The organism is Gluconacetobacter johannae (genome assembly GCF_014174305.1).
In the GTDB taxonomy this organism is placed as follows: domain Bacteria; phylum Pseudomonadota; class Alphaproteobacteria; order Acetobacterales; family Acetobacteraceae; genus Gluconacetobacter; species Gluconacetobacter johannae.
Genome location: NZ_JABEQH010000005.1, coordinates 1 through 57,671, shown reverse-complemented (window position 1 = coordinate 57,671; position 57,671 = coordinate 1). Strand labels below are relative to the sequence as shown.

The 57,671-nt window shown below is 66.2% G+C and carries 49 protein-coding genes and 1 tRNA gene (1 of these 50 running past the window's edge); 32 read left to right on the top strand and 18 right to left on the bottom strand.

From position 1 onward, the window contains the following. The 4 genes from HLH21_RS04630 to HLH21_RS04615 all read right to left on the bottom strand — a co-directional run. Window positions 1-1,022, bottom strand: the 5' portion of a protein-coding gene (locus HLH21_RS04630; RefSeq protein WP_182941795.1) for an alpha-hydroxy acid oxidase. It extends 121 nt beyond the left edge of the window; only the first 1,022 of its 1,143 coding nucleotides appear in the window; it begins with the start codon at window positions 1,020-1,022; its stop codon lies beyond the left edge, outside the window. A gap of 35 nt (window positions 1,023-1,057) precedes the next feature. Further along, a complete protein-coding gene (locus HLH21_RS04625; protein ID WP_220789679.1) occupies window positions 1,058-2,389 on the bottom strand; it encodes a dihydroorotase in 1,332 nt (443 codons plus the stop codon). Window positions 2,390-2,517: 128 nt separating this feature from the next. After that, window positions 2,518-3,273 (bottom strand): class II aldolase/adducin family protein, encoded by a 756-nt coding sequence (locus HLH21_RS04620; protein ID WP_182941793.1) that lies wholly within the window; start codon window positions 3,271-3,273, stop codon window positions 2,518-2,520. 102 nt (window positions 3,274-3,375) lie between these two features. Then, window positions 3,376-5,835 (bottom strand): TonB-dependent receptor, encoded by a 2,460-nt coding sequence (locus HLH21_RS04615; RefSeq protein ID WP_182941791.1) that lies wholly within the window; start codon window positions 5,833-5,835, stop codon window positions 3,376-3,378. A gap of 699 nt (window positions 5,836-6,534) precedes the next feature. On the opposite strand from HLH21_RS04615, the gene HLH21_RS04610 reads away from it, so the two are divergent. The 5 genes from HLH21_RS04610 to HLH21_RS04590 all read left to right on the top strand — a co-directional run bounded on the left by HLH21_RS04610 (window position 6,535) and on the right by HLH21_RS04590 (window position 11,526). Continuing rightward, window positions 6,535-8,064 carry an amidohydrolase family protein gene (locus tag HLH21_RS04610; RefSeq protein WP_182941789.1) on the top strand — a complete coding sequence of 510 codons (1,530 nt, stop codon included), beginning with the start codon at window positions 6,535-6,537 and terminating at the stop codon, window positions 8,062-8,064. 176 nt (window positions 8,065-8,240) lie between these two features. Then, window positions 8,241-9,014 (top strand): substrate-binding periplasmic protein, encoded by a 774-nt coding sequence (locus HLH21_RS04605; RefSeq protein WP_182941787.1) that lies wholly within the window; start codon window positions 8,241-8,243, stop codon window positions 9,012-9,014. Between the two features lie 10 nt (window positions 9,015-9,024). Next, the gene (locus tag HLH21_RS04600; protein WP_182941786.1) at window positions 9,025-9,684 is read left to right on the top strand and encodes an amino acid ABC transporter permease; all 660 of its coding nucleotides are present in this window, start codon (window positions 9,025-9,027) and stop codon (window positions 9,682-9,684) included. Between the two features lies 1 nt (window position 9,685). Further along, the gene (locus tag HLH21_RS04595) at window positions 9,686-10,426 is read left to right on the top strand and encodes an amino acid ABC transporter ATP-binding protein (RefSeq protein WP_182941784.1); all 741 of its coding nucleotides are present in this window, start codon (window positions 9,686-9,688) and stop codon (window positions 10,424-10,426) included. After that, the gene (locus HLH21_RS04590) at window positions 10,423-11,526 is read left to right on the top strand and encodes a mandelate racemase/muconate lactonizing enzyme family protein (protein ID WP_182941783.1); all 1,104 of its coding nucleotides are present in this window, start codon (window positions 10,423-10,425) and stop codon (window positions 11,524-11,526) included. The genes HLH21_RS04595 and HLH21_RS04590 overlap by 4 nt, the downstream gene beginning before the upstream one ends. A gap of 53 nt (window positions 11,527-11,579) precedes the next feature. Here the strand turns inward: HLH21_RS04590 and HLH21_RS04585 are convergent, their stop codons facing one another. Continuing rightward, window positions 11,580-12,365 (bottom strand): SDR family oxidoreductase, encoded by a 786-nt coding sequence (locus tag HLH21_RS04585; RefSeq protein ID WP_182941781.1) that lies wholly within the window; start codon window positions 12,363-12,365, stop codon window positions 11,580-11,582. A 289-nt stretch (window positions 12,366-12,654) separates the two neighbouring features. Between HLH21_RS04585 and HLH21_RS04580 the strand changes: the two genes are divergently transcribed. The 10 genes from HLH21_RS04580 (at window position 12,655) to HLH21_RS04535 (ending at window position 23,383) form a co-directional block, all read left to right on the top strand. Beyond that, window positions 12,655-14,100 (top strand): NAD(P)-binding domain-containing protein, encoded by a 1,446-nt coding sequence (locus HLH21_RS04580; protein WP_182941779.1) that lies wholly within the window; start codon window positions 12,655-12,657, stop codon window positions 14,098-14,100. 47 nt (window positions 14,101-14,147) lie between these two features. Then, the gene (locus HLH21_RS04575) at window positions 14,148-15,761 is read left to right on the top strand and encodes an ABC transporter substrate-binding protein (RefSeq protein ID WP_182941777.1); all 1,614 of its coding nucleotides are present in this window, start codon (window positions 14,148-14,150) and stop codon (window positions 15,759-15,761) included. A gap of 18 nt (window positions 15,762-15,779) precedes the next feature. Continuing rightward, the gene (locus HLH21_RS04570) at window positions 15,780-16,805 is read left to right on the top strand and encodes an ABC transporter permease (RefSeq protein ID WP_220789678.1); all 1,026 of its coding nucleotides are present in this window, start codon (window positions 15,780-15,782) and stop codon (window positions 16,803-16,805) included. Window positions 16,806-16,837: 32 nt separating this feature from the next. Beyond that, window positions 16,838-17,671, top strand: a complete 834-nt coding sequence (locus HLH21_RS04565; protein WP_182941773.1) for an ABC transporter permease — start codon at window positions 16,838-16,840, stop codon at window positions 17,669-17,671. Beyond that, a complete protein-coding gene (locus tag HLH21_RS04560) occupies window positions 17,563-19,308 on the top strand; it encodes an ATP-binding cassette domain-containing protein (RefSeq protein WP_246379229.1) in 1,746 nt (581 codons plus the stop codon). The genes HLH21_RS04565 and HLH21_RS04560 overlap by 109 nt, the downstream gene beginning before the upstream one ends. A gap of 216 nt (window positions 19,309-19,524) precedes the next feature. Continuing rightward, window positions 19,525-20,481: an N-carbamoyl-D-amino-acid hydrolase gene (locus tag HLH21_RS04555; RefSeq protein ID WP_182941771.1), complete on the top strand. Its 957-nt coding sequence runs from the start codon at window positions 19,525-19,527 to the stop codon at window positions 20,479-20,481. A 100-nt stretch (window positions 20,482-20,581) separates the two neighbouring features. Next, on the top strand, window positions 20,582-21,262 hold the full coding sequence (locus tag HLH21_RS04550; RefSeq protein WP_246379260.1) for an aspartate/glutamate racemase family protein: 681 nt from the start codon (window positions 20,582-20,584) through the stop codon (window positions 21,260-21,262). A gap of 1 nt (window position 21,263) precedes the next feature. Further along, entirely contained in the window at window positions 21,264-21,959 is a 696-nt protein-coding gene (cuyB, locus tag HLH21_RS04545; protein ID WP_182941768.1) for a cysteate racemase, read from the top strand. Window positions 21,960-22,040: 81 nt separating this feature from the next. Next, the gene (locus tag HLH21_RS04540; RefSeq protein ID WP_182941766.1) at window positions 22,041-22,547 is read left to right on the top strand and encodes a flavin reductase; all 507 of its coding nucleotides are present in this window, start codon (window positions 22,041-22,043) and stop codon (window positions 22,545-22,547) included. Window positions 22,548-22,780: 233 nt separating this feature from the next. Further along, window positions 22,781-23,383 (top strand): nitroreductase family protein, encoded by a 603-nt coding sequence (locus HLH21_RS04535; RefSeq protein ID WP_182941764.1) that lies wholly within the window; start codon window positions 22,781-22,783, stop codon window positions 23,381-23,383. Window positions 23,384-24,178: 795 nt separating this feature from the next. On the opposite strand, the gene HLH21_RS04530 is transcribed toward HLH21_RS04535, so the two are convergent. Next, window positions 24,179-24,253: transfer RNA gene (locus HLH21_RS04530), tRNA-Gly, on the bottom strand. Window positions 24,254-24,481: 228 nt separating this feature from the next. Between HLH21_RS04530 and HLH21_RS04525 the strand changes: the two genes are divergently transcribed. The 3 genes from HLH21_RS04525 (at window position 24,482) to HLH21_RS04515 (ending at window position 26,473) form a co-directional block, all read left to right on the top strand. After that, entirely contained in the window at window positions 24,482-25,480 is a 999-nt protein-coding gene (locus HLH21_RS04525; RefSeq protein WP_182941762.1) for a tetratricopeptide repeat protein, read from the top strand. 73 nt (window positions 25,481-25,553) lie between these two features. After that, window positions 25,554-26,243, top strand: coding sequence for an LON peptidase substrate-binding domain-containing protein (locus HLH21_RS04520; RefSeq protein ID WP_182942001.1), 690 nt, complete (start codon window positions 25,554-25,556; stop codon window positions 26,241-26,243). A 23-nt stretch (window positions 26,244-26,266) separates the two neighbouring features. Continuing rightward, entirely contained in the window at window positions 26,267-26,473 is a 207-nt protein-coding gene (locus HLH21_RS04515) for a Trm112 family protein (protein ID WP_182941760.1), read from the top strand. Here HLH21_RS04515 and panC read toward each other — a convergent pair. Further along, the gene (gene panC, locus HLH21_RS04510; protein ID WP_182941758.1) at window positions 26,464-27,360 is read right to left on the bottom strand and encodes a pantoate--beta-alanine ligase; all 897 of its coding nucleotides are present in this window, start codon (window positions 27,358-27,360) and stop codon (window positions 26,464-26,466) included. The two genes, HLH21_RS04515 and panC, sit on opposite strands and share 10 nt — an antisense overlap. A gap of 302 nt (window positions 27,361-27,662) precedes the next feature. Here panC and HLH21_RS17135 point away from each other — a divergent pair, with 302 nt between their 5' ends. Continuing rightward, entirely contained in the window at window positions 27,663-27,788 is a 126-nt protein-coding gene (locus HLH21_RS17135; RefSeq protein ID WP_264811551.1) for a hypothetical protein, read from the top strand. A 42-nt stretch (window positions 27,789-27,830) separates the two neighbouring features. On the opposite strand, the gene HLH21_RS04500 is transcribed toward HLH21_RS17135, so the two are convergent. The 4 genes from HLH21_RS04500 to HLH21_RS04485 form a co-directional block, all read right to left on the bottom strand. Further along, window positions 27,831-28,730 carry a transglutaminase family protein gene (locus HLH21_RS04500; RefSeq protein ID WP_182941756.1) on the bottom strand — a complete coding sequence of 300 codons (900 nt, stop codon included), beginning with the start codon at window positions 28,728-28,730 and terminating at the stop codon, window positions 27,831-27,833. A gap of 34 nt (window positions 28,731-28,764) precedes the next feature. After that, window positions 28,765-31,332, bottom strand: coding sequence for a circularly permuted type 2 ATP-grasp protein (locus HLH21_RS04495; RefSeq protein ID WP_182941754.1), 2,568 nt, complete (start codon window positions 31,330-31,332; stop codon window positions 28,765-28,767). Window positions 31,333-31,392: 60 nt separating this feature from the next. Beyond that, complete coding sequence (locus tag HLH21_RS04490; protein WP_182941752.1) at window positions 31,393-32,475, bottom strand: zinc-binding metallopeptidase family protein; 1,083 nt, start codon at window positions 32,473-32,475, stop codon at window positions 31,393-31,395. A 66-nt stretch (window positions 32,476-32,541) separates the two neighbouring features. Continuing rightward, complete coding sequence (locus tag HLH21_RS04485) at window positions 32,542-35,973, bottom strand: transglutaminase family protein (protein ID WP_182941750.1); 3,432 nt, start codon at window positions 35,971-35,973, stop codon at window positions 32,542-32,544. A gap of 224 nt (window positions 35,974-36,197) precedes the next feature. On the opposite strand from HLH21_RS04485, the gene HLH21_RS04480 reads away from it, so the two are divergent. The 8 genes from HLH21_RS04480 to HLH21_RS04445 all read left to right on the top strand — a co-directional run bounded on the left by HLH21_RS04480 (window position 36,198) and on the right by HLH21_RS04445 (window position 46,602). Further along, complete coding sequence (locus HLH21_RS04480) at window positions 36,198-37,670, top strand: circularly permuted type 2 ATP-grasp protein (protein WP_182941748.1); 1,473 nt, start codon at window positions 36,198-36,200, stop codon at window positions 37,668-37,670. Continuing rightward, complete coding sequence (locus tag HLH21_RS04475; protein WP_182941746.1) at window positions 37,652-38,704, top strand: alpha-E domain-containing protein; 1,053 nt, start codon at window positions 37,652-37,654, stop codon at window positions 38,702-38,704. The genes HLH21_RS04480 and HLH21_RS04475 overlap by 19 nt, the downstream gene beginning before the upstream one ends. Window positions 38,705-38,786: 82 nt before the next feature. Continuing rightward, window positions 38,787-40,220, top strand: a complete 1,434-nt coding sequence (locus HLH21_RS04470; protein ID WP_182941745.1) for an aldehyde dehydrogenase family protein — start codon at window positions 38,787-38,789, stop codon at window positions 40,218-40,220. Beyond that, on the top strand, window positions 40,217-41,527 hold the full coding sequence (locus tag HLH21_RS04465) for an NAD(P)/FAD-dependent oxidoreductase (RefSeq protein ID WP_264811547.1): 1,311 nt from the start codon (window positions 40,217-40,219) through the stop codon (window positions 41,525-41,527). Before HLH21_RS04470 ends, HLH21_RS04465 begins: the two co-directional genes overlap by 4 nt. 204 nt (window positions 41,528-41,731) lie before the next feature. Then, window positions 41,732-42,592 carry a glucose 1-dehydrogenase gene (locus tag HLH21_RS04460; protein WP_182941741.1) on the top strand — a complete coding sequence of 287 codons (861 nt, stop codon included), beginning with the start codon at window positions 41,732-41,734 and terminating at the stop codon, window positions 42,590-42,592. Continuing rightward, the gene (locus HLH21_RS04455; protein WP_182941739.1) at window positions 42,585-43,853 is read left to right on the top strand and encodes an AGE family epimerase/isomerase; all 1,269 of its coding nucleotides are present in this window, start codon (window positions 42,585-42,587) and stop codon (window positions 43,851-43,853) included. Before HLH21_RS04460 ends, HLH21_RS04455 begins: the two co-directional genes overlap by 8 nt. A gap of 164 nt (window positions 43,854-44,017) precedes the next feature. Continuing rightward, on the top strand, window positions 44,018-45,343 hold the full coding sequence (locus HLH21_RS04450) for a DUF6056 family protein (RefSeq protein WP_182941737.1): 1,326 nt from the start codon (window positions 44,018-44,020) through the stop codon (window positions 45,341-45,343). Window positions 45,344-45,555: 212 nt separating this feature from the next. Further along, complete coding sequence (locus tag HLH21_RS04445; protein WP_182941735.1) at window positions 45,556-46,602, top strand: zinc-dependent alcohol dehydrogenase family protein; 1,047 nt, start codon at window positions 45,556-45,558, stop codon at window positions 46,600-46,602. Here the strand turns inward: HLH21_RS04445 and HLH21_RS04440 are convergent. Further along, window positions 46,583-46,930 carry a hypothetical protein gene (locus HLH21_RS04440; RefSeq protein WP_182941733.1) on the bottom strand — a complete coding sequence of 116 codons (348 nt, stop codon included), beginning with the start codon at window positions 46,928-46,930 and terminating at the stop codon, window positions 46,583-46,585. The two genes, HLH21_RS04445 and HLH21_RS04440, sit on opposite strands and share 20 nt — an antisense overlap. Next, window positions 46,927-48,666, bottom strand: a complete 1,740-nt coding sequence (locus HLH21_RS04435; protein ID WP_182941731.1) for a Na+/H+ antiporter — start codon at window positions 48,664-48,666, stop codon at window positions 46,927-46,929. Before HLH21_RS04435 ends, HLH21_RS04440 begins: the two co-directional genes overlap by 4 nt. 202 nt (window positions 48,667-48,868) lie before the next feature. Here HLH21_RS04435 and HLH21_RS04430 point away from each other — a divergent pair, with 202 nt between their 5' ends. The 3 genes from HLH21_RS04430 to HLH21_RS04420 are packed head-to-tail and all read left to right on the top strand — an operon-like array spanning window position 48,869 to window position 50,315. Beyond that, window positions 48,869-49,066, top strand: a complete 198-nt coding sequence (locus HLH21_RS04430; protein WP_182942033.1) for a hypothetical protein — start codon at window positions 48,869-48,871, stop codon at window positions 49,064-49,066. Next, window positions 49,063-49,980 (top strand): DnaJ C-terminal domain-containing protein, encoded by a 918-nt coding sequence (locus tag HLH21_RS04425; RefSeq protein WP_182941729.1) that lies wholly within the window; start codon window positions 49,063-49,065, stop codon window positions 49,978-49,980. Before HLH21_RS04430 ends, HLH21_RS04425 begins: the two co-directional genes overlap by 4 nt. Continuing rightward, entirely contained in the window at window positions 49,977-50,315 is a 339-nt protein-coding gene (locus HLH21_RS04420; protein WP_182941728.1) for a chaperone modulator CbpM, read from the top strand. Before HLH21_RS04425 ends, HLH21_RS04420 begins: the two co-directional genes overlap by 4 nt. A 33-nt stretch (window positions 50,316-50,348) precedes the next feature. Here HLH21_RS04420 and HLH21_RS04415 read toward each other — a convergent pair whose 3' ends face one another. The 5 genes from HLH21_RS04415 to HLH21_RS04395 form a co-directional block, all read right to left on the bottom strand. Further along, window positions 50,349-50,738, bottom strand: coding sequence for a hypothetical protein (locus tag HLH21_RS04415; RefSeq protein ID WP_182941726.1), 390 nt, complete (start codon window positions 50,736-50,738; stop codon window positions 50,349-50,351). A gap of 98 nt (window positions 50,739-50,836) precedes the next feature. Then, window positions 50,837-51,829 (bottom strand): efflux RND transporter periplasmic adaptor subunit, encoded by a 993-nt coding sequence (locus tag HLH21_RS04410; protein ID WP_182941724.1) that lies wholly within the window; start codon window positions 51,827-51,829, stop codon window positions 50,837-50,839. Between the two features lie 11 nt (window positions 51,830-51,840). Beyond that, complete coding sequence (locus HLH21_RS04405) at window positions 51,841-52,035, bottom strand: DUF1656 domain-containing protein (protein WP_182941722.1); 195 nt, start codon at window positions 52,033-52,035, stop codon at window positions 51,841-51,843. Between the two features lies 1 nt (window position 52,036). Beyond that, a complete protein-coding gene (locus HLH21_RS04400; protein ID WP_182941720.1) occupies window positions 52,037-54,100 on the bottom strand; it encodes an FUSC family protein in 2,064 nt (687 codons plus the stop codon). A 189-nt stretch (window positions 54,101-54,289) separates the two neighbouring features. Continuing rightward, entirely contained in the window at window positions 54,290-54,478 is a 189-nt protein-coding gene (locus HLH21_RS04395; RefSeq protein WP_182941718.1) for a hypothetical protein, read from the bottom strand. A gap of 144 nt (window positions 54,479-54,622) precedes the next feature. Between HLH21_RS04395 and HLH21_RS04390 the strand changes: the two genes are divergently transcribed. Together HLH21_RS04390 and HLH21_RS04385 are read left to right on the top strand one after the other, a co-directional pair. Further along, on the top strand, window positions 54,623-55,771 hold the full coding sequence (locus HLH21_RS04390) for a metallophosphoesterase family protein (protein WP_182941716.1): 1,149 nt from the start codon (window positions 54,623-54,625) through the stop codon (window positions 55,769-55,771). Further along, window positions 55,768-57,671: ATP-binding protein (locus tag HLH21_RS04385; protein WP_182941714.1), on the top strand; the 1,904-nt coding region annotated here is incomplete at its 3' end. The genes HLH21_RS04390 and HLH21_RS04385, both read left to right, overlap by 4 nt.

Below are 57,671 nucleotides of genomic sequence, written 5' to 3'. Positions count from 1 at the left end.
GCAAGCCCGTACAGGCCCGCCCGCCCCACCAGGACCATCTGCGCCCCGAGGGCAAGGTATTTCAGGATATCGGTTCCCCGGCGCACGCCGCTGTCGGCCATGATCGTCATCCGCCCCCCAACGGCCTCGGCAATCCGCGGCAGCACGTCGATTGGTCCGGGCTGGGGGTCGAGATTCCGACCGCCGTGGACCGAGACCACGATTCCGTCGACACCCAGTTGTGCCGCCCTGCGCGCATCCTCGACATTCACGATGCCCTTGACGATCAGCTCCCCATCCCATCGCTGCCGCAGCTCGACGATGTCCTGCCAGTCGAGCGACCGCTTCAGCCCCACGGCGGATGCCGATGCCCGCATCACATTCCCCTCAAGGCCAGAGGGATAATGTCCGTAGCGCGGCACGCCGGACGTGGCCAGAAGGGGCAGAAGAACCCGCGCCACCCAACGTGGATGACGCGCAAGATCCAGCATTCCGGGCACCGAACACCGGAACGGTACCGTGAAGCCATTTCGCGCATTGTATTCGCGGTTCAGCGGCACCGGCGTATCCGCCGTCACGACCAACGTCCTGACCCCGCTGGCACGTGCGCGTCGTATCAGCGCATAGGACAGGGACACATCATTCCAGACGTAAAGCTGAAACCAGAGGTTGGCATCGGGTGCGCCGGCCCGTATCCGCTCGATCGTCGTGATCGACTGCGTCGCGACACAGAAGGGAATGCCACATCGGGCCGCCGCCCGCGCCAGTTCGATTTCGCCATCATGCCACACCATGCCCGCCAGCGCCGTCGGTGCGATCGCGATCGGCAGGGCCGAGACGCGACCGAACAGAGGGGTGGACAACTCGGGGACCGGCGCGCCGGCCAGAACCGACGGCATCAGCATGACACGATCGAAGCCCCGGCGGAGATAACGCAGCGCGTTCTCGTCTTCCGTGCCCCGATCGATATATTCGAAGAGCCCCCGGGGCAGGACGGATCTGGCGCGCGTCCGATAGTCGTCGTAATTCAGCAAAGACGGCACGGGCCACTCCCGAGTGTTATGGCAGGAGGCCGAAGCTACGACAATCCTGCCGTGGAAAAGACCGCCGGCCGGCCGGATGGGGAACCCAGCACCTCATCCTCACGCATCACGACCTGGCCCCGGACCACCGTCATGACCGGCCAGCCCGTGCACTCGTACCCGTCAAACGGCGTCCAGCCGCAGGGGGATGCGATCCAGTCCTGCTCGATGACGCGACGGTGGCCGGGATCCACCACCGTAAAATCGGCATCGTATCCGATGGCGATCCGGCCCTTGTTCGCCAGACCGTAGACGCGGGCAGGTCCTTCAGCCATCAGCTGGACCATGCGCTCCAGGCTCAATCGCCCTTCGCTGACATGATTCAGCATGACCGGAACCAGTGTCTGAACGCCCGTAAGACCCGCTGCCGTTTCCGGCCACGGCCGTTCCTTCGCTTCGCGGGAATGGGGGGCGTGATCGGACCCGATGCAATCCACCATGCCATCGCGCACTGCCGCCCATGCGGCATCATAATGCCGCCTGTCCCGGATGGGCGGATTCATGACCGCGAACCCACCGTGCGTGTCGTAAATATCCGGCCCGAAATGCGTCAGGTGATTGACCAGCAGTTCGGTCGTCACAAGGTCGCGGAAATCCCGGAGATAGGACAGCTCTTCCGCCGTGGAGACATGCAGGATGTGGATCGGCCGCCCCGTGCGCCGGGCCAGCGCCGCCAGCCGGCGCGTCCCCAGGAAAGCGCATTCCACATCATGCCAGTCGGCATGCAGCCGATGAGGACCACCGGCCGTGAACAGTTTTTTCCGCTCCTGCAGACGCGATTCGTCCTCCGAATGGAAACAGATGCGCCGCGCGCCATCACGCATGATCGTCTCGACGCTGGCATCGTCATCCACCAGCAGCTCGCCCTTGGCGGATCCCAGGAAAACCTTGATGGCGCAGACGTTCTCCTGCTGCTCCAGCATCCCCAGTTCCACCGAATTGGTTTTGGTGGCTGCCAGATACAGTCCAACGTCACACCAGATCTGGCCCGACATCAGTTCGATTTTCCGTTCCAGCCGGTCGCGGCTGGTGACGGGTTCGGCCGTGTTGGGCATGTCGAACAGCGTGGTGATGCCACCCAGCACCGCACCGCGCGTGCCGCCCAGGAAGGTTTCCACGCGCGGGTCGCCCGGGTCGCGCAGATGCACGTGCGGATCGATCAATCCCGGCAGGACCGTCAGGTTCGTGCAGTCGATGACCTGCACCCCCGACGCGGTACGGAGGTCTCCGATCGCAGCGATTTTTCCGCCGATGCATCCGACATCGGCCCGGCAGCGTCCGTCGGCAATCACAACGCCATTGTGCAGGATCAGGTCGTAATGGTCCATAATGTCTCCCCCGGCAGGCAACGGCCACCCACAGGGCTCACCTGCGGGACAGGGAGGCCACAGGGCGGGTCGCCCCCTCCTATCGGGCAAGGAGCACCCGATAGGATGGCCCCTGCCCCCACCGCCTGTTACAGGCGAAAATCCGTTCCCACGTTTTCGATCAGGCGCAGGCAGGCGTTCCACGCCATCCGCTCGATATAGAGCTGCTTGTCGGAAACCGCCTGTTGCCCCATCCGGGTCTGGATCGCCTCGGGCGGCACCACCAGTTCCGACCCGCCGGCCAGCGCCGCCACCTGAATCTCGCAGGCGCGTTCGATATTGTAGATGCGGTTCCACGCCTCGGCCGCCGTCGATCCCACCGCGATGAGGCCATGGTTACGCAGGATGACGGCCTTGTGGTTCCCCAGATCACGCACCAGACTGGCCCGCTCGGACCGCGAGAGGACGAACCCTTCGAACTCGTGGTATCCGACCGCACCGTGGAACATCATGGCCTGCTGGCTGATCGGCAACAGCCCGTGGCGCTGCGCCGACACCGCGGCGCCGGCGCGCGTATGGGTGTGAATCACCACCCCGACGTCGGGCAGCGCCTCATGAATGGCGCTGTGGATGTTGCAGCCGGCGTCGTTGATGTCCGCCCCTTCATATTCGGGGATCAGCGCACCGCTTTCGTCGATTTCGATCAGGCTGGACGCCGTGACCTCATCGAAGAGAAGATTGTACCTGTTAATCAGCAGTGCATTCGATTTGTCCGGCACCCGCGCCGAGGCATGGGTGTGGATCAGGTCGGTCATACGAAAATGTGCAAGGATCCGGAAGATCGCCGCCAGTTCCTGCCGGATGGACAGCCCCGCAGGGTCGATAGGAAGATTGTTCCAGGCCAATGCTCAACTCCATCAAGAGATTTCGTGCAAAAACGATAACAGATCGTACCTCTGGGGAGAGGCATAAAATGAACAGGCTGCCCCGAACGGGGCGGCCTTTTCTTACAGGGCGGCCGAGACGGAGAACATGGCGGCAAAGCCCGACCCCACGATATAAAGCGGCGCGCTTCCCGAAACCATGGTCCCGTTCACGGCACGGGTTGTCTTGGCATTGAACTGGGTGCTGTAAATTCCTGCCAGGTAATGATTGTTTGTCAAATTCACGAGGTTCAGCTGAAGCTTCGGCGCCTTGACCGGCCCCACGTTGGGGAAACGATAGCCCAGTGACATATCCACCGTCTTGTAGCCCGGCAGCTTCTCGTCGTTCATGAACGTCGCATACTGCCCGCTGACGTAGTGCATCTGGATGTTGCCGAAGAACTTCGAGTCATCGTAGCTCAGACTGACATTTCCGGTCCAGGTCGGCGAACCCGTCGCCGTCTTGCCGGCTGTGGGCAGATAGGTCCCCTGCCGGGGTACGTTGTTATCGATCGTCGCATGCAGATACTCGCCCGAGAGGAAAAGCGAGAAATGATGGAACGGCCGCGACCCTACGGACACGTCGGCGCCACGGCTGGTCTGGCCACCGGCGTTCACATACTGGGTGACCAGTGTGTTGTTCTGGTTGACGACGGTGGAAACCTGGCGGTTCGTGAAATTGTAATTGAATAAAGTCGCCTGGGCGGTCAGGTAATTGTCGTTATAACGATAGCCGAGCTCCTCGATGATCGAGTTCTCGATCTTCTGGTCGCGGGAGGCCCGTCCCGTAATTTTGCCCGTCGTCGCCGAAACCGAGTCCGCGATCTGGCTGGGATCCGGCACCCGCGAATTCACCCCCGCATCGAGGAAGACCTCGTGATGGCTGTTGAAATCGTAGCGCGCCCCGAGGCTGGGCATGGGCGCCGTCTGGTTGTTGTTGGTGTTGTAGGTGACGCCCGGGATACGGTTGAAGTTCTGCGCCCGATAGAACAGATATTTGAAGCCGAATTCCAGCGACAGCCGGTGATCGAGATAGTTCATCCGGTCGCCCAGAAAGATCTGGTCGGTCTGGACGCGGTTCAGGACGTCGGCGAACGAATAGATCTTGCCGTTGGGCAGGTAAACGGCCGAGCTGCGTGCCCCCCACAGGCTCAGGGGCGAACCGGAGGCGTCCAGATAATTGAACTGCCCGAACGAGGACTGCTCGGTGAAGGCATACCAGTCGCCGAAGATGAACCTGTTATGACGGTCGATATCCCAGGCCAGGCTGGCATTGATGCCCGAGCGCAGGAACAGCGCCGGCGATCCGGAATAGAGGGTGGCAGAGTTCGCGGTCGGTCCGTTCTGGGTCTCGAGCTGAAGACCCTGGATCTTCTGCGTTCCGGTATAGGCCGACGTGGGCGACAGATTCACGGCACCCGGCGCAGCCGCGCGGGCGTAATAGATGTACGGCGCCACGTTCAGCATCAGGTTGTGACGCAGGATGATCTTGTTGTTCAGGGTCGCGAACATGCCCTCGTAGACGTTCTGGTGCAGCTTGTAATAGTTCGTGTCGCCGGGCGTGAAGGTCGAGGTATAATTGTAGTTTTTGCCATACGTATTCCACGCCGCCATGGTCGGCGGACGCTCGAGCTGGAAATTGAGGTCCGTCCATTCGACCGACAGCGCGGTCTGGCTGCCGTTGTGCCAGTCCTTGATGATCTTCGAATCGACGTGCTGCCGCCAGGTATTGCCCGGACCGCGCCAGTCGTTACCCAGGAAATTCGAGTAAGACACGAACGCGCGCAGGCCCGTATGCCCGATATCGCCCGTTTCGAACCGTCCGAACACCTGCCGCGTGTCGTACGATCCATAGGTGACGTTCACCATTCCACCCATCTTGTGCGACGGATCATGGAGCGCCATGCGAATGGTGCCCGCCGCGCCGTTGGAACCCGGCACATCGAAATTGGTCGAGCCGGGGCTCAGCCGCACTTCTTCAAGGTTCAGGGCGTCGACGGCTTCGTTGGGATAGAAGGTCCCGTCGTTGGTGATGGGGGAATCTTCGAAAAGCCAGATGATTTCGTTGTTGTTCAGTCCACGAACCGTGATGCCGCCCGGCTGCACGCCATAGGGGTCCTGCGACGCCACGACGGCGCCCGGTTGCATGGCGATCAATCGCTGGGGATTGGTCGTCGCCGGCTGGGTCTGGATATAGGCGCGCGTGGATGCAACCGACGATTTCACGCTGTTCGAAATGGCCAGCAGGCCGCCACCGGCGGAACGGTGCGTCAACCCGGTAACCGCCACGTCCTCGGCGCTACCGCTTCCGTCGATCGTGGAATCGTCTCCAGCCGACGACGCAGGGGCGGATTTCGACGCCGGCTTCGCGACGGCCTTCGCCGTCCCCTTGCCATGGCTGGCATCGGGCTGTGACGCGACGGGCGCGGCGGCAGTGGCCGCACGGGCAGCGGGCATCGCGCCGGCAATGCTCAAAACCGTGGTAGAAAGAAGTATCAGTCGAGAAATCGACAGGGGCACCATAACGCCGAATTCCTTCTTCATCAGCATTCCATCCTCCGATTACGTTCCGAGGTACAAGTTATATTTCTAATTCCGAGCGCGCCTTTTCCGTTCCATGACCGGATTTCCAGATAAGCCACGCTGGTATGTTGCGTTATCGTCACAAGGTAAGCATAGCCGCTGCCGGATCAGCAATTAGGTTCGCTATCATCATATCGGGCACACTATACCGAGGAGTTATAGGGCACGCCCCGCCGATTCGAAATTTTCAGAATTATTCTTCTGATTCAACACCTTAAATCCATACGTCTCCGCCACCACGAAGGGGGCGAAGTCTCTTTCAACCCGGCTGAGAGTCGGATAAATTGTGCCACAACAAAATGAAACAGGCCGGCAATCAAACATCACATAGTCCAGTTTTCATCGGCGGCCATTCGAATTGACGTCGCACAGGATCACTGACGTGACGTTACAAAGGGTTTCAATTCCCTTCACCCGAAGGCCTTTGGGAAGGAAAGAATCTTCTCTTGCTATATCGTAAATTTTCTGCTGCCTATCGGCCCTTCATTCATCTTCATCCGCATGCGCGGTCATGTGTGCCGCATGACGTCACATGCGGGATGACGGGGTAAAGGTATCGCAACGATCCGAATATGTACGGGCCCTGATGCGAAACCTTCCGACAATTAACGATGTTTAATACTCAAATATAGAAAAATCTTTTCTTTTCATGAGGTATCGATGCTAATCAGAGGTGGGTGGGTCGTCGTCGATCCGCAGACAATCATCAAGGACGCCGCGATTCACGTCATTGACAATCGGGTGGCCGAAGTCGGGACATGGTCCGCGCTGCGCGAAAGATACCCCGATGACGAGGTCGTCGGCGGCGCGACCTCCATTGTCATGCCGGGCCTGATCGATGCCCATTCCCACGGACGCGGGCTCTCACCCATCCAGAAAGGCGTCCTGTACGACTATCTCGAGAACGCGTTTCTCGACTGGTCGTCCATGGTGTACCTGCCCAACGATCTCTGCGCCGCCCTTTCGGCCGTACGGCATCTACGTATGGGCTGCACCAGCATCCACCACACGGGCTGGAATGACGAAGGGCCGAAGGCGCTGGAAAACGCGCATCTGGCGATCGGCAGCTACCGCACATCCGGGATCCGCCTGGCCTATTCCCCTGCCGTCCGGGACCGTAACCGGTTCTGCATCGACGAGGAAGGGTTCGTCGACACGCTCCCGCCGGAACTGCGGGAATTCGTGACGCCGATGACGCGATACGATGCGAAGGCGATCGCCGACGACTACATGAATCTGTTCGAGACGCTCCATGCCTCGGATAATTCGCCGATGACCCGCGTCCTCCACGGGCCGTCATGGGCCCACGGCACCACCGACGATTTTTTCACGCGAATCCGCGACAGCGCCGCCGCCCACGACAATACGCCCATCCATATCCATACACTGCAGACGCCGCATCAGCGGGCCTGGAGCATCAAGACCTTCGGCTGCTCGCTCGTCGAACATCTCGACCGCCTGGGCGTGCTGGGGACGAACACGACCCTTGGCCATGCCGTATGGCTGTCCGAACGCGATATCGAACTGATTGCCGCGCGCGGCACCAGCACCACCCATCATGCGTCCTGTAACCTTCATGTCCGCAACGGCATTTCCCCGATCTGGCATATGATGAAGCAGGGCGTGAACGTCGCGCTGGGGATCGACGACAAGTCGCTGAACGACGACGACGATCCGTTCATGGAACTACGCATGTCGGCGGTGCTCTCACGCGTGCCGGGCTTCGACCTTGGCGAGACCCCCGCCCTGACCTCGGCGCAGATCCTGTCCATGGGCACGGTCAATGCGGCCAGAACCCTTGGTTTCGATCGTCTGCATGGAACGCTGCAACCGGGCGCCCCCGCCGATGCCGCGATTCTGGACACGGCGTCCATGCTGCATGATCCGTGGACGTCGGACAGGCTGGCCATTCCCGATCTTCTCGTCTGGCGCGCCAAGGGCCAGGACGTGACCGACGTCGTCGTCGACGGCAAGATCGTCATCCGGAATCGCCGTTTCACGACCATGGACGTCGAGGCGCTGTACGCCGAGGTCCGGGACTACGTGAAGCATTACGAGGCCAAGCCGGCTTCGCCGGAGCGTACTGCGGCTCTGGCCGCCCTGCGCCCCCATTTCCATGCCTGGCATCGCAAGATGCTGACCTATCTGGATGTCAGCGAGCCGTTCTATCGCGTGAACGGCCGCGCCTGATCGCACGGCGGATCGCGCGCATCATCCCGATGCGCGCGATCCGCCAGGGCCTGGAGCGTTTTCGATAAATTAATTTGACCGAGAAACGTTTCCAACCGACAGGACAGGCCGTCGCGGACTGTTCACCAGACACCCTCCGCGCCCCGCGCGGACGACACGCATATTACGGAGGATCCATGCTTCGACGTCGTTCCCTGATGCTTGGCGCCGCCGCCACGATCGGATCCGGCCTTGTCGGCACGGCCCGGGCCGCGACGCCCACGGCGGACGATATTCGTCGCCAGGGCTATATGCGAATCGCGACCACCGGTCTGGACGCGCCTTACAATTATGTCGATCCGGATGGACAGGTCATGGGCTTCGACATCGACTGGTCCAGGATGATCTGCGCGAGTCTGGGGGTCGAGGCCCGGTTTTCATGCCTGGCATGGCACGGCATCCTGCCCGGCCTGATGGCGGGGCAGTTCGACGGCGTCATGAGCGCGGTGCGAATCACGCCCGAGCGCCAGGCGAATTTCGCGTTCTCCGCACCCTATACGACCGATTCCGTCGCCGTACTCGTGCGACAGGACAACACCACGATCAAGGAGATCGAGGACCTGAAAGGTCTGGTCGTGGGCACCGCATCGGGCAGCATCCTGGAAGCCACGGCAAACGAGATGGCCCATGCCGCCACGCTACGCTCCTATCCCGGCCTGCCCGACATTCTCATGGACCTGATGTCCGGCCGGCTGGACGGCGCCGTCGTGGGACGGGCCGGCGCGCTCTACGCCATTCACACCCACAACCTGCCGTTGAAGGTGGTCGGGCGCGCCATCCGGCCGCAGCCCATCGCCATGATCCTGCCCAAGGGCGCGACGGACCTGGCGTCGGCGGTCTCGAAGGCCATTGCCGACCGGCAGGCCGACGGGCAGGCCAGGGCCCTTGCCGACCGCTGGTTCAAAGCTTGAGTATCGTCAGATGATCGACTGGAATTTCATGGTCACCTATAGCCCGCGGCTGCTGAAGGCCTGCGAGGTGACGTTCGGGATCAGCGTCACCTCGCTGGCCTTCTCCACGGTCGCGGGCCTTGGCATCGCCCTGCTGCGCCTGTCGTCCCGCCGGATCCTGTCGTCGGCCGCATGGATCTATGTCTGGATCGTGCGGGGCACCCCCCTGCTGCTGCAGTTGTTCGCGATCTACTACGCCATGCCGATGACGGGGCTCCGCCTCGACCCGTGGACGGCGGGCATCCTGACGCTGAGCCTGAATTCTTCGGCGTATTTTTCCGAAATCTTCCGATCGGCCATTCAGTCCATTCCCACGGGACAGACCGAAGCCGCAATCGCGATCGGCATGGGGCCGCTGCAGACCCTGCGGCGCATCGTCATCCCCCTGTCGCTGCGCCCGGCCCTGCCGCCCTATGTCGGCCAGGCCATCACGCTGCTCAAGAATTCGTCGCTGGTTTCGATCATCGCGGTGCCCGACCTGATGCAGACGGCCCAGAGCATCTATTCCACGACGTTCAAGGTAGTGGAGGTCATGCTCATGACCGGCATCCTCTACCTCATCATGACCAGCCTGCTGCAGATCGCCCAGACGTCCCTGGAACGTCGCCTCAGCTATTATACGGTGAAATGATATGAGCATCGTATCCTTCCGGGACGTCTCCAAGACGTTCGGTTCCCATCCGGTGCTGCGAAACGTCTCGCTGGACATCGAGGAAGGCCAGGTCGTCGCCATCATCGGCCCCTCGGGGGCCGGAAAATCGACCCTGCTGCGGTGCGTCAATCAGCTCGAGCGTCACAGCACGGGCGAAATCCTGATCGACGGCACACCGATCGGCGGCAACCAGCGGAAACGCGACCTGATCCGGCTGCGCCAGACGGTCGGCATGGTCTTTCAGTCCTTCAACCTGTGGCCGCATCTTTCGGCCCTGGGCAACGTGATGGAGGGCCCGGTTACCGTTCTCAAGACCCCGGTCGCCATCGCCCGCCAGCAGGCCGAGGCATTGCTGAAGCAGGTCGGCCTTGCCGATCATGCCGCCAAATATCCCGGCCAGCTTTCCGGCGGCCAGCAGCAGCGCGTGGCCATCGCCCGGGCCCTGGCCATGAAGCCCCGCGTCATGCTGTTCGACGAGGCGACCAGCGCGCTGGATCCGGAAATGGTTCAGGAGGTCCTGCGCGTCATGGAAAGCCTGGCCGCCGACGGCATGACCATGCTGGTCGTCACGCACGAGATGGGATTCGCACGCAAGGTCGCCGACCGCGTGGTGCTGATGGCCAACGGGCAGGTCGTCGAGGAGGACGCGCCCGAAACCTTCTTCACCAACCCCAAAGAGGAGCGCAGCCGGGCCTTCCTGAGCCGCGTGCTGTCATCATGAGCCGGATCGAAGCTGTCGAACCCTATGCCATCCGTCTGCCGCTTCACCTGTCGGGGGGCGGCCGCACGGAAGAATGCTTCCTTCTCCGCATCGTCACCGAGGACGGTCTGGAAGGGTGGGGCGAAGCCCATGGCAGCCCCTACCTGTCCCGCGCGGCCATAGACGCCCCGACCACCCACGTCACGGCGCAGGGGCTGCGCGCGCTGCTGGTGGGGCAGGATGCCTCCGACATCGCGGCCCTGCGCCACCGGATGGAGAAAGGCACCCAGTGGATCGGCCGCGACGGCGCCGTGATGCAGGCCATCGCCGCTGCCGAACTGGCCTTGTGGGATCTCGCGGGACATCGCGCGAGGCTGCCGGTCGCCCGGCTCTTGCACGACGCTCCACGGATGCGCCTGCCCTGCTATGCCAGCGACAAGGTTGCCGCGACACCGGCGCTGACCGAACGCCGCATCGCCGCCGAACGTGCGGCCGGCTTTGTCGCCCACAAGATCGGCTGGCCACCGTTCGGCCAGTCGGAAGAGGGCGATGTCGCTTTTCTCGAAGCCGCACGGCGCGCCGCCCCGGACGCCACCCTGATGGTCGATGCCGCGCAGGCGTTCGACGAAGCGACCGCCCTGGCCCGTGCCCGGGCCTTCGAACGCTTCGGCCTCGCCTGGATCGAAGAGCCGCTCGATCGCGACGATCTCGAGGGACAGGCGCGCCTGAAGCAGGCCAGCCCGGTCCCGATCGCCTCGGGCGAAGGGGAATGCGGATTGCCCGGCCTGATGCGCGTGGTACCGCTGGTCGATGTATTGCAGGCCGATATCACCCGCTGCGGCATTCTGGCGGCGCAGGCGGCATCGCGGCATGTGCCACAGGTCTGCAGCCATTCCTTCACCACCCCCCTCAACGTGGCCATGCACGCCCACTGGCTGGCCGCCACACCCAATAGCTGGTTCGTCGAATGGCCCATCGCGAAGATTGCGATCTGGCAGCCGTTCTTCCGGGACGGACCGTGCCCCGTCGAGGGTGTCATCAGCCTTGGCGAACAACCGGGATGGGGCGTCCGCCCCGATCTTCCGGCGTTGACGGGGTTTCTGATCCCGGCCGCCGGGTAAGCCCCCCGGCAGGGGAAGGGACGCCATTCCGCGATGGCGTCCCTTCCGTCGCTTCAGACGCTCCGGATCAGCCCGCCGTCCACGCGGACGCTGCTGCCGGTGATATAGGACGCACGCGCGCTCGCCAGAAACGTCACGACGTCGGCGAATTCCTCGGGGCGACCATAGCGATGGGCCGGAATCGTGCTCCAGGATTCGGCTGCGATGTCATCCGGCGTCAGGCCCCGGCGGCGGGCCGCCAGACCGTCAAGCTGATCGACCCGGTCCGTGTGGATCCGGCCCGGAATGACCATGTTGACCGTAATTCCGTCGGCCGCGACCTCATTGCTGAGCGTCTTGGACCATCCGGAAATGGCGGACCGGATACTGTTCGACAGGGCCAGATTGGGAATCGGCTGGATGATCCCGGACGAGGCCACCGTCAGGACCCGTCCCCATTTCTTCTTCTGCATCGCAGGCAGAAGCAGATTGGTCAGCAGGAAGATCCGGCCGGCCATCATGTTGAACTGGGCCGTCCACACATCCGGCCCCAGCGACGTGACCGCCCCCGGCGGCGGGCCGCCGCTGTTGTTGACCAGGATGTCCACCCCGCCCGCCGCGATCACGGTTTCGGCCGCGGACATGACGGATGCATCGCTGGACAGGTCGAGCGAGACGGGCGTGACCCGCGCCCGCTGCTCCGGCGGCAATGCATCCTGCCATTCCCGCACGGCGTCCAGATTCCGCGCCCCCGCATAGACCGCGACGCCTTCCGCCAGAAGAGACCTGGCAACGGCCCGTCCCAGGCCGCGGCTCGCCCCCAGAACCAGAGCCGTTCGTCCATTCAGTCCCAGGTCCATTCGCAACTCCATCCATCGAAAGAGAGAAAGATATTATCCGTCCTGCGGACAGGCCCGTCGCGATCGCATGCGGCAACGGCCATGACGGAACGTCTTGTCCCGAAGATGAACGCATACATCAGGACGTTTCGACCGCGCCACCCTTTCTCCTCCTCCCTTTCCTGTCGATAAGTTTTGAAAATAGTCTCCGTCCATTTTTCATAGAGACCCTGCCGGACCCGCCTTGCATGTCGAACCCGGAATGATAGCCTTTCGACATCTGCATCGGATCCAGGAGCATCCCTTTTTCATGCATGAAGATCCGATCAAGGCCAGTGACCATCGCCTGCAGGCCCTGCGTCATCGGGCCCGCGACGAACTGGCCCGGATCGCCCATCCCCAGCGCCCGTGGACCATTCCCCATCCCGGCCCTGACGGAACGCCCATTCTTGACGTCCTGATCGTCGGGGCCGGCCAGAGCGGCATCGCCGCAGGCTTCGGCCTGCAACGCGCACAGGTCACGAATTTCCTGATCGTCGATCAGGCCGAACGTGGCATGGAAGGGCCATGGCTGACCTATGCGCGCATGCGTACCCTCAGAAGCCCGAAAGAATTCACCGGCCCCGACCTCGACATTCCGGCCCTGACGTACCAGACATGGCACGAGGAAAAATTCGGCAAGCAGGACTGGGACGATCTGAACCTGATTCCGCGCGAAGACTGGGCGGAATATCTGCTCTGGCTGCGTGATACGCTCGACCTGCCGGTCGATAACGGCGTGAGCCTGGCCGGTGTCGCACCGTGGGACGATTACCTCGCCGTCACCTTGCGCGACGCTGCCGGTGACGAACAGGTCCGATACACGCGCAAGCTGGTTCTGGCGACGGGCCAGGACAGCCTTGGGCGCTGGACCATGCCCTCGTTCATCGCGGACCTGCCATCCGCGTTGCGCGCCCATACGGCCGATCCGATCGATTTTTCCGCCCTTCGCAATAAATGCGTCGCCGTGCTGGGCGCCGGGGCATCGGCTTTCGATAACGCCGCCATGGCCCTAGAGGCCGGCGCGAAAGAGGTCCACCTCTTCTGCCGGCGTCCGGACCTTCAGCTTGTCCAGCCGTATCTGTGGCTGACATTTACCGGTTTCCTCTGTCACTTTTCGGAACTGGACGATGCGTGGAAGTGGCGGATCATGCAACATGTCCTGAGCCTGCGTGAAGGCTTTCCGCAGGCGACGTGGGACCGCTGCGCCCGCCATCCGAATTTCTTCCTGCATACGCAAAGCCCGTGGACGGACGCACGCGCCCACGCCGGCGGGGTCGAACTGACAATCCCGACCGGCACCTTTCAGGCCGATTTCGCCATTTGCGGCACCGGGATCGAGATCGACCCGGGCGCCCGCCCCGAACTGTCCCGCGTCGCCTACAATATCGCCAGTTGGGGGGACCGCTACGCGCCGCCGCCGGACGAATGCAATCCGCGGCTGTCACGTTTCCCGTATCTGGGAACGGACTACACCCTGCAGGAAAAGACACCCGGCCTGACGCCCTGGCTGAGACATATCCATCTCTTCTCCATCGCGTCGACCATGAGTTTCGGGCCATCCGGATCATCGATCAACGCCATGAAATTCGCCGTCCCGAAACTGGTCAGCGGCATCACCAGCCACCTGTTCCGGGACGATATCGAGGTCTATTGGGACGACCTGCTGCGGTACGACGTCCGCCAGGCGGAGATTCGATGGCCGTCGCGGGCGTGACATCCCGCACGCCATGCGACGGCATCGGCCATGAAGGAATACGAGGCATGGGCATTACCCGCAGGCAGGGTCTTCTCGGCGCACTTTCCTTCGCCGCCCCGGCTGTCCTGCCTGTCATGGCCGATGCACGGCAGAACGGCACGACCCTCCGGCATATTACCGGAAATACCGTAAACACGCTGGACCCGACCATGCTGGGCGCCACGCATGAATCGTTTGGCGTCAGCATGAATGTCTACGATCGGCTGGTGACGTTCGGCAGAAAACAATCCGGGTCCATCTGGACATTCGATCCGGACATCATCACGGGCGAACTGGCCGAACGGTACGAGATCAGCGACGACGGATGCACGATCACATTGCATCTGCGTCCCGACGCCACATGGCATGACGGAACGCCGGTGACGATCGACGACGTCAAATGGTCTCTCGACCGTGGCGTTTCGGCCAGATCCCTGACCGCGCCACAGTTTTCCAGCGGATCCCTGACATCGACCGAACAGTTCCGGGTTGCCGGACCGCGCACGATCGAAATCCTGTTGCCCCGGCCGGACCGTCTGGCGCTGGCGAATCTCGCCATGCCGTACGCGATCATGATTAACAGCCGGCTGGCCCGCCGACATGCCACGCCCGACGATCCATGGGCCCAGCAGTGGATGCAGCAGAATACGGCCGCCGGAGGGGCCTACCGGGTCGAACGCTTTACCCCCGGCGTCAATATCATCCTGACTCGAAATGATGCGTGGGGCGCCCGGTCGGCCGGCACATCGCCATTCTTCGAACGGGTCATCAGCCAGACGGTCCCCGAAGCCACGACACGCGCCAGCCTGGTCGAGCGTGGCGACGCGGACATCGTCATCGATCTGGAAGCCTACGACGTCATCGCCATGATGGCCCGCAGGCGTGTCAGGATCAATTCGGTTTTCCAGAGCAACTGCTTCACCCACCTCGCCTTCGATACGCAGAGCCCCCCCTTCGACAATGTGAAGGTTCGGCAGGCCATCGCATCGGCACTGCCCTATCAGGACATGTTTACCGCCAGCCTGTTCGGACGGGGCCATCCTCTGTTCGATGCGGGCTGGCGGGAAACGCCGTCCGATATTTCCTTCCCGCAGGCCCTGCCCCTGGCGACGGACCTGACGCTGGCGCGACAGCTGCTGGCCGACGCCGGATTTCCCGACGGGTTCGCCACGACCTTCTCCTACGCCACCAGCCAGGCCACGACGGCGGAGCCCATGGCCGCGCTGATACAGGAAGCCCTCAAGCGGATCGGCATCCGGGTCGATATCCGCAAATTGCCGGATGCCGAGTTCAATACGCTCGAGGCCGAAAAAAGACTGCCGTTCTACACGGACACCGCCGCCGGCTGGATCCAGCGCACGTATTATTTCTTTTACCTCTATTTCACCCGCAACCAGCGCTGGAACTTCTCAAGCTGGAACTCGCCACGGATGGTCGATCTGACCGGCGCCGCGCGCTTCGAAACCGACAGAGCCCGATACGAGGACGCCTGCCGGAAGATGATCGCACTTCTGGCCGATCAGGTCCCGCTCATCATGCTCTGGCAGCCGAACATGGATGCGGTGACTTCGCCGGACATCGACGGCTTTACCTACCAGTTCCATCGCCAGATCGATTTTCGAAGCCTGCGCCGCGTCTGAGGGGAAGGAACGATGTCCATGATGCAGACATTCCGGCGACGGATCGGCGCACGCGCCCTGGCGTCCCTGCCCGCATTGCTGGGGGTGATCGTCTTTACGTTTGTCCTGATGCGGGTTCTCCCCGGCGATCCGGCGGTGTATTTTGCCTCGGGCCCCAATGCCGGACAGGCCGAAATCGACGGTCTGCGCCACAAGATGGGGCTGGACCGGCCGATGCCCATTCAGCTGGCGCACTATGTCGCGGGGATCATGACCGGCGATCTCGGAAATTCCCTGACCACCGGCCAGCCGGTAATGCACGATATCCAGGCCCGGCTTCCGGCGTCGCTCGAACTGACCCTGACGGCCTTGGGCCTGAGCCTGCTGCTCTCGTTGCCGCTGGGCATCGTCTCGGCATGGTACGCCAACAGCCGGTGGGATCAATGCATCCGCACGCTATGCACAATATGCTTCTGCATTCCGCCTTTCGTGTCCGCTATTTTCCTGATCTATGTCTTCTATTACATCTTCGGCCTCGTCCCGGACCCTACCGGTCGCATCAACATATTCACGCCGTTGCCGCATGACATAACCGGCTTTCTGCTTGTCGATTTCCTGCTGACGGGAGACCCCGCCGGGTGGCGGGAGGCCGCGGGACAGCTTCTGCTTCCGGCCGTCACGATGGCGTTGTTCGTGCTGTCTCCTTTGACGCGCATGACGCGCGCCTCGCTGCTGACGGTCATGAATTCCGACTTCATCCGCACGGCACGCGCCATGGGTCTTCCGACGTGGCGCATCGTCACCGTCTATGCGCTGCGTAATGCCCTGTCGCCGATCCTGACGACGATCGGCATCGTCTTTTCGACCATGCTCGGCGCGAACGTACTGGTCGAGAAAGTTTTCTCATGGCCCGGCGTCGCGTCCTATGCCCTGGACGCGCTCGTGGCGTCCGATTACGCGCCTGTGCAAGGCTTCATCCTGCTGATGGCAATCCTGTTCATCATGGTCAATCTGCTGGTCGATATATTGCAAGGCCTCGTCGATCCACGCGTATCGATGGAGTGAAAACGACAATGCCCTCCCTGACGGCAAGATGGATGTCTCCCGCCGCGCGATTTTTCAGCCATAGCCCGACAACAGGCATCGCCGCCGGCGCCACCCTTATGCTGGCGTTTCTCGCCCTCACCGCTCCATGGATATCCCCGTACGATCCGCTGGCCTCGGACGTGCCGCATGCCCTGCAGGCGCCCGGACCGCACCACTGGTTCGGAACGGACGAACTGGGCCGCGACGTTCTCAGCCGCGTCCTGGCGGCCGGTCGCCTCGACCTTGCCATCGCGGTCTCCGCCGTCGGCCTGTCACTGGCCGCCGGCGTGACCGTGGGCTGCTTCTGCGGTTATCTCGGCGGCCGGCTGGACCGTCTGGTGGGGCGTGTGGTGGACGTGCTGACGGCGTTTCCCCTGTTTGTCCTGGCGATGGCGCTGGTCGCGGCGCTGGGAAATTCGGTCGAAAACCTGATTTACGCGACCGCGATCATCAACTTTCCCTTCTATATTCGCGTGGCGAGGGCCGAGGTCGCCGCCCGCCGCCATCTGGGCTGGGTGGAGGCCGCGCATCTGTCCGGCAACAGCACTCCGCGCATCGTCATCAGCTTCCTGCTGCCGAACATCCTGCCGACCGTCGCCATTCAGGCATCGCTCAATTTGGGTTGGGCGATCCTGAACGCGGCGGGGCTGTCCTTTCTTGGTCTGGGCATCACGGTTCCGACCCCCGAATGGGGGGTGATGGTCGCGAACGGGGCGCATTTCATGTCGTCGGGCCGATGGTGGCTGGTGCTTTTCCCGGGCTCGGTCCTGATGCTGACGATCCTGTGTTTCAATCTTCTGGGCGACGGACTGCGCGACCTTCTGGATCCAAGGACACGGACATGATGCGGGGCATACTGGACATCGATGCCCTCAACGTCAGGTTCACGGGCCGGAACAGTCATTTCGATGCACTGCGCGGCGTATCCCTGTCCCTGGAACAAGGCAGGATTCTCGGCGTCGTCGGCGAAAGCGGATCGGGAAAATCCGTCACCGGTCTTTCGGTCATGGGCTTGCTGCCGCAGCAGGCGTCCATAACCGGCGGACGCATCCGGTTCAGGGATCAGGATATTACCGCCCGAACGCCGCGCCACCTGCGCGGCGCATCCATCGCCATGGTCTTCCAGAACCCGCACGCCGCACTGAACCCGACCCGGCGAATCTGCGATCAGCTGTCAGATGTCATCCAGGCCCATGAATCCCTCGACCGGGGCGCGATCAGGCAGCGTGTCATCCATCTTCTGGAATCGGTCAATTTTCCGGATGTTTCCCGTCGTATGGGTGTCTATCCGCACGAACTGTCCGGGGGACTCTGCCAGCGCGTCATGATCGCCATGGCAATAGCATGCTCGCCATCCGTCATTATCGCCGACGAACCGACGACAGGCCTCGACGTCCTGACCCAGAAAGCGGTGATGGACCTGCTGTTCCGCCTGTCGCGGGAACGGGCCATGTCGATGATGCTTATCACGCACGACCTCGGTCTGGCGGCACAATACTGCGATTCCATCGCCGTCATGCAGAAAGGCACGGTTGTCGAATCCGGCTCGCCGGCCAACATCTTTTCGAACCCCCAACATGCCTATACGCAGCGGCTGATCGAAGCCTGCACGACCATGCACCCGGCCCAACCCCACCCGGCCGGGAAGACGACCTCCCGGAAACGGCGCCCCCTCCTGGAAGTCTCAAACCTTCGCAAGCGCTACGCCAACGGCCATCTCGCGGTGGACGATGTTTCGTTCACCATCGCACCCGGTGAAAGCCTCGGCCTGATCGGGGAATCCGGGTCGGGCAAAAGCACCCTGTCCCGCCTCGTCGGCCGACTGCTGGATCCGGACGACGGCGCCATCAGTTTCGAGGGCCGGTCGATCGGCACGATCGGGGCGCACGACTTCTTTCGGGCGGAACAGAGACCCCATATACAACTCGTGTTTCAGGATGCCGCTGGAAGCCTCAATCCCCGTTTCACCGCATTTGACTCGATCGCCGACCCGGTGCGCCGGCTGGGCCCCGCCAGAGACCCCGGCGCGCTGCGGCATCATGTCGAGAAATGCGCGGCAGATGTCGGCCTGGCTCCCGCTCTGCTCGACCGTTACCCCCATCAGCTTTCGGGTGGACAATGCGCGCGCGTAGGTATCGCACGGGCGATATCCGTCGACCCGAAACTGCTGATTCTGGACGAACCGACAGCGGCGCTCGACGTCCTGGCCCAATCCGAAATTCTTGCATTGCTGGAACGGCTGCGACGCGAGAAGGGCATGTCCTATCTGTTCGTCAGTCACGACCTGCACATCGTCAGGATGATCTGCGACAGGATGGTCATCCTGCAGAACGGCAAGATCGTCGAAACCGGAAACTGCGAGGAGGTTTTCCAGAACCCGCGGGCACCCTATACGGCGCAGCTTCTGGCTGCGATCCCGCATTTCCGACCCGCATCACAGGAGGCCGCGGCAGCCACGGGAACCGAGTTCGCCGGATCATAAAGCGCCCGACAACGATGACACGGCAGCCGCCGTCGGCCAGGCATCGGCGGCGCCCCAGGCGGACACCCGTTCATATAACCAATCCAAATAGGATCGAGGTTTTATTTATAATGGGTAATATTGAATCCAATCAGCCGATTGGATACCATCAGTATTACCATATACCTGTGGCCGGATCATGAATCCTTCCATTCCCAACATCGATGCGAGAGAAATATGAGTCGCGTTATTCGGATCGCTGCGGCCCAGATGGGACCGACACAAAAGAACGACAGTCGGGAGGCCACCCTCAACCGGATCATCGCACTCCTCGAGAAAGCGTCCGATGCGGGCGCGAATCTGGTCGTCTTTCCGGAGCTGGCGTTCACAACGTTTTTCCCCCGCTGGATACTGGACGGCGAGAACCTGGACTCTCAGTTCGAGAGCGCGATGCCCAATCCGAACGTCCAGCCCCTGTTCGACCGGGCGCGTGAGCTCAAGATCGGCTTTTATATCGGATACGCCGAAATCACGCCCGACAACCGCCGCTTCAATTCGTCCATCATGGTCGATACGAAGGGAAATATTATTGGCAAATACAGGAAGGTTCACCTTCCCGGTTCTGTCGAGCCCCGGCCGAATGCCGTCTATCAGCAGCTCGAAAAGCGTTATTTCGAGTATGGCGACATGGGTTTCCCCGCATTTCGCGGCGGCAAGGATCTTCAGGATGCCATCATGGGCATGCTGATCTGCAACGATCGTCGCTGGCCCGAGGGCTGGCGGTGCCTCGCCCTGCAAGGGATGGAACTGCTGTGCGTGGGATATAACTCCGCGGCGTACGATCCCAATGGCGGAGAATCGGAATCCGCCGAACTGCGTACCTTCCACGCGCAACTGGTCGTTCAGGCCAATGCCTACATGAACGCGTGCTGGGCCGTCGCGGTCGCCAAGGCCGGCAACGAGGACGGATCGGGGCTGATCGGTGGCTCCTGCATCGTGGACCCCAACGGCCGCATCGTCGCCGAGACCAAAACGCTTGCGGATGAAATCGCGGTTGCCGATTGCGATCTGGATATGTGCCAGCAGGGAAAATCGAAAATGTTCAACTTCGAATCCCATCGTCGTCCCCACTGGTATTCCCGCATCGTCGAGCAGACGGGCGTCGGGTGCGTGCCGGAGACGACTGCGGAATAACCGCGGGCCGGAAGATGGTTCCCACGTTCGTGAAACGGCGCCGCTTCTCAAGCCTTGACCTGTGATACCCTGGGGCAACACGCAAGATAGGCTGCCTTCCATGTCGGACAAAAAACGAATACTGGTCATCAACCCGAACGCGTCCACGCGCGTGACCCAGGTCATTGACCGCGAATTGAACGCGATACGCAAGCAGACGTCGTTCACAATCGACGTCTGCGACCATCCCTCGGCTCCCCCGGGAATTGCCCGGCAGCAGGACGCCGACATGGTCGCCCCGCTGGTGCAGCAGACCATCCGCAGGGAACGAGCATCGGCTTATGTCGTCGCGTGTTTCAGCGACCCGGGACTGACCGGAGCCCGGGAGGAGGCGAAAGGTTCTCTCGTTCTTGGCTGCGGTGAAAGCGCCATCTTGCATGCCCTGACGGTCGGCGACCAGTTCGGCATCATTTCCCTGTCCGATCTGTCGACCCTTCGCCAGCGCCGGATGGTCCGCATGATGGGGCTGACGTCCCGCTATGCCGGCAGCGCCGCCATCTCCGCCACGGCCGAGGAAGCGACATCCCCCCTGCTGATCGAAAAGATGGTGGACGCCGGTCGCGCACTGGCATCCGGGGGGGCCAATGTCATCCTCATGGGATGCGCCGGCATGGCCCATTTCCGATCGTCTCTGGAAGACAGGCTTGGAATGCCCGTTATCGATCCGACGAGTTCGGCGGTTGCGATGGCGCTCGGCCTCTGCACCCTTCGCGAAAGCAGACTGAATGAATCCGACCCATAAGATGATCGGCGTCCTGGGGGGAATGGGGCCCGCGGCAACAGCGGATTTCATGAGACAGGTGATCCTGTCTACCCCCGCCAGGCGCGATCAGGACCACGTTCCGCTCCTGATCTTTTCCGATCCGACAATCCCGGATCGCAGTTCATCAATTATCGATTCGACCGTCCCCTCGCCGCTGCCCATGTTGCGCGACTACGCCTTGCGCCTGCAGCACGCCGGGGCGACGGCCATCGTGATCCCCTGCAACACGGCTCATCATTTCTACGACCAGATCGCCGGCTGCGTCACCATCCCGATTCTTCATATCGTCGATGCCGTTCGCGAGGAACTGGATGAAAACACCGACCTGCGATCCTGTGGCGTCGCAATCATGGCGACGGCGGGGACCCTTCGCTCGCGCTTCTATGAACGCAAACTCACCCAGGCCGGATATGGATGCATCGTCCCGACCGAGACAGAGCAGCATCTGGTGGACCGGACCATACAATTGATAAAGGGTGGACAATCCGAAATGGCAAAGCCGTTTGCCATACAGGCGGTTCAGTCTTTTCGTCAGAGAGGTGCCGGGTCCGTCATACTGGGCTGCACGGAGCTTCCTCTTATCAAGGAGGTGTTTGACGATATCCTGCCTCATGTCGACTCGACGAAAGCGCTGGCCCGACACTGCATAAGATATATTTCGGAAAGAACGACCTGATTTTTTGAAATACGTTCATTTCCAAAGATTTTATACCAATAAAACCTCGCGAACTCAGAATGACTGGATACATTGAAAGCCATGGTTGAAAGTGCATTATTCCGGGAAGGCATGTCGTGGCTTGGATCGGCCGTCAATATCATCACAACGGATGGGACCGCTGGACGACACGGCTTCACGGCCTCCGCCGTATGCAGCGTCACGGACACCCCACCGACCCTGCTTGTCTGCATGAACCGGACCGTCAGTTCCCACGAGGCTTTTCTTCAAAACAAGGCCCTGTGCGTCAATGTCCTCGGGGGCGATCACCAGCCACTTGCCAATGGCTTCGCAAGCCGGCGCTTGTCCATGGATGACCGTTTCGGCCTGGCCGAATGGACCCGGCTGAAGACGCAGGCGCCTGCCCTGGTCGGCGCGACGGTAAATTTCGACTGCATCATCGATAAAGTCACCAGCGTCGGAACGCATGATGTTTTGTTCTGTACCGTTCAGGCCGTCAGTCTGGCAGACAATCGGGAAGGCCTGATCTGGCTCGGCCGCAGCTATCATAACCTGCAGGACCCGGCCGCTTTCGGAAGGCAATTTTGAATTCTATAACCATTTCATATGATGGAACCAATCTGCTGATAATCGGGATGGTTGTCGGCCACGGAAACAATGTCTATTTTTACCACTGTCAGTTCCTGACCAGGGTAGATATATTTACTTACATAGTTAGATACCATCTATATATGGATAATCATATTATTATAAATTCGTGATCGTTTCATGCAGATCCTGTCTTCGCAGTTCAAATAACGATACGAAAAGGAGAATTTTCCGTGACTCGCGCCGATAATCGCACTGCGGATCCTTCGATCCTCCGGCTTCTGGTCGACCGCTGGTCTCCTCGCGCCTTTACCGAGGAAACCATTTCCGAGGAAGAGCTGAAGGCGATCCTCGAGGCCGGTCGCTGGGCCCCTTCCCAATATAATTCCCAGCCCTGGCGGTTCATGTACGCCCGTCGGGATACGCCGCACTGGGGACACCTGCTGTCCTTGCTGAAGCCCGTCAACCAGCGCTGGGCGAAGTCTGCGGCGGCCCTGGTGTACGTTGCATCCTGCAAGACCATGATCCCCCGCACCACGCCGGACCCCGTCTTTTCGCGCACACATTCCTACGATGCCGGCGCCGCCGCGATGCTGGTTCTGCTTCAGGCAACCTACGCAGGCTGGTCCGCCCATACCATGAGCGGCGTGAGCAACGTGGACGAAACGCATGCCAGTCTTGGCCTGCCGGCGTCCTATGCCTTTGAAACCGTCATCGCCATCGGAAGGCAGGGATCACCGGATCTGTTGCCCGAGGACCTGGCCGTCCGAGAGGTTCCCTCCACCCGTCGGCCGCTTGACGAAATCATGTTTGAAGGCCCCTTTCCCGCCAGCTGAGGCGCCTTTCGGCGGGGGGCTGTTCCCGACCAGCTCGAACAGGCGGAGGTTGTTGAACCCGCCCGCCCTGTTCAAGGGGGACGTATTCCACGGCCCCCCTCGCCCCGCCACGCACTCCGGATGCGCGGCCTGCTTCCTTTCGACCATCAGACGCCAGGCTCCACGAAAGGATAGCGCCGCCTCCGTTGCCCCATTGCCGCGTAAATCGCGCTGCCCAAGGCGGGAAAGGCCGACACCGTACTCACCTCGCCGATGCCGCCAAGATGATGGCCTGGATCAGACGAGTGACGCCCCGAACCCTCGATGCCTTGCAGGACGCGGTGCGCGGCGCAATCGACGACGCCTGTCACAGTCAAGCCGCCGCCCATTTTGCCGCCGCCGGATATGAACCAGATTGATCGGATTATGCTCTAGCCGAACGCCCTTGCCCCTGCGTCGGGTGGCGAGGACGGCGGCCAGAAGCGTTCGATCCCGGCTTCGATCGCGGAAATCCTATCTCAGCGAATGCGATTGACCCAGGCCTTGGAGTCCTTCGCCGAGCAGCTTCGTGAGGATGTCGGGGGTCGACGCCAGAGCCGCTTGGGTGGTGGCTGCCCCGCATCATGGAGGCCCATGCAAAGGCGACGGAAGCGATTGCAGCCGGCACGGATGAGGCATGCCGCCAGCATGCGGGGCTATCCGGCTCTACGATTTCTCGTGCTTACAACGAACCTGCATCGCCGACTGAAAACAGTCGCATAAACAAAAAACGGCCCCGAAGGGCCGCTTTAACCGACTGATTTTCCTTGGAAAATCTGGAGCGGGCGATGGGATTCGAACCCACGACCCCAACCTTGGCAAGGTTGTGCTCTACCCCTGAGCTACGCCCGCTCACCGTGTCGGTGAACGGGGGTTTAGGGGATAGCGGGTGACCTGACAAGGGGGGAAAAACGTTTCCCGCGCTTTTTTTGGCAAGGCGGGGGAGTGGCTTGTCGGACAGCGCGCGGATAACAATGTTATCCCTTGGATTATCCATGGCGCCGTGGCCCGGCGCCCCTCCCTGCCGTGCGGTCGCTCACCGGCGGCGGGGAACGACACAGGCAAACAGGATCGGGTTCTATGGATTACATCATCGGTCAGCCCCGCGCGGGACAGCGCCTCGCCAACGGATTGGTGGACGAAGCGGGCGTTTCGACCTCGGCCACGGGTGCCGGGGGCGCGGATGCGGGCCTGATCGTCGACGGCAGCCAGGACACCTTCATGCAGGAGGTGCTGGAGGCCAGCCGCACGGTGCCGATCCTGGTCGATTTCTGGGCCAGCTGGTGCGGCCCGTGCCGCCAGTTGACCCCGGTGCTGGAAAAGATCGTCCGGGCCGCCGGCGGCCGCGTGCGGCTGGTGAAGATCGATATCGACGCCAACCGCGCCCTGGCCCAGCAACTGACCCAGGTGGGATTGCCGTTGCAGTCGATTCCGCTGGTGGCGGCGTTCTGGCAGGGGCAGATCCTCGACCTGTTCCAGGGCGCCCTGCCTGAAAGCGAAATCAAGCGATTCGTCGAGGGCCTGCTGGCATCGGCCGGGGGCGGCACGATGCCGGCCTCCGAGTTGATCGCCGCCGCCCGCGCGGCGATGGAGAACGGCAGCGCCGAGGAAGCCGCCGGGCTGTATTCCCAGACCATCGAGATCGAACCCGAGAACCCCGCTGCCTGGGGCGGGCTGGTGCGCGCCCTGATCCTGATGAGCGACGAGGAAGCGGCCGACGCCGCGCTGGCCGACGTCCCGGCCAAGATCGCCGACCATGCCGAGATCACCGGCGCGCGCGCGGCGCTGGAGCTGAAGCGCGAGGGCCGCAAGGCCGCCGAGGAGGCCGAGACCCTGCGGCAGCGCCTGGCCGCCAACCCCGCCGACCATGCGGCGCGCTACGAACTGGCGGCTGCGCTGAACGCGGCGGGCAAGCGGCAGGAGGCCGCCGATGAGCTTCTGGCGATCATGCGGCAGGACCGGGCCTGGAACGACGATGCCGCACGCCTGCAACTGATCCGCCTGTTCGAATCGTGGGGGCATGACGACCCCGCAACCCTGCAGGCGCGCAGGCGCATGTCGGCGCTGCTGTTCTCGTGACCCGGTCGCGGATGGCGCGCCGCCGGTGAGGGGGGACGACGACATTCCCCGCAGCATTCCGCGCCCGCGCGAGATGACGCTGGCGGACATCCCGCCGGAGCTGGGGTTGTTTCCGCTGCGCGAAGCGCTGCTGCTGCCGCAGGGCAAGCTGCCGCTGAACGTGTTCGAACCACGCTATGTCGCGCTGATCGAGGACGCGATGGCCGCGACGCGGCTGATCGGCATGATCCAGCCGCGCCACGACGAACTCGACCAGGACGACGACCCGCACGCCGTCCGGAACGACGGCGCGGACGGCCCCTCGCCCGACCTGTACCGAATCGGCTGCGTGGGGCGCATCACCTCGATGACCGAGCGGTCGGACGGCACCTACGCCGTCACCCTGACCGGCCTGGCGCGCTTCCGGCTGCTGCGGGAAAGCGGGCTGCATCGCGGCTATCGCCGGGCGCGGATCGATGTCTCGTCCTTCGCCAGCGACCTGACAGAAGCCGAGGCGACGTTCTACGACCGGGAACGGATGATGCAGGCCCTGCGCCGCTATTGCCGCAGCCGCGGCATCGGCGCCCGCTGGAGCATGATCGAGCAGATGGACGACGAGGCCCTGCTGGTCACGCTGCCGATGATCTGCCCCTTCGTGGCCGCCGAAAAGCAGGCGCTGCTGGAATCGGGCACGCTGGCCGATCGTGCCCGCACCCTTCAGACCCTTCTGGACCTGGCTGGACATGAACCCGACGAAGGTGCATCCCGGCCCCCATTATCCTGATCCTTCGCAGGGAAGCCGATACGATGACCGAAACCGCCCAATCGCCCGCCCAGCAGCCGCCGCTCGACCCCCGCCTGCTGTCCGTCCTGGTCTGCCCCGTCACCAAGGGGCCGCTGATCTACGACCGCGAGGCCGGGGAACTCATCAGCCGGCAGGCCGGCCTGGCCTTCCCGATTCGCGACGGCATCCCGATCATGCTGCCCGACGAGGCCCGTCCGCTTCAGTCCTGAGCGGGCCGGTCGTCCAGGCCGCCCACGGGCACGTTGTCGATCAGCCTGACCGCGCCCACCCGGCCGGCCGCCAGCAGGCGCGCCGGCTGGCGGCCCTGTTCCGACAGCGGCGCCAGGTCGGCGTCCCGCCGCAGTTCCAGATATTCGATGTCGGCGAAACCAGCCTGCAACAGCCGCGCGCGGGTGGCCGCCAGCACCGTCCCCACCGGGCGGCCGGCCGCGATCTGGCGCGCGGCGTCGGTCAGCGCCGCCGGCAACACGCCGGCGCGGTCGCGGTCCCCGGCGCCCGTCAACCGGCGGTTGCGCGAGGACATCGCCAGCCCGTCCGCCTCGCGCCGGGTGGGGCAGGCCACCACGCGGATGGGGATATCCAGGTCGGTCGCCATGCGGCGGACGACATGGACCTGCTGGAAATCCTTCTCGCCGAAAAAGGCGGCGTCGGCCTGACTTTGCAGGAACAGCTTGCAGACCACCGTCGCCACCCCGTCGAAATGGCCGGGGCGGTGCGCGCCGCACAGCCCCTCGGCCACGCCGCCGGCCGAGATGCGGGTCGCGAAGCCCGGCGGATACATCTCGTCCACCGTGGGGGCATACAACAGATGCGTGCCGGCCTCGGCCAGCAGGCGCGCGTCCTCGTCCTCGGTCCGGGGGTAGGTGCCCAGGTCGGCCGGGTTGTCGAACTGGGTCGGGTTGACGAAGATCGAGACGATCACCCGATCCATCGTCCGCAGCGCCGCCCGCACCAGGCTGAGATGCCCGTCGTGCAGCGCCCCCATGGTGGGCACCAGCCCCACCGTCAGCCCATCCCGCTTCCAGCCGCGCACGATGCGCCGCAGGGCCTCGACCGTGTGGACCGTGCGAATCTCGGGCGTAAGCGTCTTCAGCATGGTGCTTCCCTCTGGGAGACTGTCCTGGCGGGATATATCGGCCCGATCCCGCGCCAGGGGAAGCCCCACCCGATTCCTCCCCCTCATGCCGGCCGCCGACCGGTGCCCATGCGATAGGGCACGACGCCGCGTTCCTCGCTGCCCACGTCCAGCGGCTGGCCGATCGCCGTGCTGCCGCAGGCCGGCTGACCGCGCGCACCCCGTTCCGTCCGCGCATCTTCCGCGCGGGCGGGGTTGTCTGCTAAGGACGGTGCCTTCCCCGCCAGGAGGCAATGTTGACCCAGACCATCCGGCTTTTCAGCATGACCACACTTCTTCTGTTGCTCGCCGCCTGCGGCGGAAAGCACGCCCACCACCATGGCCCCGTCAGCGAGCGGGAACGGTGGCAGGCGCTGGGCTACCAGGACGGATTGCAGAAAACCCCCTGAGGGAGAGGCCGGCCCGCCCCCGCAAGGGCAACGCCCGTGCCTTCAGGCCGGGGCGATGTCGGGCCATTCATCGGCCGGGACCAGATCGACCCCCACCGTCAGCACGTCGTCCCCGCCCCCCAGGATCAGGCCGCGCACCGGGCTGATGTCGCCGTAATCGCGGCCCCAGCCCAGCACCACATGCTCGGCCCGCACCACGATCCCGTTCGTGGGGTCCAGCCCCACCCAGCCGTGCTCCGGCCCCAGCCAGGCCCCCACCCAGGCGTGGGACTGGTCGGAGCCCAGGCGACGCTTCTGCCCCGGCGGCGGCCGCGTGCGGATATAGCCCGACATGTAGCGCGCCGGCACGCCGACCTGGCGCAGCGCGCTAATCATCAGATGCGTGAAATCCTGGCACACGCCCTCGCGCCGGGCCAGGACCTGGTCGACCGGGGTGGACAGCGTCGTGACCCCGGCGCGAAAGCGGAACTCGGTGAAGATGCGCCGGTTCAGCTCCAGCAGCGCCGCCAGCACCGGACGGCCCGGCGTGAACGACAGGGCCGCGTACTCCCCCGCCGCCGCGTTCGCCGCGCACATCGGGCTGTCGAACAGGAATTCCGCGACGTCCCAGGCCGAGGCCCCGCCCGTCCGGGCCAGGGCCGCGACATCCTCCCACGCCAGCGTATCCGTCTCGGGCGGGGGCGGGGCGAAATCGACATCGACCTCCGATTCCGTCAGCACGTCGAAGGTCAGGTGCGGGGCCTCGTGATACAGCCAGGCGACCGGATTGCCGAAATAATCGACGCCATCCACGCGCCGCACCGGCGCGGGCGTAACCTCCAGCCGCGTCCATAGCACCGCCTGGCCCGGCAGGTCGCGCGGCGTCACATGCACGATATGGGCCGCCAGATCGACCGGGCGGCCATAGACGTAGCGGGTGGCGTGGCGCACCCGGTAGATCATGTCCGCCCTCCCCGGCCCTGCGCGCCTGTCGCCCTCATGCTTCCTCCCCCGCCCCGCCTCTGTCGACATAATGCCCGCCGCCCACCGCGCGCGGCGGTATCAGCACCACGAAATAGCGGCGCGCGATCTGGCGGGCCAGGTCGCGGATGTCGTCACGGATATCCAGGATGCGGTCCGGCAGGGTCGCGGCCATGCTGTCCTGCCGCGCCGCCGACAGCACGTCGTCGACCACCCCGCGCAGCCGGTCCATGATGGCGCGGACGGCGCGGAGCAGATCGGCCCCGTCCGCCAGGCCGGCGCCCGGCCGGTCCGGATCGGCCCGGTCCCCATCGACCTGGCCCAGATCGGCCAGCGCGTCGCCGATCATCGCCATCTGGCTGGCGACCCCGCGCGGATTGCCCTCGTCCAGCAGCAGCAGGTCCAGCACCGGCCCCGGCTGCAACACCGAGAAATAGCGCGAGCGATAAGTGATGACGCAGTCGCTCAGTTCCAGAATCAGGCGCAGCGCGCCCTCCATCCGGCCCCGCTGGGCCACGTCCTTCTGCTGCAACACCAGCGCGATCGACGTCAGAATCGCCCCGGCGCGTTCGATCCGCCGGCCGAGGTCGAGGAACTGCCGGCCCCCGTTACGCACCATGTTTTCGGCCGTCAGGCCCGAAATCGTGGCGCCATAGCGCAGCAGCCCGTCGGTGACCCTCCCGATCCGTTCCAGGGTGCGACCGGGGTCGCCCGGCACGCGGGTGTCCTGCAACTGGCCGCGCAGGGCCTCGGTGCCCTGGACGATCGTGTCGTAGGTTTCCGCCGTCAGCCGGTCCTGCAACCCCGCCGCCACCCGCGCGATCTCGGACAGCAGGCGTTGCGGCAGACCGGAGTCGAAGGCGACGCCCGACAGCATCCGCACCAGGGTCGGGAACCCCGCGCCAACCGCCGGTTCGTCCTGCAACAGGCCGACATGGCCGGCCAGCCGCAGCATGGTTTCCAGTTCCACCCGTTCGCGCGGCGATCCGTCCACCCGGCCGGCGCGCCGCGTCACCCCGCGCAGCACGCGGCCGGCGCCCTCCAGTTGCTCCAGATACCGGCCCAGCCAGAAGAAATCGTCGGCGGCCCGGCTGGGCAGGTCCCCCTGCCCCCGGCGGATGGCCAGCGTCATGGTCGGCACCACCGCCGCCCCGACAATTTCGGCGCTGTCCTCGACCGTGACCCATACGTCCTTGGTGACGACCTGCCTGCTCAGCGACTGGGCCGGCGGCGCGTCGGCGCCGGGCAGCAGGCGCGCCATGCCGCCGGGCAGCACCTGCCAGTCGACGCCGTCGAACAGGGCGAACAGGCGCAGCACGATGGCGCCGGGTTCGATTCCGCCGGGCTGGACCGATGGCATCACCGACGGCGGCACGGCCTCGACCGCCACGAAGCGTTCGGGCGCGCGGCGCAGGGCGGCCAGGGCGTCGTCGTCCAGCCGGTCCAGCCGGCGGACCGGCGCCGTGACGTCCGCGACCGGCCGCAGCCACCAGCGCGACCGGTCCCCGGCCAGCAGATCCTCCAGCCCGCCGGGCACATCACCCAGCCAGATGGTCCGCGTGTCGGGCAGCAGCAGGTCCCGGTCCAGGAACCGGGCGGCCAGGTCGGGCATGAACGCGGCGAATCCCGGCGCCTCGACCACGCCGGCGGCCGGATCGTTCACCAGATGCACCGCCCCGCTCCGCACCGCATCCAGCAGCCCCGCAATGCCCGGCACCGGCCCGCCATCCAGTTCCAGCGGATCGACCGTCCACCCGTCCTGCCGCAGCAGCAGCACATCCACCCGGCGCAGACCCCGCACGGTCTTGAGCCACAGGGCGCCGTCGCGCACCGTCAGGTCCCCGGCCTCGGCCAGGACACAGCCCAGTTCGCGGGCCAGGATGACATGTTCCGCCCATTGCGGCCCGCGCGGTCCGGGGGTCAGCAGCGCCAGCCCCGGATTGCGGTCGGACAGGCCGGCCAGGCGCTGCAGGCTGTCCTGCCAGGATTCGAAGAAGGGGGTCAGCCGCCGCACCTCGCGGCCCGAGAACAGTTCGGGCAGCACGCGCGCCATCTGCCGGCGGTTTTCCAGCGCCCGCCCGATGCCGTTGGCCCGCGCCACCCGGTCGGCCACCACCCGCCAGCCGCCGTCCGGCCCGCGAATCAGATCGGCCGAATAGAACGACAGGAACTGCCGCGGCGGCGCGTCCCGCCCCGGCTCCGGATGGTCACCCATCCGCAGGAAGCCCGGGGCCGGATAGACCAGCGCCGGCGGCAGCACGCCGTCGGCCAGCAGGGTCCGGGGGCCGTACAGGTCGCGCAGCGTGTCCTCCAGGATGCGCGCGCGCTGCACGATCCCGTCCCCCAGCCAGGCGAATTCCTGCGCCGTCAGCAGCAGCGGCACCGGGTCGCACCCCCCGGCAAGCGGAGGCGTGCCGCCCGCGATGCCGGTCTGGTCGTGCAGCGCGCGCGCCATCTGCCGCGCCCGCTCCAGCAATTCCCGATGGCCGAGATCGCTGATCGAGCCCAGCAGGCCGCGCCAATGGGGCCGGACGCCACCGCGTCCGTCCACCATTTCATCCAGGGGAATGCGCTCCAGCTCCATGATGCCCGATGTATGGGCGAACGCCGGTCAACAGTAAACGGCCTTGCGCCGCGCCGTCGGCTAGGTCGCCCGTTGGGGCGCCGGCGCCCGATGCACCAGCGCGTGGATGAAGGCCAGCTTCCGCAGCACCGGAACGGGCAGGACGAACGGGTAGAAATCCGACTGGCCCATCGACCGGTTGAGGCTGTTCACCGCATAGGTCAGCGGCAGCCACGCCCGCGCCACCTGGTCGAACGAATCGACCGTATAGGGGTTGAAATCGACCGCGAGCTGAAAGGACGGGTCGCTGGAAATCCGCACGCCCACCGACAGGCCGTACGCCTGCGCGGTTTCCAGCGTCGAGACGATATGCATGTAATGCGCCCAGGTCTCGGCGAAGTCCTCCCAGGGGTGGGTGGTGGCGTATTCGCTGACATATTCGTCCTGCCAGCCCGGCGGGGGGCCGGCTTCGTAATGGTGTTGCAACGCCGCCACGTAGTCCTGGCTGTCGTCGCCGAACACCGCGCGGCAATCCTCCAGCCGGCCGCCGTCGCGGACCAGGACGTTCCAGTAATAATGGCCGATCTCGTGCCGGAAATGGCCCAGCAGGGTGCGATAGTGCTCGCCCATCTCGACGCGCATCATCTCGCGCGCGGCGTCGTCGGCCTCACGCACCGCGATGGTGACGACGCCGTCCTGATGGCCGGTCATCACCCGGCCGCCCTCCGTCGGATCTTCCAGGAAATCGAAGGCCAGCCCGCCCTGCGGGTCTTCCTGGCGGGTCCGCATGGGCAGGTCCAGGCACAGCAGGGTATAGAAAAGCCGGTGCTTGGCCGTTTCCAGTTGCCGCCAGCGTTCGGCGTTGCCGTCGATCGACAGGTCGGGGATTACCCGGTTATGGCGGCAGGCCACGCAGAAGGCGTCACCCCCGTCCGGCACCAGCCAGTTGCACACCCCATGCTCCGCATTGGCGCAGAACCGCACCGTGTCAGCGCCGGCCGCCTCCGACAGCGGACGCCATGCCCCCTCGATGTCCTCGACGGGGTCCAGCGCGGTCAGGTCGTTGCAATCAGGCAGGTAGCCGAGCACATGATGGCAGCGCTCGCACATCGTGTTCTCGAAAAACAGGATCTGGTTGCAGGACTGACAGGCAAACAGTTTCACGATGCGCCCCCCGGCAGTTATCCCCGAAAAGGGAACTAACGCCGGGGTGGCGGCCGCCGTTCCCCATCAGGAAAAGCGGCGCAGGTCCAGCGTGCGCGGCTGCTCCAGCGACCGGCGCAGCACCGGGGGGGCCATCGTGCCCACGGTATGGCCGAACGGGAAGAAGCGCGTGCGCCTCCGGGCCTCGGCCTCGTTGGCGTTGACGGGCCGCGTCTCGTAATTGCGGCCGCCCGGATGGGCGACATGATGCGTCAACCCGCCCACGCTGCGCCCGGTCCAGCTATCGTAGATGTCGAAGATCAGCGGCGACTGCACGCCCACCGTGGGGTGCAGGGCGCTGGGCGGGTTCCAGGCCTTGAAGCGGACGCCGCCGACATATTCGCCCTGGCGGTCGGTCCGCGTCAGCGGCACGGCGACGCCGTTGCAGGCCAGCACGTAGCGTTCGTCCACCCAGCCGGTCACCCGCGCCTGCACCCGTTCGGCCGAACTGTCGACATAGCGCACGGTGCCGCCCGACCCCGGCTCCTCGGCCAGGGTGTTCCACGGCTCCAGCGCCTGACGCAGGTCCAGCGTCATGCCCAGCACGGACACCGACCCGATTTCGGGGAAGCGGAAATCCATGTGCGGCGCAAACCAGCCGGGGTCCAGCGGCGCGCCCAGCGCGCGCAGTTCGGCCAGCGCGTCGTCGAAATCCTGCCGGACATAGTGCGGCAGCATGAAATCGTCATGCAGGCGCGTGCCCCAGCGCACCAGCCGCCGCTCGTAGGGCTGCGTCCAGAACGCCGCCACCGCCGCGCGCATCAGCAGCATCTGCGCCGCCGCCATCTGGTGATGGGGCGGCATCTCGAACGCGCGATATTCCACCAGCCCCAGCCGCCCGGTGCTGCTTTCCGGCGCATAGAGCTTGTCGATGCAGAATTCGGTGCGATGCGTGTTGCCCGTCATGTCCGCCAGGGTGTTGCGGAACAGGCGGTCGGTCAGCCAGGGCGGCGTCGGCCGGTCGGGATGGACCTGCGAAAACGCGATTTCCAGTTCCGCCACGCTGTCGTCGCGAGCCTCGTCCACGCGGGGATGCTGCGAGGACGGGCCGATGAACAGGCCGCTGAACAGATAGGACAGCGACGGGTGGTTGTGCCAGAACCCCACCAGCGACTTCAGCAGGTCCGGCCGGCGCAGGAACGGGCTGTCGGCGGGGCGGGCGGCGCCCATGACCACATGGTTGCCGCCGCCGGTGCCGACATGGCGGCCGTCCAGCATGAATTTCTCGGCGATCAGCCCCACCTGCCGCGCCTGGTCGTACAACTGCTCGCTGCGGGTGACATGCTCGTCCCAGCTTGCGGCGGGGTGGATGTTGACCTCGATCACCCCCGGGTCGGGCGTGATCGAGAAATTCAGCAGGCGCGGGTCGCGCGGCGGCTGGTAGCCTTCCAGCACCACCTTGCGCCCGAAGGCGCGGGCCGTGTCCTCGACCGCCGCGCACAGGTCCAGCCAGTCCTCGACGGCGTACAGCGGCGGGAAGAACACATGCAGGATGCCGCCCCGCGCCTCGACCGCCAGGGCGGTGCGGACCAGTTCTGGCTCCTCCTGCCCCACGGCGACCAGATGGCCGCGTATCGCCTGGTCCAGCGACATCCGCCCCGCGCCCCCGCCCGGATAGGGCGGCAGGGCCGGCAGGTCGGACAGGGCCGGCATGTCGCCGCCCGAGGCGACGCCACCCGGCGCCGCCCTGCCCGGCACGCCCTGGCCGGCCCATTCCGGCGCGCTCGTCGCCGGGCCGGCCGAGCGGCGGGCCAGCCCCGGATGGGGCGGCAGGGGCATGCGGGGCGCGAAGGGGTCGCGCTCCATATCGTGGTCGATGCTGGCCTCGTCGGCCCACAGCAGGCTTTGCAGCGGCAGGCGGAAGCCCACCGGCGCGTCGCCCGGCACCAGGAACATCAGGTCGCCGCGGAAGAACCAGCGGCCGGACTGCCAGCGCCGCACGCCGTCGCGCTCCACCACGCGCAGCGGCAGCACGCTGCCCACCGGAACGTTCAGCCCGTGCCCATAGACGCGGGCCAGGCGGTCGCGCTCCAGCGGGTCGCGCAGCTTCGCATCCTCGACGATCACGTTCGCCGGCAGGCGATGCTCGCGCCACAGGTAGTAATGGATGTCCTCATAGGCCGGATTGACCAGTCCGGGATCGACCTGCAACCGCTCGGCCAGCGCGCGGCAGAAGGCGGCGGCATCGGCCTCGGTCGCAGTGTCGGAATCGTCATCCGACGCCAGCAGCGACGGATCGGTCCAGACCGGCTCGCCATCCCGGCGCCAGTGGCACAGCAGCGCCCAGCGCGGCAGTTGCTCGCCGGGGTAATGCTTGCCCAGCACATGCTGGATCGCCGCCCCTTTGGTCCACAGCGGCATCAGCCGCCGCAGCAGCCGCCCGGCATAGGCGCGCTTGGTCGGGCCCAGCGCGTCGGTGTTCCATTCCGCCGCGTCCATGTCGGCGGCGGCGATGAAGGTGGGCTCGCCCCCCATCGTCAGGTCCACGCCCCCGGCATCCAGGCTGGCGTCCACCGTGCGGCCGGCGGCCAGAATCGCCTGCCATTGCGCGTCGCTGTAGGGCCGGGTGGTCCGGGGCGTTTCCAGGAGCCGGGTGACGGACATGGCGAAATCGAATTCGGTCTCGCATTTTCCGACCAGGCCGGAAATCGCGGCGGCCGACGCGGGTTCCGGCGTCGCGGCCAGGGGAATATGGCCTTCGCCGGTCAGCAGGCCCGACGTCGCGTCCAGCCCGACCCAGCCCGCGCCGGGCAGGTAGACCTCGGCCCAGGCATGCAGGTCGGTGAAATCCTCGGTCGGGCCTTCGGGGCCGGTCAGCGGCTTCTGGTCCGCGACCAGCTGGATCAGATAGCCCGACACGAAGCGCGCCGCGAAGCCCAGATGCCGCAGGATCTGCACCAGCAGCCACGCGCTGTCGCGGCATGACCCGGTGCCGCTTTCCAGCGTTTCCTCGGGCGTCCAGACGCCCGGCTCCATCCGCACGACATAGGCGATGCGCGCCTGGACCTGCTGGTTCAGCGCCACCAGCATGTCCACCGTATGGCGCGGCGTGCGGTCGACCCCGTCCAGCAGCGCCTGCAACAGCGGGCCGGGCGTCTCGCGCGTGCGGTAGGGCGCCAGTTCCCCGGCCAGCACCGGGTCGTAGGCGAACGGCCACTGCTCGGCCTGGGGCTCGAGGAAGAAGTCGAACGGGTTGATCGTGGCCATGTCGGCCACCAGATCCACCGTGACGTCGAAATGCGTCACCGGTTCGGGAAAGACGATTCGCGCCTGATAATTGCCCGACGGGTCCTGCATCCAGTTGATGAAATGCGGCTTGGGTTCGATCCGCAGCGCATAGGACACGATCGGGGTACGGGCGTGGGGCGCGGGCCTCAGCCGGACCGTCTGTGGACCGAGGGCCACCGGACGATCGTAACGATACCGTGTGCTATGTGTCAGCGCGACGTGCAGGGTCATGCATCGGCCTTAAGATGAGTGTTCCGCCCGCAGGACGCTAGCCCACATGGCACGCGGACGAACAGGGGGTGGGCCGGAAAATCGGACATCACGATTCAGCATCGGATTGGGCCTTGGCGAGCAGACGATTTCTTGCTTGGCTGCAAGAGAATAACGGACCAGCAGGTGGGTGGACATGACTCCTTCGCGCCTGATCCCCCGTTCCGAACGGGGGACATAGGAACATGAGTGACCTGATAGATCGGGACACGGCCCGGCGCGCCGGCTTGTTCGTCGCCTATGACACGCCGGATTTCTTCTGCGAGCTGATGAATCGCAAGGACGCCCCGCCCGACAGCCTGGCCCTGGTGCGCGAGCGCCTGTCGCACTTCGACCTGCCGGAACTGCGCCAGCGCGCCGGCGCGGCCGAGGCCGAGCTGTACAACCTGGGCATCACCTTCACCGTCTATACCGACCGCGACGCGATCGACCGCATCCTGCCTTTCGACCTGATCCCGCATGTCCTGACCGCCGCCGAGTGGGACCATGTGGAACGCGGGGTGCGGCAGCGGGTCACCGCCATCAACCATTTCCTGTGGGACATCTACCACGAGAAGCGGATCCTGAAGGACGGGATCATCCCGGCCGAACTGGTGCTGGGCAACCCCAACTACCGGCCCGAGATGGAAGGGCTGGACGTGCCCGGCGGGGTCTACGTCCATATCAACGGCACCGACATCGTGCGCGACGGCGACGGCCGGTTCCTGGTGCTGGAAGACAACGCCCGCACGCCGTCCGGCGTGTCGTACGTGATCGAGAACCGGCACATGATGCTGCGCGTCATGCCGGACCTGGCGGCGGGGCTGGACCTCATGCCGGTCGACGAGTACGGCCTGCGCCTGCGGCACGCCCTGGCCGAGGTCGCCCCCCAGGGGGTCACCGACCCGCAGGTCGTGCTGCTGTCGCCCGGCATCTATAATTCGGCCTATTTCGAGCATGTGTTCCTGGCGCGCGAAATGGGCGTGCCGCTGGTCGAGGGGCGCGACCTGGTGGTGGAATCCGGCCGCGTCTACATGCGTACGGTCGCCGGGCTGCGCCCGGTCCATTCGATCTATCGCCGCCTGAATGACGATTTCCTCGACCCCCAGGTCTTCAACCCCGACAGCATGCTGGGCGTACCCGGCCTGGTGGACGCCTACCGGCGCGGCAACGTGACCATCGCCAACGCCATCGGCACCGGCGTGGCCGACGACAAGGCGGTCTACGCCTACATGCCGCGCATCATCCGCTACTACCTGTCGGAAGAACCCATCCTGTCGAACGTCGACACCCATATCTGCGCCGAGGCCGAAGGGCTGGCCTACACGCTGGCCAACCTGGACAGGCTGGTGGTCAAGCCGGTCGGCGAATCCGGCGGATACGGGCTGATTATCGGCCCGCACGCGACCCAGGCCGAACTGGACGATTTCCGCGTCAAGCTGCTGGCCGACCCGTCCAATTACATCAGCCAGCCGGTCATCAGCCTGTCGGTCTGCCCCACCCTGTGCGAAGCGGGGGTCGAGGCCCGGCATGTGGACCTGCGGCCCTTCGCGGTGACGGGCCGGTCCACCTGGGTGTTGCCGGGCGGGCTGTCGCGCGTGGCCCTACGCAAGGGGTCGCTGGTGGTCAATTCCTCGCAGGGCGGGGGGTCGAAGGACACATGGGTGCTGGCGTCATGAACCCGATCATCGTCGATGCCCCGCCCGCCGACGGGACCATGCCCATCCTGCTGTCGCGCTATGCCGAATGCACCATCTGGCTGGCGCGTTACATGGAGCGGATCGAAAACCTCGCGCGCCTGATCGACGTGACCGAGACCTTTGTCCGGTCGGGCAGCACCATGAACGGCTGGCAGTCGATCATCCAGATCAATGCCGACGAAGACCGGTTCTTCGCACGCCACGCGGACGCGACCGAGGAAAGCGTGGTCGGCTTCTATGTCACCGACCGCGAAAACCCCAATTCCATCGCCTCGATCGCCCACGCGGCGCGGGAAAACGCGCGCGCGCTGCGGCCCCTGATCTCGACCGAGATGTGGACGCAGCTCAATATCTTCACCAACACCGTCCGGGCGCTGAGCGCCACGGACATCCGCTCGTCCAACCTGTCGGCACTGTGCGCCCGGCTGAAACAGGAATGCCAGACCCATCACGGCATTACCGAAGGCACGTTCTATCGCGACCAGGCCTGGCTGTTCTACCTCATCGGGCGCAACCTGGAACGGGGCGACCAGATCACGCGGCTGATCGACATCAAATACCACACCCTGCTGCCCAGCGTCGCCGGCGTGGGGTCCGAGGTCGATATCGGCCAGTGGACCGCCGTGCTGCGCTCGGCTGCGGCCTATCATGCCTTCCGCCGCGTCGTGTCGGGCGAGATGACGCCCGGCGCCGTCGCGGGCTTCCTGCTGAAAAATGACGGCTTTCCCCGTTCGCTGTCCACCTGCCTGCGCCAGTTGCACTGGGCGGTCGGGCACCTCCGCACCGATTACGGGCTGAAGCACGGGTACGCAGCGGCCGAACGGATCGAGGAACTGCGCGCCACCCTGGCCGAACAGACGGTCAAGGACATCATCCTGCGCGGCCTGCATGAATTTCTCGACTGGGTGCAGCGCGAACTGCGGCATGTCCAGGGCGAGATCGCCCAGGCCTTCTGGCCGCCCATGGAACCGCCCCCGCCCCCCGCGCCCGCGCAAAGCCAGTCCCAGGCCTGACGGCCTGGCGCATATACCCACCGGGAGCCTGCGGTTGCCACGCGACTTCGTGACGGTAGGCCCCGCCTGACCGGAGACCCCGATGGCCCACGCCCTGCAGATGTACATCGACGGAAAATGGGTCGATCCGACCGTTCCCCGGACGATCGACGTCATCAATCCGGCGACCGAGGCCCCGTGCGCCACCATCGCGCTGGGCAGCGCCGCGGATGTCGACCTGGCCGTGGCCGCCGCGCGCCGGGCATTCGCAACATGGTCGGTCTCGACCCGCGCCGAGCGGATCGACCTGCTGGAACGGATCCTGACCGTCTATCGCCGCCGCATGGACGACATGGCGTCCGCGATCTCGCAGGAAATGGGGGCGCCCCTGCCCTTCGCCCGCGACGCGCAGGCCTGGGCCGGCATGGCGCATCTGGAACAGATGGTCCGCGCCCTGCGCGACTTCACGTTCGACCAGCAGGTGGACGACATGCTCATCACCCGCGAACCGGTGGGCGTGGTCGGGCTGATTACGCCCTGGAACTGGCCGATGAACCAGATCGCCTGCAAGGTCGGGCCGGCGCTGGCGGCCGGATGCACCATGGTGCTGAAACCCAGCGAGATCGCGCCGCTGAGCGGCCTGGTCTTCACCGAGATCCTGGACGAGGCCGGGGTGCCGCCTGGCGTCTACAACCTGGTGAACGGCGACGGGCCGGAGGTGGGCGAGGCCATCGCGCGCCACAAGGATATCGAGATGGTGTCCTTCACCGGCTCGACCCGCGCCGGCACCATCGTGGCCCGCCTGGCCGCCGACACCGTCAAGCGCGTGCATCAGGAACTGGGCGGCAAATCGCCCAACATCATCTTGCCCGACGCCGATTTCACTGACGCGGTGCGGCGCGGGGTGGCGGGCTGCTTCGGCAATTCCGGCCAGTCCTGCGACGCCCCCACCCGCATGCTGGTGCCCCGCGCGCGGATGGCCGAGGCGATGGCCATCGCCGCCGAGGCCGCGGCGCCCTTCGTCGTCGGCCCGCCGGACGCCCCCGGCACGCGCCTGGGCCCGGTGGTCAGCGACGTGCAGTTCGCCAAGATCCAGGCCCTGATCCAGACCGGCCTCGACGAGGGCGCGACCCTGGTCGCCGGCGGCCCCGGCCGGCCCGAGGGGTTGCCGGTCGGCTATTACGTGCGCCCGACCATCTTCGGCAACGTCACCCCCGCCATGACCATCGCGCGCGAGGAAATCTTCGGCCCCGTCCTGTCGATCATCGCCTACGACGACGAAGAAGACGCCATCGCCATCGCCAACGACACCCCCTACGGGCTGGCGGCCTATGTGCAGTCCGGCGACCTGGCCCGCGCCCGGTCGGTGGCCCGGCGCCTGCGGGCGGGCAATGTGAACATCAACGGCGCCGCCTGGACCGTCGCCGCCCCGTTCGGCGGCTACAAGCAGTCGGGCAACGGACGCGAATGCGGCGAGTACGGCCTGACCGACTTCCTGGAAATCAAGGCCATCCTGGGATACGGACCCGAAGCGTGACCCATCCCGCCCCCGCCGAAGGCCGGCCCCTGCCCGACAGCCTGTACGCCGAAACCGCCCGCCCCGCCGTCCCCACCCCGCCCCTGACCGGCGAGATCCGGGTGGGCACCGCCCTGATCGGCGGCGGTTTCACCGGCCTGTCGGCCGCGCTGCACCTGGCCGAGGCCGGACACGCCGTGGCGGTGCTGGAGGCCAACGCCCCCGGCTGGGGCGCGTCCGGCCGCAATGGCGGGCAGGTCAACCCCGGCCTGAAGACCCTGCCGTCCGAAGTCGAGCGCGATTTCGGCCCGGAACGCGGCGCGCGCCTGGCCCACGCGGCCTGGAACGCTCCCGACCTGGTCTTCGATCTTGTTGAACGCCACGGCATCGCCTGCGCCGCCGCACGCGGCGGCACATTGCGCGCAGCCACCAGCGACGACCAGATTCCGGCCCTGCGGCAATTGACCGACGAATGCCGCGCGCGCGGCGGCGACGTCGAATGGCTGGACGATGCCGCCATCGCAGCCCGCACCGGCACCGGCCACTATCGCGCCGCCCTGCTGGACCGGCGCGGCGGCCAGATCAATCCGCTGGGCCTGGCGCGCGGCATGGCCCAGGCCGCCATCGGGCACGGGGCGCAGATCTTCGGCGGCACGCGCGCCCTGTCGCTGCGCCGCGACGATGGGTGCTGGCGCATCGGCACCCGCAACGGCGCGGTGCGGGCCGACCGCGTGGTCTTCGCCACCAACGGCTACGCCGACCGGCTGTGGAACCGCCTGCGCCGGACGGTGGTGCCGGCCTCCAGCGCCATCGTCGCCACCGCCCCCCTGCCCTCCGACATCCGCGCCCGCATCCTGCCGGCGCGCGAGGTGCTGTACGAACTGGGCGAGATCACGACCTATTACCGGATCGACGATGCCGGGCGGCTGCTGATCGGCGGCCGTTCGTCGCTGGCCGAACGGTCCGGCCCCGACGCCTTCCCCTTCCTGCAACGTCACGCGCTGATGCTGTGGCCGTTCCTGCACGACGTGCAGTGGACGCACGGATGGAACGGCCATGTCGCGGTCACGCTGGACCATTACCCACACTGGCACGAACCGATGCCCGGCATCATCGCCTGCGTGGGCTACAACGGTCGCGGCGTCGCCATGGCCACCCTGCTGGGCCGCGAGATCGCCCGCCGCGCGCTGGGCGCCACGACCGAGGACATCCTGCTGCCCCCCAGCCCCATCCGCCCCATCCCGTTCCACGCCGCCTGGCCGCTGGGCGTGACGGCCAGGATCATCCAGGGCCGCCTGACCGACCGCCTGTCGCGCCTGCGCGGCTGAACGGGGAGGCCCGCCAGTCAGGATTTCTTAACGCGGGGCGTCCAATGCTGGGCGAATGCACGGGACACTCCCGTCCGGCAGCAACCTGAACCAGAGTTTAGGCAACAGTTCATATCCACTGGCGTTCCTTCACGCGGACGTGGCGGTGAGCACAGGGCAACCGTTGCCTGCCCGTCATGGTCAGTCATGCAGGAGACCCCCCTTATGGCCCAGAGCATTCCGCCCCAGAGCCAGGACCATCAGCCGGGCGTCGAGCGTCTGCTTCAACCGCAGGCGGAGCATATCCGCGCCGATTATCGCGGCAGCGGCAAGCTGAAGGGACGTCGCGCGCTGATTACAGGCGGCGACAGCGGCATCGGTCGCGCGGTCGCATTGCATTTCGCCCGAGAGGGTGCCGATGTCGCCATCCTTTATCTGGAAGAAACGGAAGACGCGCAGGAGACCGTTCGCCTGGTCGAGGCCGAAGGCGCGAAAGCTCTTGCAATTCAGGGCGACGTTTCCAAAAGCGAAATCTGCGACACGGCCGTCGCCCGTACCGTCGAGGCATTTGGCGGCCTCGATGTCGTGGTGAACAATGCCGGCGTCCAGTATGTCAGCGAGGACCTGACCGATATCGACGACGCCACATGGCAGCGTCACATGGACGTGAATATCAACGGATATTTCTATATCGCGCGCGCGGCGCTGCCGCATCTGGGCAAGGGCGGCGCCATCATCAACACATCGTCGATCAACGCGTTTGCCGGCAACAAGGCCCTTGTCGCCTATTCCACCACCAAGGCGGCCGAGCTGGGCTTCACGCGCGCCCTGGCGTTGCAGCTTGCCGAGCGGAACATTCGCGTCAACGCCGTGGCCCCCGGCCCGATCTGGACCCCGCTGCAACCCGCCAGCTGGGGGCCGGTCGATCCGCAGGCCGTGGCCGACCTGGGCAAGGACACGCCGCTCGGCCGGGTTGGGCAGCCCAGTGAAATGGGGCCGGCCTATGTCTATCTGGCATCGGATGACGCATCCTACGTCACGGGCCAGACCGTGCATGTCAACGGCGGCATGATCGTCAATGGCTGAGGCGCTGCCCTCGCTGATGCTGCCGGCGTCAAGCTGGCTGCGTTCGGCGCCCCATCGCCGCTGGCTGGACCATCAGGGCCAGCGGCTGCTGGATTTTTCCAAGCCCGCGCGGGTCGACGCGGGTTTCGCGGCACTCGGCACTGACGGCCGGCTGATGTCGGGGTCCGACGCGGACAGCATCCTGACGGCACGGATGACCCATGTCTACGCGGTGGCCGCCGGACGCGGCCTTCCCGGATGCGCCCCGCTGGCCGCGCATGGCGTCGCCAGCCTTCGGGGGCCGTTGCGCGATCATGCACATGGCGGATGGTTCGAAGGCGTCGCCCAGGCGGCACAAGGGCCGGAGGGCAGTCGCAAGCAGGCGTACCTGCATGCCTTCGTGGCCCTTGCGGCGTCCTCGGCGGTCGTGCAGGGCATACAGGGCGCGCAGGACCTGCTGGACGACGCGCTTGCGGTCTGGGACCGCCATTTCTGGAGCGAGGATGAAGGCGTTTTCCGCGAAAGCTTCGCCGCGGACTGGTCGGATGAGGAAGATTATCGCGGCGCCAATGCGAACATGCATTCGGTGGAAGCCTGCATGGCGGTCGCGGACGTCACCGGACAGCCGCAATGGCGTCGGCGGGCGCTGAGAATCGTCGCGCGGATCATCCATACCCTCGCCCGCGACGCCGGATACACCGTTCCGGAACATTACGATCGTAACTGGACTCTTCTGAAGGATTTTCATCGCGACAAGCCGACCGACGACCTGCGCCCCTATGGAATGACGCCCGGGCATTTCGTCGAATGGTCGCACCTGCTGCTCAAGCTGGAGGCCGCCCTGCTGCGCGAGCGCGGTTCGGCGCCCCCATGGCTGCTGGAGGACGCCATCGGTCTTTTCCGCAGCGGCATCGACGCCGGATGGGCGCGTGACGGCGAACCCGGCCTGCTCTACACCGTGGGCTGGGACCTGGAACCTGTCGTGCATAATCGTCCCCACTGGTGCCAGGCCGAAGCCATGACATCCGCCGCCGCGCTGCTGAAGCGCACGGGACATGCCGAATATGAAAAATGGTACCGGAAGATCTGGGATTACATCGACCTTTGCATGATCGACCGAAGACAGGGCGGCTGGATTCAGGAACTCGACCGGCATAATCACCCCTCGGCCGTGGTGTATCGGGGCAAGGCCGACCTGTATCATGCATGGCAGGCGACGTTGACGCCGCTTCTTCCCCTTGCGCCAAGCTTCGCCACCGCCGTTTCGATCATGGACGGCTGACGCCGCAAGGAAGCGGGGGAATTTATCAAGGTCGCGTTACGCCGGTCGCGAATCCCCCGCCATGGCGCGGCGGGGAATCCCGCATATTTAACAACCTTGAATTCACCGCCCTCACAAGGTAAGCCCCTACCCTGAATTGATTATTCAGGTGTTTTTTGAGATTTTTGAAACAGTCACTCAAGTCTCGATTATTGGACACGATATTTCGATACAGAAGATCGGTCGTTCTGACCCTGGTCTATCTTTTTTCCCTATGGGAGAACATCGTCACCCCGTTCTGGGGGGATGATTATTGTCGCATCACGAAAATTGATTTTCTCTCCGCCTTTTCCTATGCGTGGCGGGATTATTTTTCCTGGACAGGGCGTTTCTTTGTTACGGTCCTGACCTATTGGACGATGCAGGTCGGCTGGTTCTGGTCGATGCTGCCGTTCGACATCGTCAATGCCGGCGTCTTCCTGGCCCTGGTCTTGAATGTCCTGTCCTTATCCAGCCATGCCGCCGACCGGGCATCCCCATCCCGCCCGCGTGCCGCGAGCCCGACCGAGATCCTCTTCGTCGCGCTCCTGTTATGGTGGCTGCCGCGCGATTTCGGTGAAGTCGCCTTATGGAAGACCGGCGCGATTGGCTATTTGTGGGCCATCACCGGGGAATTATGGGTTCTTCGGCTACTGGTCGAACGCCGGCCGCCGCACGGTTTCGCAGCGATGGCAGGCGGTTTCGTCATCGCCACTTTCCTCGAAAGCATTTCGCTCTTTGTCTCCGGGGTGCTCCTGCTCTGGTGCCTTCGCTGCCGGCATGTCCAAAAGCCCGTGCCGTGGGGCCTGCTGGCGGCCCATGCCGCCGGAACGACCGTGCTGCTGGCGGCCCCCGGAAATTTTGCCCGAGCCGATACGATGTCGCCCAGTCCGCCGCTCGACAGGCTGATTGGCGTGGTCGGCAATCTTGGCAGCATCTTCGATGCCTGGTGGCTGCTTGCCGCCGCCGCCGTCGCCATGGCCTACGGCTCCCGCTGGCGATGGCGCGCGCTGGCGGCCGGAAAGGGGTGGATATTCATTCCTGCCGCATTGTTCTACATGATGCTCCTGCTGGGCGTGCCGAGAAGCGCGCTGGCCGCGCGCCTCTCCTTTCCGGCAAGCGTCTTTCTGGTCTGCTACTGGACGGCCTTGTTCATTCGGCGGCCGGTGACACCTCGCGGCGCGTGGCGGGGACCCGCCACGCTCGCCGGATTGTGCGTTCTGCATGCTCTGATCGTGATTCCGCATCTCGGGCGCCTAGCCGACATCAGTCGGGGCTGGACGCGTGATCCGGTGTTGAGGTCAGGTCCGCGGGCGGACGTGATTCTGCCCTTCGTGCTGGTCGAACATCGGCTTTTCTATGCGCGCAAGGATCGTTTCTTTGAAGGCATTACGGAGGATCCGGACAATTTTCGCAATGTCTGTTTCGCAAAGGTTTTCGGACTGAAGTCGGTGGTGGCGCGTCCCGACTGACGGTCGGAGCTGGCCTTTCCGCGTTTTGTCTCGATGAAAGAGCAGGCGTGCACGCGCCGTGGATGGCCGACGCCGCACGGAAGCGGGGGAACGTATCAAGGTCGCGTTACTCCGGTCGCGCAAGCCCCGCCGGGCGGCTACCCTCACGCCGCAAACGGGGCAAGACCGGCCTCCCTGCCGGATGCCGCCCCTTCAGGGCAGGAGACAAAGGGATGAAGGCGCTTGTCTATCGCGGGCCTGGCGACAAGGGGCTGGAGGAGCGGCCGAAGCCGCAGATCCTCCAGCCGGGGGATGCGATTGTCCGGATGGTCAGGACGACCCTGTGCGGGACGGACCTGCACATCCTCAAGGGGGATGTGCCGACCTGCGCGCCGGGCCGGATCCTGGGGCATGAGGGGGTGGGGGTGATCGAGGCGGTCGGGGCGGCCGTCACGGCCTTCCGGGCCGGGGACCGGGTCCTGATCTCGTGCATCACCGCCTGCGCCCGCTGCGACTATTGCCGGCGGGGCATGCCGTCGCATTGCGAGACCGGCGGGTGGATCCTGGGGAACGCGATCGACGGGACGCAGGCCGAATTCGTCCGCATCCCGCATGCCGAAACCAGCCTCTATCCCATTCCCGCCGGCGCGGACGAAGATGCGCTGGTCATGCTCAGCGACATCCTGCCGACCGGCTTCGAATGCGGCGTGCTGAACGGCAAGGTCGCGCCGGGGGGCACGGTCGCGATCGTGGGCTCGGGGCCGATCGGCATGGCCGCGCTGCTGACGGCGCAGCTTTATTCCCCGGCCGAGATCATCATGATCGACCTCGACCCGCACCGGCTGGAGGTCGCGCGGCGGTTCGGGGCGACACACGTCATCGACAGCGGCGCGGGCGACGCGGCGGCCCAGGTGATGGCCCTGACCGGCGGGCGGGGCGTCGATACGGCGATCGAGGCCGTGGGCATCCCGGCCACGTTCCAGCTCTGCGAGGACATCGTGGGTCCGGGGGGCACGATCGCCAATGTCGGCGTCCATGGATGCAAGGTGGATCTGCACCTGGAAACGCTGTGGTCGCGCAACATCACGATCACCACCCGGCTGGTGGATACGGTGACGACGCCGATGCTGATGAAAAGCGTGCTGTCCGGCCGGCTGGACCCGGCACGGCTCATCACCCACCGCTTCACGCTGGACACCATCATGGACGCCTACGATGTGTTCGGCCAGGCGGCCCGGCATCAGGCGATGAAGATGCTGATTACGATGGCGGAGGGCTGACGACGGCGTCGCCGCGCTGCCAGGCGCCGCGGCTTTGCATGCAGGCGGCATAGGCCTGTTTCATGCGCGCGCGCTGGCTGCCGCCGGTTGAGGTGGCGGCGTCGGTCGGCGTCGCGGCCATCGTCGCGTCGGTCTGGCAGAAGGCATCGTCGGACTGATATTGCGACCCGTGCGGGTCGATGACGGTGCTGTAGCCCTTGATGGTGCCGTACACCGTATGTTCATGGGGGTGATGCCGGTGGGCCGAGGCCGGACAGGCCATCGCCATCGACACCCAGGCCAGCATCAGCAGGCCGGTCAGCCGGGTCGTGGCGGTCTGGAGCGTCATGACAGCGTTTCCTGGAAATCCGTGTGTCTGGGGGCCGGGGCCGGAAAATCGTGCGGGGCGGCCGGCGGCAGGGCCTTGGCCTCGATGCGGAGTTCATGTTCCATGAAATCAAGTTCCTGGGTGATCGTCCACTCGGTTTCGTCATTGATGTGCTTCTCCATCACCCGGCGATGCAGCAGTTCGCGCATGTGACGGATGACGTGCAGGCGCAGCGCCAGTTCGGTCCGCTTTTCGCGGATCGCGGCGGCGCGGATGTCGGCCTCGGCCGCCTGGGTATCGTCCAGGCGGCGCAGCGTGTCCTGGTACTCGTGCAGCAGGCGCGAAATCGCCTCCTGCCGCAGCTCGCCAATCTGGTCCAGGGGGGCGCCGTGGGCCAGCAGGCGCTCCTGCTCGTCATGCATGACCTGGATCGCCGCATGCGCCAGTTCAACACGCATCTCGTCCAGTTCACGCAGGGACGGGTCGTTTTCCCCCGGGGTCAGCCCGGCCAGCAACCCCGGCATCGCGATGCTGGCCAGCAGCAGCGAACAGACGATCACCCCTGCCGCCAGGGTCACCAGCAGGTCGCGCCCCGGAAAGGCCGACCCGGCCTCGGAGGCGACCGGCAGCGACAGTATGGCGGCCAGGGTGATCGCCCCGCGCGTGCCCGCCACCGTCATGACCAGCACGCTACGCCAGGACGGAATGACGGTGTTGCGGTGGCGCAGACGCGCGATCAGCACCCGGGCGGTGACCGAAATCCAGATCCAGGCGAAGCGCATCGCGCTCATGGCCACCTGGATCGCCACGACGGCCAGCAGCAGCCACCAGGGCGACACCCCGCCCTCGCGCGCCAGGCGCACCCCGCCGGACACCAGGTCGGGCAGTTGCAGGCCCAGCAGCAGGAAGATCACCGCGTTGAAGGTGAAGTTCAGCATGTCCCACACGGTGGTGGACTTCAGGCGGGTTTCGGTCCGGGCCTCGTTCATCACGCCGGTCAGCTTGACGGTCATGCCCCCGGCCACGGCGGCCAGGATGCCCGAACAGCCGGCGGCGTCGGCGATCACATAGATTCCGAACGGCAGCATCATCGCCAGCGTGATATGGGTCGGCGGGTCGTCATAGCCGCGCAACAGCAGATGATGCTCGGCCCGCGACGCCGCCCAGGCGATGGCGACACCGATGGCGACGCCCCCCAGCGACATGACGAGGAAACTGCCCAGCGCCTGCTGGAACGAAAACAGCCCGGTCATCGCGGCGGTCACGGCGAATTTGAAGCAGACCAGGCCCGAGGCGTCGTTCAGCAGCGCCTCGCCATGCAGGATGTGGACGACGCGCGCCGGCGCCCGCCCGCCTTCCAGCATGCCGCCGACCGACACCGAGTCGGTGGGCGACATCACGGCGGCCAGCGCGAAGGCCGCCGGCAGGGTGATCGGCGGAATCAGCCAGTGGACGAAATAGCCGCAGCCGACCGTGGTGAACACGACCAGGCCCAACGCCAGCATGACGATGATGTTACGCAGTTCGCCGAATTCGCGCATCGGCATGCGATAGGCGTCGGCGAACAGCAGCGGCGGAATGAACAGCAGCAGGAACATGTCCGGATCGAACCCGATCCGCAGGCCGGCCAACGCCGCCGCCGACCCGATCGCGATCTGCACCAGCGGCAGCGGGACAGGCACCCGCCCGATTTTCGAGATGAGGCTGCTGAACCCCGTCACCGCCAGCAGGGCCAGCGTCATGAAAACGGCATGCATGTCTGTATTCCCGCGTCATGTCCGCATCCGGATGGCGGCCCGCCCCGTTAGGCGAGGCGGGCGGATGTGTAAATGCGGGTCGCCACGGGGCAGATATTCGATTTCCTCCCGTCACGGTCCGCCCCGACCCGTTACGGTCGGGCGAATGGTCGCATTGACCGCCTGCCGGTGGCTCCCCATTATTTCAACAAGGCGGGCGTCCATGCGGGGCGCGGAACGTCATGAGCAAGGTGAAGACAGGATGGCAGCGGTGGAGGAGTATTTTCGTCCCCGCCTTGTGGCCCTGATGGCCGAGGCGCGGCGGGACGGGATCGACGCGGATGTCGCGGTCGCGGTTCTGCTGAACCTGCTCGACACGCTCGATTTCGCTTCAAGCCGGAGAGAAGACCCACAATCGTGAGCAATGATCCGTACGAGATCCTGGGCCTGTCGCGCACGGCCAGCCAGGACGAGATCCGCAAGGCCTACCGCAAGCTGGCCAAGACCCATCATCCGGACCTGAATCCCGGCGACAAGGTGGCCGAGGAGAAGTTCAAGGCCATCAGCAGCGCCCATACCCTGCTGTCCGATCCCGAACAGCGGGCGCGCTTCGACCGGGGCGAGATCGACGCCACCGGGCAGGAACGCGGCTGGGCGCCCGGTGGCGGCGGCTATCGCGACCATGCGGAAGGCGCACAGGGCTTCCGCTATTCCGCCGGCCATTTTTCCGAGGACGACCTGGGCGACGTCTTCAGCAGCATGTTCGGCCAGCAGCGGGGCTTCCGCCGCCGCCCGCAGGGGCCGGCGCGGGGCGAGGACCGCAGCTACACCCTGGCCGTCAGCTTCGCCGACGCGGTGAACGGGGGCACATCGCGCATCACCCTGCCGGGGGGCGCCACCCTGGACGTGAAGATCCCGCCGGGAATCGAGGACGGGCAGGTGCTGCGCCTGCGCGGCAAGGGTGGCGAGGGCCATCAGGGCGGCCCGGCGGGCGACGCCCTGATTACCATCGGCATCACGCCGGACCCGGACTACACCCGCGACGGCAACGATATCCGCCTGACCCTGCCCGTCGGGCTGAAGACCGCCGTGCTGGGCGGGCCGGTCACGGTGCCGACGCCGGGCGGCCCGGTCTCGATGAACGTGCCCGCCCATTCGGACAGCGGGCGGGTCATGCGCCTGCGCGGCCGGGGCGTAAAGGCCCATGGCAAGCATGAGGCCGGCAACCTCTACGTCACCCTGAAAATCGTGATCGGCCCCACGGACGAGGCGCTGGAGACATTCCTGAAATCCTGGACGCCCCCCGACGCGGCGGCCAAGGAGGCGGCATCATGATGACAATCGACACATTGTGCGTCCGTCTGGGCAACGTGACGGTCGCCGACATCGAACGCTGGATCGACAGCGACTGGCTGCGGCCCGAAGGCGCACCCGGCGACTACGCCTTCCAGGACATCGACGAGGCCCGCGCGCGGCTGATCGTCGAGCTGCGCTCCGACCTCGGCGTCAGCGACGAGGGCATGCCCCTGGTGCTGTCGCTGCTGGACCAGCTATACGACGCGCGGCGGCAGATGATGCGCCTGCGCGACGCGCTGCAGATGCCGCAGGCCGACGATATCCGCGTCCGGGTGCGCGGCCTGCTGGCCGATCTGCCCACGCCCCGCCAGTGATTTTTGTCGGCCTCAGGCTGTCATCGGCGGGCCTCAATCGTCGCGGCTCAGCGGCAGATCCAGGACCTGTCCGGGTTTCTGGCCCTTGATCTTCAGGTCGGCGCTGTTGGCGGACACCAGGTGAAACGTCACCAGCGGGTCGCTGTCGCGCGATTGCAGGGTGGCGGGGTCCTTGCGGGTCAGCACGATATCATGACGCGCCACGACATGCAGTTCGTCCGGCAGGGTCATATGCACCAGCCCCCGGCCGTCGGGGGCATCCACGATGACCGGCGACAGGCCCATGGCCGCCCAGTGGCCGGTGAACGGGCTGGCGGGGGCGGCCGTGGCGGGGACGAACGCGCCGCCCAGGGCCAGCACGGTCACGGCGACCAGCACCATGCCGGCAGGACGGGCGGACGTGCGGGGATGAAAGCGGGTCATGCGGATGTCGTCCTCCGGGATGTTGGCCCGAGCGTACGAGGGTTCGGCCGGTTTTGAAAGCGGGCACGCCGCACGGCCGGTCCGCGTGAGGCGGCGCCTTACCGGTCCCCGCCCCGGTCCGGGGCGGCGGGGGCCGGCGCGACGTTGGGCGGCGCCTCCGACCTGACGTTCCGGCGGATGCGGGCCACGGCCTCGCGCATCGTCAGGTGCGGCCGGTGGCCGTCGGGGCCGACGATCGACACGGTGGAGGTCATGCCCGCCGCCAGCACGATCCCGGCGGGCAGGACGTCGATCTGCACGCGCACCGGGATGCGCTGCGCCAGCCGCACCCAGGTATAGACCGGATTGACGGACGGCAGGCCCTGGGTCGAGCGTTCGGCATTGGTCGACGAGATGCCGCGCGTGATGCTGTCGACATGGCCCCAGAGCGGGGCCGAATAGCCCATCAGATCCATGCGGACCAGGTCGCCGCGATGGATCGCGTGCATCTTCGTTTCCTCGAAATACCCGTCGATCCAGTAGGATTCCGCGTCGATCACCTGGACGTTCGGGGTGCCGGCGGTCGCGAAATCGCCCACGCGCATGGTCAGGTTGGAGACGTAGCCGTTGACGGTGCTGCGGATCTGCGTGCGGTCGAGGTTGATCCGGGCCTGGGACAGGGCGGCCAGCGCGTCGGCGTACTGGGCCTTGGCCTGCTCGGCGATCGCTTCGAACTGCTGCTTTTCCTCGGTCGAGGCCGAGGCCGAGGACAGTTGCTGCCGGCGCTGGTGCTGCGACAGGCGCAAGGTCAGGTCGGCCTGGCGTTCGTTGACCCGCGCGGTGGCCGAGGCCACGGCCACGCGGAAATCGAACGGGTCGATGCTGTACAGGACATCGCCCTTGTGCACGTACTGGTTGTCGGCGACCTGGACGGTGACGATCTGCCCCGATACGCGCGGCGCGATGTTGGCGACCTGGACACGGACCTGTCCGTTCCGCGTCCAGGGGGCGGCGGTGTAATAATCCCACAGCGCCAGCGCCACGACGGCGGCGATGCCCAGGATAATCAGGGTCGTCATGATCCGTATGACGTGACGGGCGCGTTCGAACACCGGTGGGCCTTTCACAGCAACAGCGTATAGATGCCCAGAAGGCAGATCAGGATGCCGAATTCAGCCAGCGGCATGTTCCAGACCAGCCGCTGGAGGCCGACGCGGCCCAGCAGCGGCCGCAGCAGGATCAGGGTCAGCAGCGCCAGCGCGCCGTTGGCCACGAAGGCCGAGATCAGGACCCCATCGATATCAATGACCTGCACCACGTCAGCCTCCTTCGCCGGGGGGCAGCAGGCCGTAATGCCGCAGCGCCCGCGCGTTGCGTTCCAGCAGGCGTGACGCGCCGAACAGGCCCGATACCGCGCCGATCACGGTTTCCCGGTCCGCCGGATGCAGGGCGTCGCTTTGCGCCAGCAGCGACGTGGCGTGCCGTAATGCCTGCTCGACCGTTGCCGGCACGTCATGGACCGCCAGCGCGTCCAGCGCCTGGCGCGCCGTGTCGGCGACCGCGTCGATGGTCGTGGCGCGCCGCAGATGGCGGCGGGCCCGGGCCAGGGCGCCGATCAGGTCCCCCAGCGCCACGATGCGGCCGAAGACGCGCCGCGCCGCCAGGGTGTCGGGCAGGTAGCCGGTCCAGGTCCGGGCCTGGATCAGCCGGTCGTACTGCCGGCTTATCAGCGCCGGGCCGGCAACCTCGCCCCGTCCGGCGAACTGCCGCCGCAGCGACAGCGCCACCGCCATCGCCACGCGGAACCGCCGCCGCCGCGCCGAGGGCGGCAGCAGCAGGACCAGCGAGACGAATACGATCACCGCCGACAGCATATAGAAGACGTTGCGGTCGATGAACTGGACCGGGTCGTAATTATGGATGTTGTCCAGCCCCAGCATGACGAAGAAGAAGACGCCGAAATTGAAGCCGATCGCAAAGCTCCGGGGATGGATCAGCAGCAGGCAGGTCACGAAGATGATCGGGGCGATCGTCATCGCCAGGAACACCATCCCCGTCCCCAGCGGCAGCACATGATAATTCAGCACCAGCGCGCACGCCGTGGCCAGCGGCACGCCGATCAGCGCGCCGAAGCCGAAGGCCTGGGTGTTGAAGGTCGTGATCGACAGCGTCAGCACGATCGCGACCTGCACCAGGGCGGCGGACGAGGCCGGCAGGTCCGACAGGATGCAGATCGCGGCCGCGACGGAAAACCCGGTCAGGATCCGCAATCCGTTCAGCAGCGCCAGGACCGGGTCCTGGTGCCGGATGATCCGCACGTCCTGCGCCGGGCGGGGGGCGGCGCGCCCGTCCTCCAGCGTGCGGATGCCATCCTCGACCCAGCGTCCGTAAGACAGCAGGGCCAGGGTCCGTTCGATCAGGTAGGCTTCGGGCGGAGTCAGGGGCGGCGCGTCGGCGTCGTGCGCCAGCAGGTCGATCAGGGCGGCCCTGGCCTCGGCCGCCGAAGCGAACGGCGTGCCGTCGCCGTACCGCGCGCGCACCCGCGCCAGCACCGAGGCCCGCACCTCGCCCTCGCGCAGGATGCCGCCGATGGCGCGCCCGCACGACATCATGTCCAGCAGCGCCACCATCGCCGATCGCGCGCCCCCCGTACGCAGGGCGCTGTCCGGCAGTTCGGTACGGGCGAACGACACCTGGCTGGTCAGGGACATGATCCCGCCGGCCAGCGCGGTGCAGGCTCCGTCATCGGGAATGCCGTGCCCGGCCACGGCGTCGCGGGTCATCCGCCGCACCTTGTCCGCCGACCGGCGCAAGCCCACCGCCAAGGCCTGCCAGGCCGAGGGCGAGCCGAACACATCGTTCACGACAGCCACCGACGCGATCCCCACCATGATGGCGGAGACGCGGAAGATCGCGACGGTGAAGACCGATTCGGGCCGGTCGATGCAGCTGACGCCGACGATGGCGACGGTATAGCCGGCCAGCAGCGCGCCATAGGCCCGGAAATCCCGCATCAGGGTGCCCACGACGACGCACAGGCCAAGCCACAGCGCGGCGCCCCCCAGCATCATGACCCGGTCCTGGCCGAACGCCGCGACCAGGGCGATGGCCACCGTCGCCCCCACCAGCGTCCCGCCCATCCGGTACAGCGCCTTCGACAGGACCTGTCCGCGCAGGGGCTGGGCCAGGATCATCACCGTGACCCCGGCCGAGGCCGGGGCCTCGATCTGCAACCAGAAGGCGACGGAAAGGGCGAGGACCACCGACGCCCACGTCCGCATGCAGAACGCGAACCATCCGGGCGGGAACCAGTCCTTCGGAAGATCGGGAAACCAGACCCAGCGCAGGACGCCGCTCGCAGCCCCCCGTGCGCTTTCCCCCATTTCCGCTTGTCCTCCCGATGTCGTCACGGATCACACGATCGAGACTATGGCAGCGGCCCGGACGACGTGTGTATCGGCCCTGCGACAAACCATGTCCGCACAGGACCCGCCGTTTCGGGAAGTCAAAAAAACGTTTTTATATCAGTGGATAAGATGTCCCGCCGCCGGAGACCGCTCGCCGACGCGCCCTCAGCCATGCGCCGCCCGCATGACGCGCCCCCCTGCCCGATCGGTCCGGGCCAGGGACCGCAGGCCCTGCCGATGGCGGGCATGGATGGCGCGGACGGCCTCGGACATCGCCGGAAGCAGGCGGATGCGCCGCTCCGGCGCGCGGGGGGTAACGGCAGGCTGGGTGGTCTTGGTCACGGGCGCCATCATCGTCCTGTATTCCATGCCGCGGCGGGGATGCCGGGCGGCGACATCGTGTGTCGCGCCACCTGGTGTCGGAAATGGGGCATCGGCAAGGTGTTCCGGTGACATCCTTCCTCTGGCCGCCAGGGCCGGTTCGGGCGATAAGGCGGAATGCGCCTGATTCACACGTCCGACTGGCAGATCGGCAAGATGTTCCGCTTCGCCGACGACGAGGTCCTGCCGGTCCTGCAGCACGAACGGCTGGAATCCATCGGCCGGATCGGCCGCCTGGCCCGCGCGCAGGGGGCTTCGGCCGTGCTGGTGGCAGGCGACGTCTACGACCATCTGCGTCCGGCGGAACGGACGCTGCGCCAGCCGATCGAACGAATGCGGCAGTTTCCCGACCTGCGCTGGCACCTGATTCCGGGCAATCATGATTTTCACGAACCCGACGGCCTGTGGGACAGGCTGCTGCGGATGGGGCTGCCGGACAATGTGGTGGCGCACCTGACCCCCGAACCGGCCCCGCTGGATGCGGCGGGCGACGCCTGGGTGGTGCCCGCCGGGCTGGGACGCCGCCACGTCATCGGCGACCCCACCGCCGCGATGGACGCCGCCCCCACGCCCGAGGGCGCGATCCGGGTCGGGCTGGCCCACGGTTCGGTCCGGACCTTCGGCAACGACGAGGCGGCGGCGCGCAACCTGATCGCCATCGACCGGGCGCGCACGGCGGACCTGGGCTACCTGGCCCTGGGCGACTGGCATGGCGCGCTGCGGATCGACGCCCGGACCTGGTATTCCGGCACGCCCGAGATCGACGGCTTCGACCTGGGCGGCGCGGGCGGCGGGCAGGCCCTGCTGGTGGCGCTGGACGGGCCGCGCGCCGAGCCGGTCGTCACCGTTCACCAGACCGGGCGGTTCCGCTGGGCGCGCGACCAGGCCATCCTGACCTCGGCCGAGGATGTGCGCGGGCTGGAGGCGCGGTTGCGGGGCATCGACCGCGACGACCCCAGCCGCGTGCTGGTCCGGCTGGCCGTCAGCGGGGCGCTGACGCTGGCCGACCTGGAACTGTACCAGGCCCTGGTGGTGGCCGGGCTGGGGTCCGCCCTGCGGCTGCTCCGCATCGACGGCGCGCCCGACCTGGCGACCTCGCCCGACGACCTGGACGGGTTCGGGATGGCGGGCGCCGTGCGGGCGGCGGCCGAATCGCTTATGGCGCAGGCGGGCGGCGGCGACGCCGACGCGCGCGACGTCGCGACCGCCGCCTTGCAGCGCCTGCATCTGCTGGCCCGCGACCTGAATGTGGGGGGCGGGGCATGATGCTGCGCGGGCTGGAGGTCGAGCAGGTCCGGCGCTTCGGCGACCCGGTGCGGCTGAGCGGGCTGGGGCCGGGGCTGAACCTGCTGGCGGCCCCGAACGAGTTCGGAAAATCGACCCTGCTGGCCGCCCTGCGCGCGGTCTTCATGCTTCAGCACGGCTCCAAAAGCGAGGCCGTGCGGTCGTTGCAGCCCTACGGCCAGAGCGCGTCCCCCCGCATCGCGGCGGATTTCACGATCGACGGCACGGAGTACCGGATCGAGAAACGCTTCGTCTCCCGCCCCGCCGCCCGCCTCACCGAAGGCGGCCGGGTGCTGGAGGGCGAGGAGGCCGAGGCGCATCTCCAGCGCCTGATCGGGCTGGAACCGGGCAAGCGCGGGACCGAGGCGCTGGGGATCATGGCCGCGCTATGGGTCGGCCAGGGGCAGAGCCTGGCCCAGCCCGAATTGTCCGACCCGGCGCGGACCACGGTACGCACCTGCCTGGAGGCCGACCTGGGCGCGATGACCGGCGGCGCCGAGGCCGAGCGGATCCTGGCCCGGGTGCGGGCCGATCTGGCGATCCTGCAGGACGGGCGCGGCAACCCGAAGGGGCGCTATCGCGCGGCGATCGAGGGCGAGGCCGAGGCGGCGGACGAGATCGCGCGCCTCGACGCCCGGCGCCGCATGCTGGAGGACGATCTGGCGGCGATGGCCGAGTGCCGCCGGCGACTGGCGCACGAGGACAATGCCGACCGGCGCGAGAAGGAACATGCCGTACTGGCCGAGGCCCGGCGGCTGCGCGACCGGCTGCGCGAGTATGACGCCCTGTACCGCGCCGCCTGCGCCGCGCAGGCGCACGCCGCCGCCAGGGTCGAGGCCGCCGGGCAGGACATCGCCCGCCGCGCCGCGTGGCAGGCCGAACTGGACGGCGAAACCGCGCGCCTGACCGACCTGGCCGAGGCCCTGGACCTGGCCGAGGCGCGGCATGCGGCGGCGCAGGCCGCCCACGCCGCCCGCCAGCAGGCCGTCGAGGCCACCGAACGCGCGCGGGCGACGGCGCGGCGGGCGCTGGACCGGGTGGAGGCCCATCTCGCCCTGGCGCGGCTGCAGCGCGAACGCCTCGACGAAGCCACCCGCCTGGACCGGCTGGAGCAGGCCGAGGCCGAGGTGGCGCGCGCCGGGCTGCGCCTGGCCGCCTGCACCATGGATGGTGCCCGCATGTCGGCGATCCGCCAGGCCGAGCGCGCGGTCCAGGCCGCCCGGGCGGCCAGCCGCGCCCAGGCCACCGTGCTGAACGTGACGCTGGAGGACGGGGGCGAGGGCCGGCTGGTCCTGGATGGCCGGGTGCTGCACTCCGGCCCGGTCGATCTGACCGACAGCGCCACCCTGCATATCGACGGCGTCGGCACCATCCGGATCGAACCGGCCAGCGGCGATCGCGCGCGCCTGCGCGCCGAACTGGCCGCGGCCGAGGACGCGCTGCGCCGGATGCTGGACCAGGCCGGATGCGCCGATCCGGACGCAGCCGAAACCGCCCTGGCCCAGCGTCGCCAGGCAGACCTGGCGCTGAACGCCGCCCGGTCCGTTCTGGCCCATCTGCTGCCGGGGACGCAGGACGTGGCGGCCGCGCTGGCCGAGGCGCGGCGGAACGTAACGGCGCTGGACGAGCGAATCGCCCGTCAGGCGGCGGCGCTGGCGCAGGGGCCGGACACAGCCGGGGTGGAGCCGGATGCCGATGTCGCGGCGGCGCACGACCGGGCGTTGCGGGCGATGCAGGCCGCCGACGCCCGGGCCGCCGACGCCCGGCAGGCCCTGTTCGCCCCGGACGAAACCCTGCGGCAGGCCGCCGCCGACCTTGCGCGGGCACGGGCCGAGGCGCAGTCCGCGCGCGAGGCCGCCGGGCGGCTGGCCCGCGACATGGC

Bases quoted from the DNA above. Each gene is read 5' to 3' on its own strand.
- HLH21_RS04625 (WP_220789679.1), bottom strand. From the start codon at position 2,389: ATGGACCATTACGACCTGATCCTGCACAATGGCGTTGTGATTGCCGAC.
- HLH21_RS04615 (WP_182941791.1), bottom strand. From the start codon at position 5,835: ATGAAGAAGGAATTCGGCGTTATGGTGCCCCTGTCGATTTCTCGACTG.
- HLH21_RS04610 (WP_182941789.1), top strand. From the start codon at position 6,535: ATGCTAATCAGAGGTGGGTGGGTCGTCGTCGATCCGCAGACAATCATC.
- HLH21_RS04605 (WP_182941787.1), top strand. From the start codon at position 8,241: ATGCTTCGACGTCGTTCCCTGATGCTTGGCGCCGCCGCCACGATCGGA.
- HLH21_RS04600 (WP_182941786.1), top strand. From the start codon at position 9,025: ATGATCGACTGGAATTTCATGGTCACCTATAGCCCGCGGCTGCTGAAG.
- HLH21_RS04595 (WP_182941784.1), top strand. From the start codon at position 9,686: ATGAGCATCGTATCCTTCCGGGACGTCTCCAAGACGTTCGGTTCCCAT.
- HLH21_RS04590 (WP_182941783.1), top strand. From the start codon at position 10,423: ATGAGCCGGATCGAAGCTGTCGAACCCTATGCCATCCGTCTGCCGCTT.
- HLH21_RS04585 (WP_182941781.1), bottom strand. From the start codon at position 12,365: ATGGACCTGGGACTGAATGGACGAACGGCTCTGGTTCTGGGGGCGAGC.
- HLH21_RS04580 (WP_182941779.1), top strand. From the start codon at position 12,655: ATGCATGAAGATCCGATCAAGGCCAGTGACCATCGCCTGCAGGCCCTG.
- HLH21_RS04575 (WP_182941777.1), top strand. From the start codon at position 14,148: ATGGGCATTACCCGCAGGCAGGGTCTTCTCGGCGCACTTTCCTTCGCC.
- HLH21_RS04570 (WP_220789678.1), top strand. From the start codon at position 15,780: ATGATGCAGACATTCCGGCGACGGATCGGCGCACGCGCCCTGGCGTCC.
- HLH21_RS04565 (WP_182941773.1), top strand. From the start codon at position 16,838: ATGTCTCCCGCCGCGCGATTTTTCAGCCATAGCCCGACAACAGGCATC.
- HLH21_RS04560 (WP_246379229.1), top strand. From the start codon at position 17,563: ATGGTGGCTGGTGCTTTTCCCGGGCTCGGTCCTGATGCTGACGATCCT.
- HLH21_RS04555 (WP_182941771.1), top strand. From the start codon at position 19,525: ATGAGTCGCGTTATTCGGATCGCTGCGGCCCAGATGGGACCGACACAA.
- HLH21_RS04550 (WP_246379260.1), top strand. From the start codon at position 20,582: ATGTCGGACAAAAAACGAATACTGGTCATCAACCCGAACGCGTCCACG.
- cuyB (WP_182941768.1), top strand. From the start codon at position 21,264: ATGATCGGCGTCCTGGGGGGAATGGGGCCCGCGGCAACAGCGGATTTC.
- HLH21_RS04540 (WP_182941766.1), top strand. From the start codon at position 22,041: ATGGTTGAAAGTGCATTATTCCGGGAAGGCATGTCGTGGCTTGGATCG.
- HLH21_RS04525 (WP_182941762.1), top strand. From the start codon at position 24,482: ATGGATTACATCATCGGTCAGCCCCGCGCGGGACAGCGCCTCGCCAAC.
- HLH21_RS04520 (WP_182942001.1), top strand. From the start codon at position 25,554: ATGACGCTGGCGGACATCCCGCCGGAGCTGGGGTTGTTTCCGCTGCGC.
- HLH21_RS04515 (WP_182941760.1), top strand. From the start codon at position 26,267: ATGACCGAAACCGCCCAATCGCCCGCCCAGCAGCCGCCGCTCGACCCC.
- panC (WP_182941758.1), bottom strand. From the start codon at position 27,360: ATGCTGAAGACGCTTACGCCCGAGATTCGCACGGTCCACACGGTCGAG.
- HLH21_RS17135 (WP_264811551.1), top strand. From the start codon at position 27,663: ATGACCACACTTCTTCTGTTGCTCGCCGCCTGCGGCGGAAAGCACGCC.
- HLH21_RS04500 (WP_182941756.1), bottom strand. From the start codon at position 28,730: ATGATCTACCGGGTGCGCCACGCCACCCGCTACGTCTATGGCCGCCCG.
- HLH21_RS04495 (WP_182941754.1), bottom strand. From the start codon at position 31,332: ATGGAGCTGGAGCGCATTCCCCTGGATGAAATGGTGGACGGACGCGGT.
- HLH21_RS04485 (WP_182941750.1), bottom strand. From the start codon at position 35,973: ATGACCCTGCACGTCGCGCTGACACATAGCACACGGTATCGTTACGAT.
- HLH21_RS04480 (WP_182941748.1), top strand. From the start codon at position 36,198: ATGAGTGACCTGATAGATCGGGACACGGCCCGGCGCGCCGGCTTGTTC.
- HLH21_RS04475 (WP_182941746.1), top strand. From the start codon at position 37,652: ATGGGTGCTGGCGTCATGAACCCGATCATCGTCGATGCCCCGCCCGCC.
- HLH21_RS04470 (WP_182941745.1), top strand. From the start codon at position 38,787: ATGGCCCACGCCCTGCAGATGTACATCGACGGAAAATGGGTCGATCCG.
- HLH21_RS04460 (WP_182941741.1), top strand. From the start codon at position 41,732: ATGGCCCAGAGCATTCCGCCCCAGAGCCAGGACCATCAGCCGGGCGTC.
- HLH21_RS04455 (WP_182941739.1), top strand. From the start codon at position 42,585: ATGGCTGAGGCGCTGCCCTCGCTGATGCTGCCGGCGTCAAGCTGGCTG.
- HLH21_RS04445 (WP_182941735.1), top strand. From the start codon at position 45,556: ATGAAGGCGCTTGTCTATCGCGGGCCTGGCGACAAGGGGCTGGAGGAG.
- HLH21_RS04440 (WP_182941733.1), bottom strand. From the start codon at position 46,930: ATGACGCTCCAGACCGCCACGACCCGGCTGACCGGCCTGCTGATGCTG.
- HLH21_RS04435 (WP_182941731.1), bottom strand. From the start codon at position 48,666: ATGCATGCCGTTTTCATGACGCTGGCCCTGCTGGCGGTGACGGGGTTC.
- HLH21_RS04430 (WP_182942033.1), top strand. From the start codon at position 48,869: ATGCGGGGCGCGGAACGTCATGAGCAAGGTGAAGACAGGATGGCAGCG.
- HLH21_RS04420 (WP_182941728.1), top strand. From the start codon at position 49,977: ATGATGACAATCGACACATTGTGCGTCCGTCTGGGCAACGTGACGGTC.
- HLH21_RS04415 (WP_182941726.1), bottom strand. From the start codon at position 50,738: ATGACCCGCTTTCATCCCCGCACGTCCGCCCGTCCTGCCGGCATGGTG.
- HLH21_RS04400 (WP_182941720.1), bottom strand. From the start codon at position 54,100: ATGGGGGAAAGCGCACGGGGGGCTGCGAGCGGCGTCCTGCGCTGGGTC.
- HLH21_RS04395 (WP_182941718.1), bottom strand. From the start codon at position 54,478: ATGATGGCGCCCGTGACCAAGACCACCCAGCCTGCCGTTACCCCCCGC.
- HLH21_RS04390 (WP_182941716.1), top strand. From the start codon at position 54,623: ATGCGCCTGATTCACACGTCCGACTGGCAGATCGGCAAGATGTTCCGC.